Origin of the sequence: Variovorax glacialis (assembly GCF_051216375.1) — a bacterium.
In the GTDB taxonomy this organism is placed as follows: Bacteria; Pseudomonadota; Gammaproteobacteria; order Burkholderiales; family Burkholderiaceae_C; genus Variovorax.
Map to the genome: position 1 here is coordinate 220,556 of NZ_JBPJZT010000004.1, position 55,817 is coordinate 276,372.

The 55,817-nt window shown below is 65.7% G+C and carries 53 protein-coding genes and 4 tRNA genes (2 of these 57 running past the window's edge); 30 read left to right on the plus strand and 27 right to left on the minus strand.

Annotated features, from left to right (window positions below; all coding sequences use genetic code 11):
* From ACSFBL_RS12725 to glxR, 5 genes are all read left to right on the plus strand, one after another.
* Positions 1-256: the 3' end of a LacI family DNA-binding transcriptional regulator gene (locus ACSFBL_RS12725; protein ID WP_435516147.1), read on the plus strand. The gene continues 776 nt to the left of window position 1, outside the view; 256 of the gene's 1,032 nt are visible here — the last part of the coding sequence; the start codon falls outside the window, past its left edge; the stop codon is at positions 254-256.
* 95 nt (positions 257-351) lie between these two features.
* Positions 352-1,314 (plus strand): Bug family tripartite tricarboxylate transporter substrate binding protein, encoded by a 963-nt coding sequence (locus ACSFBL_RS12730; RefSeq protein ID WP_435516148.1) that lies wholly within the window; start codon positions 352-354, stop codon positions 1,312-1,314.
* 25 nt (positions 1,315-1,339) lie between these two features.
* A complete protein-coding gene (gene gudD, locus ACSFBL_RS12735) occupies positions 1,340-2,671 on the plus strand; it encodes a glucarate dehydratase (RefSeq protein WP_435516149.1) in 1,332 nt (443 codons plus the stop codon).
* A gap of 38 nt (positions 2,672-2,709) precedes the next feature.
* On the plus strand, positions 2,710-3,498 hold the full coding sequence (locus tag ACSFBL_RS12740; RefSeq protein WP_435516150.1) for an HpcH/HpaI aldolase family protein: 789 nt from the start codon (positions 2,710-2,712) through the stop codon (positions 3,496-3,498).
* A gap of 20 nt (positions 3,499-3,518) precedes the next feature.
* Positions 3,519-4,397: a 2-hydroxy-3-oxopropionate reductase gene (gene glxR, locus ACSFBL_RS12745; protein ID WP_435516151.1), complete on the plus strand. Its 879-nt coding sequence runs from the start codon at positions 3,519-3,521 to the stop codon at positions 4,395-4,397.
* Here the strand turns inward: glxR and ACSFBL_RS12750 are convergent.
* The 7 genes from ACSFBL_RS12750 to ACSFBL_RS12780 all read right to left on the minus strand — a co-directional run bounded on the left by ACSFBL_RS12750 (position 4,389) and on the right by ACSFBL_RS12780 (position 12,774).
* A complete protein-coding gene (locus tag ACSFBL_RS12750; protein ID WP_435516152.1) occupies positions 4,389-5,756 on the minus strand; it encodes a tetratricopeptide repeat protein in 1,368 nt (455 codons plus the stop codon). The genes glxR and ACSFBL_RS12750 overlap by 9 nt on opposite strands.
* A gap of 82 nt (positions 5,757-5,838) precedes the next feature.
* Positions 5,839-7,245, minus strand: a complete 1,407-nt coding sequence (locus ACSFBL_RS12755; RefSeq protein ID WP_435516153.1) for an amidase — start codon at positions 7,243-7,245, stop codon at positions 5,839-5,841.
* On the minus strand, positions 7,242-8,732 hold the full coding sequence (locus tag ACSFBL_RS12760) for an ABC transporter substrate-binding protein (protein ID WP_435516154.1): 1,491 nt from the start codon (positions 8,730-8,732) through the stop codon (positions 7,242-7,244). Before ACSFBL_RS12760 ends, ACSFBL_RS12755 begins: the two co-directional genes overlap by 4 nt.
* Before the next feature lie 84 nt (positions 8,733-8,816).
* Positions 8,817-9,650, minus strand: a complete 834-nt coding sequence (locus ACSFBL_RS12765; protein ID WP_435516155.1) for an ATP-binding cassette domain-containing protein — start codon at positions 9,648-9,650, stop codon at positions 8,817-8,819.
* The gene (locus ACSFBL_RS12770; protein WP_435516156.1) at positions 9,647-10,636 is read right to left on the minus strand and encodes an ABC transporter ATP-binding protein; all 990 of its coding nucleotides are present in this window, start codon (positions 10,634-10,636) and stop codon (positions 9,647-9,649) included. Before ACSFBL_RS12770 ends, ACSFBL_RS12765 begins: the two co-directional genes overlap by 4 nt.
* Before the next feature lie 7 nt (positions 10,637-10,643).
* On the minus strand, positions 10,644-11,525 hold the full coding sequence (locus ACSFBL_RS12775; RefSeq protein WP_435516157.1) for an ABC transporter permease: 882 nt from the start codon (positions 11,523-11,525) through the stop codon (positions 10,644-10,646).
* 298 nt (positions 11,526-11,823) lie between these two features.
* Positions 11,824-12,774, minus strand: a complete 951-nt coding sequence (locus ACSFBL_RS12780) for an ABC transporter permease (protein ID WP_435516158.1) — start codon at positions 12,772-12,774, stop codon at positions 11,824-11,826.
* 148 nt (positions 12,775-12,922) lie between these two features.
* Here ACSFBL_RS12780 and ACSFBL_RS12785 point away from each other — a divergent pair, with 148 nt between their 5' ends.
* On the plus strand, positions 12,923-13,234 hold the full coding sequence (locus ACSFBL_RS12785) for a YfhL family 4Fe-4S dicluster ferredoxin (protein WP_435516159.1): 312 nt from the start codon (positions 12,923-12,925) through the stop codon (positions 13,232-13,234).
* Here ACSFBL_RS12785 and ACSFBL_RS12790 read toward each other — a convergent pair.
* The 8 genes from ACSFBL_RS12790 to ACSFBL_RS12825 form a co-directional block, all read right to left on the minus strand.
* On the minus strand, positions 13,231-13,671 hold the full coding sequence (locus ACSFBL_RS12790) for a hypothetical protein (protein ID WP_435516160.1): 441 nt from the start codon (positions 13,669-13,671) through the stop codon (positions 13,231-13,233). The genes ACSFBL_RS12785 and ACSFBL_RS12790 overlap by 4 nt on opposite strands.
* Before the next feature lie 33 nt (positions 13,672-13,704).
* The gene (pth, locus tag ACSFBL_RS12795; protein ID WP_435516161.1) at positions 13,705-14,337 is read right to left on the minus strand and encodes an aminoacyl-tRNA hydrolase; all 633 of its coding nucleotides are present in this window, start codon (positions 14,335-14,337) and stop codon (positions 13,705-13,707) included.
* Between the two features lie 172 nt (positions 14,338-14,509).
* The gene (locus ACSFBL_RS12800) at positions 14,510-15,169 is read right to left on the minus strand and encodes a 50S ribosomal protein L25/general stress protein Ctc (RefSeq protein WP_435516162.1); all 660 of its coding nucleotides are present in this window, start codon (positions 15,167-15,169) and stop codon (positions 14,510-14,512) included.
* Between the two features lie 96 nt (positions 15,170-15,265).
* Entirely contained in the window at positions 15,266-16,243 is a 978-nt protein-coding gene (locus tag ACSFBL_RS12805; protein WP_435516163.1) for a ribose-phosphate pyrophosphokinase, read from the minus strand.
* 78 nt (positions 16,244-16,321) lie between these two features.
* Positions 16,322-16,398, minus strand: a tRNA-Gln gene (locus ACSFBL_RS12810).
* A 67-nt stretch (positions 16,399-16,465) separates the two neighbouring features.
* A complete protein-coding gene (gene ispE, locus ACSFBL_RS12815) occupies positions 16,466-17,326 on the minus strand; it encodes a 4-(cytidine 5'-diphospho)-2-C-methyl-D-erythritol kinase (RefSeq protein ID WP_435516164.1) in 861 nt (286 codons plus the stop codon).
* Complete coding sequence (locus ACSFBL_RS12820) at positions 17,323-17,784, minus strand: lipoprotein insertase outer membrane protein LolB (RefSeq protein WP_435516165.1); 462 nt, start codon at positions 17,782-17,784, stop codon at positions 17,323-17,325. The genes ispE and ACSFBL_RS12820 overlap by 4 nt, the downstream gene beginning before the upstream one ends.
* A 35-nt stretch (positions 17,785-17,819) precedes the next feature.
* Entirely contained in the window at positions 17,820-19,646 is a 1,827-nt protein-coding gene (locus tag ACSFBL_RS12825) for a tetratricopeptide repeat protein (RefSeq protein ID WP_435516166.1), read from the minus strand.
* Positions 19,647-19,728: 82 nt separating this feature from the next.
* Between ACSFBL_RS12825 and mutM the strand changes: the two genes are divergently transcribed.
* The 3 genes from mutM (at position 19,729) to mutY (ending at position 23,716) form a co-directional block, all read left to right on the plus strand.
* A complete protein-coding gene (mutM, locus tag ACSFBL_RS12830) occupies positions 19,729-20,544 on the plus strand; it encodes a bifunctional DNA-formamidopyrimidine glycosylase/DNA-(apurinic or apyrimidinic site) lyase (protein WP_435516167.1) in 816 nt (271 codons plus the stop codon).
* A gap of 73 nt (positions 20,545-20,617) precedes the next feature.
* Entirely contained in the window at positions 20,618-22,579 is a 1,962-nt protein-coding gene (locus ACSFBL_RS12835) for a dynamin family protein (RefSeq protein ID WP_435516168.1), read from the plus strand.
* Between the two features lie 99 nt (positions 22,580-22,678).
* Complete coding sequence (mutY, locus tag ACSFBL_RS12840) at positions 22,679-23,716, plus strand: A/G-specific adenine glycosylase (protein ID WP_435516497.1); 1,038 nt, start codon at positions 22,679-22,681, stop codon at positions 23,714-23,716.
* Positions 23,717-23,732: 16 nt separating this feature from the next.
* On the opposite strand, the gene rapZ is transcribed toward mutY, so the two are convergent.
* From rapZ to ACSFBL_RS12855, 3 genes are read right to left on the minus strand one after another with little or no spacing between them, the layout of a single operon-like run.
* Positions 23,733-24,608 (minus strand): RNase adapter RapZ, encoded by an 876-nt coding sequence (rapZ, locus tag ACSFBL_RS12845; protein ID WP_435516169.1) that lies wholly within the window; start codon positions 24,606-24,608, stop codon positions 23,733-23,735.
* On the minus strand, positions 24,605-26,287 hold the full coding sequence (recN, locus tag ACSFBL_RS12850; RefSeq protein WP_435516170.1) for a DNA repair protein RecN: 1,683 nt from the start codon (positions 26,285-26,287) through the stop codon (positions 24,605-24,607). Before recN ends, rapZ begins: the two co-directional genes overlap by 4 nt.
* A gap of 1 nt (position 26,288) precedes the next feature.
* Entirely contained in the window at positions 26,289-27,185 is an 897-nt protein-coding gene (locus ACSFBL_RS12855) for an NAD kinase (RefSeq protein ID WP_435516171.1), read from the minus strand.
* A gap of 28 nt (positions 27,186-27,213) precedes the next feature.
* Here ACSFBL_RS12855 and hrcA point away from each other — a divergent pair, with 28 nt between their 5' ends.
* From hrcA to ACSFBL_RS12890, 7 genes are all read left to right on the plus strand, one after another.
* On the plus strand, positions 27,214-28,218 hold the full coding sequence (gene hrcA / locus ACSFBL_RS12860; RefSeq protein ID WP_435516172.1) for a heat-inducible transcriptional repressor HrcA: 1,005 nt from the start codon (positions 27,214-27,216) through the stop codon (positions 28,216-28,218).
* Between the two features lie 36 nt (positions 28,219-28,254).
* Positions 28,255-28,331 (plus strand) — tRNA-Ile (locus tag ACSFBL_RS12865).
* Between the two features lie 185 nt (positions 28,332-28,516).
* Positions 28,517-30,856, plus strand: a complete 2,340-nt coding sequence (locus ACSFBL_RS12870; RefSeq protein ID WP_435516173.1) for an FAD-dependent oxidoreductase — start codon at positions 28,517-28,519, stop codon at positions 30,854-30,856.
* On the plus strand, positions 30,853-31,671 hold the full coding sequence (locus ACSFBL_RS12875; protein ID WP_435516174.1) for a hypothetical protein: 819 nt from the start codon (positions 30,853-30,855) through the stop codon (positions 31,669-31,671). The genes ACSFBL_RS12870 and ACSFBL_RS12875 overlap by 4 nt, the downstream gene beginning before the upstream one ends.
* Positions 31,672-31,827: 156 nt before the next feature.
* Complete coding sequence (locus ACSFBL_RS12880; RefSeq protein ID WP_435516175.1) at positions 31,828-32,892, plus strand: polyprenyl synthetase family protein; 1,065 nt, start codon at positions 31,828-31,830, stop codon at positions 32,890-32,892.
* Positions 32,893-32,931: 39 nt separating this feature from the next.
* Positions 32,932-34,200 (plus strand): saccharopine dehydrogenase NADP-binding domain-containing protein, encoded by a 1,269-nt coding sequence (locus tag ACSFBL_RS12885; protein WP_435516176.1) that lies wholly within the window; start codon positions 32,932-32,934, stop codon positions 34,198-34,200.
* Positions 34,197-35,966, plus strand: a complete 1,770-nt coding sequence (locus tag ACSFBL_RS12890; protein WP_435516177.1) for a hypothetical protein — start codon at positions 34,197-34,199, stop codon at positions 35,964-35,966. The genes ACSFBL_RS12885 and ACSFBL_RS12890 overlap by 4 nt, the downstream gene beginning before the upstream one ends.
* Here ACSFBL_RS12890 and ACSFBL_RS12895 read toward each other — a convergent pair.
* On the minus strand, positions 35,931-39,149 hold the full coding sequence (locus ACSFBL_RS12895) for an ATP-binding protein (protein WP_435516178.1): 3,219 nt from the start codon (positions 39,147-39,149) through the stop codon (positions 35,931-35,933). The genes ACSFBL_RS12890 and ACSFBL_RS12895 overlap by 36 nt on opposite strands.
* A 226-nt stretch (positions 39,150-39,375) precedes the next feature.
* Here ACSFBL_RS12895 and ACSFBL_RS12900 point away from each other — a divergent pair.
* Positions 39,376-39,452, plus strand: a tRNA-Arg gene (locus ACSFBL_RS12900).
* A gap of 68 nt (positions 39,453-39,520) precedes the next feature.
* Here ACSFBL_RS12900 and ACSFBL_RS12905 read toward each other — a convergent pair.
* The gene (locus ACSFBL_RS12905) at positions 39,521-40,342 is read right to left on the minus strand and encodes a hypothetical protein (RefSeq protein WP_435516179.1); all 822 of its coding nucleotides are present in this window, start codon (positions 40,340-40,342) and stop codon (positions 39,521-39,523) included.
* 110 nt (positions 40,343-40,452) lie between these two features.
* Here ACSFBL_RS12905 and ACSFBL_RS12910 point away from each other — a divergent pair, with 110 nt between their 5' ends.
* Both ACSFBL_RS12910 and greB read left to right on the plus strand, forming a co-directional pair.
* On the plus strand, positions 40,453-40,965 hold the full coding sequence (locus tag ACSFBL_RS12910; protein ID WP_435516180.1) for a hypothetical protein: 513 nt from the start codon (positions 40,453-40,455) through the stop codon (positions 40,963-40,965).
* Between the two features lie 266 nt (positions 40,966-41,231).
* The gene (greB, locus tag ACSFBL_RS12915; RefSeq protein ID WP_435516181.1) at positions 41,232-41,804 is read left to right on the plus strand and encodes a transcription elongation factor GreB; all 573 of its coding nucleotides are present in this window, start codon (positions 41,232-41,234) and stop codon (positions 41,802-41,804) included.
* Between the two features lie 5 nt (positions 41,805-41,809).
* Here the strand turns inward: greB and ACSFBL_RS12920 are convergent, their stop codons facing one another.
* The 4 genes from ACSFBL_RS12920 to ACSFBL_RS12935 all read right to left on the minus strand — a co-directional run bounded on the left by ACSFBL_RS12920 (position 41,810) and on the right by ACSFBL_RS12935 (position 45,929).
* Positions 41,810-44,062 (minus strand): RelA/SpoT family protein, encoded by a 2,253-nt coding sequence (locus ACSFBL_RS12920; RefSeq protein WP_435516182.1) that lies wholly within the window; start codon positions 44,060-44,062, stop codon positions 41,810-41,812.
* 92 nt (positions 44,063-44,154) lie between these two features.
* Positions 44,155-44,358 (minus strand): DNA-directed RNA polymerase subunit omega, encoded by a 204-nt coding sequence (rpoZ, locus tag ACSFBL_RS12925; protein WP_028249368.1) that lies wholly within the window; start codon positions 44,356-44,358, stop codon positions 44,155-44,157.
* A 24-nt stretch (positions 44,359-44,382) separates the two neighbouring features.
* Positions 44,383-45,003 carry a guanylate kinase gene (gene gmk, locus ACSFBL_RS12930; RefSeq protein WP_435516183.1) on the minus strand — a complete coding sequence of 207 codons (621 nt, stop codon included), beginning with the start codon at positions 45,001-45,003 and terminating at the stop codon, positions 44,383-44,385.
* A gap of 11 nt (positions 45,004-45,014) precedes the next feature.
* Positions 45,015-45,929 (minus strand): YicC/YloC family endoribonuclease, encoded by a 915-nt coding sequence (locus ACSFBL_RS12935; RefSeq protein WP_435516184.1) that lies wholly within the window; start codon positions 45,927-45,929, stop codon positions 45,015-45,017.
* Positions 45,930-46,019: 90 nt separating this feature from the next.
* Between ACSFBL_RS12935 and ACSFBL_RS12940 the strand changes: the two genes are divergently transcribed.
* From ACSFBL_RS12940 to ACSFBL_RS12970, 7 genes are all read left to right on the plus strand, one after another.
* Entirely contained in the window at positions 46,020-47,027 is a 1,008-nt protein-coding gene (locus ACSFBL_RS12940) for a serine/threonine protein kinase (RefSeq protein ID WP_435516185.1), read from the plus strand.
* Complete coding sequence (locus tag ACSFBL_RS12945; RefSeq protein ID WP_435516186.1) at positions 47,024-47,929, plus strand: PP2C family protein-serine/threonine phosphatase; 906 nt, start codon at positions 47,024-47,026, stop codon at positions 47,927-47,929. Before ACSFBL_RS12940 ends, ACSFBL_RS12945 begins: the two co-directional genes overlap by 4 nt.
* Positions 47,930-47,955: 26 nt before the next feature.
* A complete protein-coding gene (gene rph / locus ACSFBL_RS12950) occupies positions 47,956-48,684 on the plus strand; it encodes a ribonuclease PH (RefSeq protein WP_435516187.1) in 729 nt (242 codons plus the stop codon).
* Between the two features lie 34 nt (positions 48,685-48,718).
* The gene (gene rdgB / locus ACSFBL_RS12955) at positions 48,719-49,318 is read left to right on the plus strand and encodes an RdgB/HAM1 family non-canonical purine NTP pyrophosphatase (RefSeq protein ID WP_435516188.1); all 600 of its coding nucleotides are present in this window, start codon (positions 48,719-48,721) and stop codon (positions 49,316-49,318) included.
* A complete protein-coding gene (gene hemW, locus ACSFBL_RS12960) occupies positions 49,309-50,571 on the plus strand; it encodes a radical SAM family heme chaperone HemW (RefSeq protein ID WP_435516189.1) in 1,263 nt (420 codons plus the stop codon). Before rdgB ends, hemW begins: the two co-directional genes overlap by 10 nt.
* A 15-nt stretch (positions 50,572-50,586) precedes the next feature.
* Positions 50,587-51,273: a TetR/AcrR family transcriptional regulator gene (locus ACSFBL_RS12965; RefSeq protein ID WP_435516190.1), complete on the plus strand. Its 687-nt coding sequence runs from the start codon at positions 50,587-50,589 to the stop codon at positions 51,271-51,273.
* A gap of 38 nt (positions 51,274-51,311) precedes the next feature.
* Positions 51,312-51,399, plus strand: a tRNA-Ser gene (locus tag ACSFBL_RS12970).
* Between the two features lie 34 nt (positions 51,400-51,433).
* Here the strand turns inward: ACSFBL_RS12970 and ACSFBL_RS12975 are convergent.
* Together ACSFBL_RS12975 and ACSFBL_RS12980 are read right to left on the minus strand one after the other, a co-directional pair.
* Positions 51,434-51,823, minus strand: a complete 390-nt coding sequence (locus ACSFBL_RS12975; RefSeq protein WP_435516191.1) for a hypothetical protein — start codon at positions 51,821-51,823, stop codon at positions 51,434-51,436.
* A 144-nt stretch (positions 51,824-51,967) separates the two neighbouring features.
* Positions 51,968-52,192, minus strand: a complete 225-nt coding sequence (locus ACSFBL_RS12980) for a hypothetical protein (RefSeq protein WP_435516192.1) — start codon at positions 52,190-52,192, stop codon at positions 51,968-51,970.
* Between ACSFBL_RS12980 and ACSFBL_RS12985 the strand changes: the two genes are divergently transcribed.
* From ACSFBL_RS12985 to ACSFBL_RS13000, 4 genes are all read left to right on the plus strand, one after another.
* Positions 52,191-52,613 (plus strand): hypothetical protein, encoded by a 423-nt coding sequence (locus tag ACSFBL_RS12985; protein WP_435516193.1) that lies wholly within the window; start codon positions 52,191-52,193, stop codon positions 52,611-52,613. The two genes, ACSFBL_RS12980 and ACSFBL_RS12985, sit on opposite strands and share 2 nt — an antisense overlap.
* Before the next feature lie 159 nt (positions 52,614-52,772).
* Entirely contained in the window at positions 52,773-53,336 is a 564-nt protein-coding gene (locus ACSFBL_RS12990) for a YbhB/YbcL family Raf kinase inhibitor-like protein (protein ID WP_435516194.1), read from the plus strand.
* A 14-nt stretch (positions 53,337-53,350) separates the two neighbouring features.
* On the plus strand, positions 53,351-54,019 hold the full coding sequence (locus tag ACSFBL_RS12995; protein WP_435516195.1) for a YceH family protein: 669 nt from the start codon (positions 53,351-53,353) through the stop codon (positions 54,017-54,019).
* Between the two features lie 167 nt (positions 54,020-54,186).
* The gene (locus ACSFBL_RS13000; RefSeq protein ID WP_435516196.1) at positions 54,187-54,567 is read left to right on the plus strand and encodes an HU family DNA-binding protein; all 381 of its coding nucleotides are present in this window, start codon (positions 54,187-54,189) and stop codon (positions 54,565-54,567) included.
* A gap of 76 nt (positions 54,568-54,643) precedes the next feature.
* Here ACSFBL_RS13000 and ACSFBL_RS13005 read toward each other — a convergent pair whose 3' ends face one another.
* Positions 54,644-55,817, minus strand: partial view of a heavy metal translocating P-type ATPase gene (locus ACSFBL_RS13005; protein WP_435516197.1) — the 3' portion only. Its footprint extends 1,073 nt past the window's final position; 1,174 of the gene's 2,247 nt are visible here — the last part of the coding sequence; its start codon lies off the right edge, out of view; its stop codon occupies positions 54,644-54,646.

Here is a 55,817-nt window from a genome sequence, read left to right on the forward strand (position 1 = left end):
GGACCTGCTCGCCCTCGGCGTGCTGGTCGAGGCGCAATCGCGAGGCATCGATGTGCCCGGGCGGCTGTCTGTCGTCGGCTTCGGCGATCTCGAGTTCTCCGCCGACCTGCATCCCGCATTGACCACGGTGCGGATCGACGGCACGGCCATCGGCCGCCATGCCGCGCAGTTCATCGTCGATCGCGCGGAAGGTCGACAGACCGGCCCGCGGGTCGTCGACGTCGGCTTTTCGATCGTCGAACGCGACAGCGCGTGATCCGTGTAAACCCCTAGGACACGCTGCTTGATGGCTGAAAACGGTAGCGCTACCATTCGATTTTGCGTAGCGCTACCATCCAAAGAGGCAAGTTCATGAAGTCGTTGTTGACCTTTCTCGTTGCCGGCCTGGCCATGGTCACCTCGGTCCAGGCCCAGGATTGGCCGCAGAAGCCAGTGACGCTGGTCGTGCCGTTCCCGGCTGGCGGTTCCACCGACATGGTCGCCCGCGCCATCGGCCCGCAACTCACGAACAAGCTCGGACAGCCTTTCCTGGTCGACAACAGGGCGGGCGCGACCGGCACCATCGGCGCCACGCAGGTCAAGCGGTCGGCACCCGACGGGTCCACCTTTCTCGTGACCTCGCTCGGTCCGCTCGTGATAGCGCCGCACCTCATCAAGGGCATGCAGTACGACGCGCTGAAGGACTTCGATCTCATCACCGTGGCGGTGCAGGCGCCCAACGTGCTGGTGGTGCCGGCCAAGTCGCCGTACAAGACCGTCGCGGACGTCATCGCCTATCTCAAGGCGAACCCCGGGAAGATGACCTTCGCCTCCTCGGGCAACGGCTCCAGCGACCACCTCACCGCCGAGCTGTTCTGGCAACAGACCGGCACCAGCGGACTTCACGTCCCGTACAAGGGCGGCGCGCCGGCCATCACCGACCTGCTCGGCGGCCAGGTGGACGCGTCCTTCCAGAACGTGAACGCGGTGGTCCAGAACATCAACGCCGGCAAGCTCCGCGCGCTGGCCGTCACCGGAGAAAAACGCTCGCCTGTATTGCCCGATGTGCCTACCATCGCCGAAGCGGGCGTCAAGAACGTCGAGGTGTATTCATGGCAGGCGATCGTTGCGCCCAAGGGCTTGCCGCCGGCGGTGCGCAGCAAGGCGCACGACGCGATGGCCGCGGCGCTCAACGACCCGTCGGTCAAGCAGCAATTCGTGGCGATCGGCCTGGAAGTGGTCGCCAACACGCCGGCCCAGTTCGCGGCTTTCCAGCAGCAGGAGTTCGCGCGCTGGAAGAAGGTGATCGAGACCGGCAAGATCACGATCGATTGACAGAAACACGTCCAGAGCGATTCCGATGCCCACTTCCACTCCAGTCATCACCGAACTGCGCGTGATCCCCGTCGCCGGCCGCGACAGCATGCTGCTCAACCTCAGCGGCGCCCACGGTCCGTTCTTCACGCGCAACCTGCTGATCCTCACCGACAACGCGGGACGCACGGGCGTAGGCGAAGTGCCGGGCGGCGAGAAGATCCGCCAGACGCTCGACGATGCACGCGACCTCGTGGTCGGCCAGCCCATCGGCGCATGCCAGCGCGTGCTCCAGCAGGTGCAGAAGAAGTTCGCCGACCGCGATGCAGGCGGCCGCGGACTGCAGACCTTCGACCTGCGCACCACCATCCATGCCGTGACGGCCATCGAGTCCGCATTGCTCGACCTGCTTGGGCAGCATCTGGAAGTCCCGGTCGCGGCCCTGCTCGGCGAAGGGCAGCAACGCGATGCGGTCGAGATGCTCGGCTACCTCTTCTTCGTCGGCGACCGCGACAAGTCCGATCTGCCTTATGCGCGAGAGCCGAAAGCCGACAACGACTGGTTCCGGTTGCGCCACGAGAAGGCCATGACGCCCGAAGCCGTCGTGCGGCTCGCCGAAGCGGCTCACGCGCGTTACGGCTTCAACGATTTCAAGCTCAAGGGCGGCGTGCTGCGCGGCGAAGAAGAGATCGAAGCCATGACGGCGCTGCACGAGCGCTTTCCGGCGGCGCGCGTCACCCTCGATCCGAACGGCGGCTGGCTCCTGAAGGATGCGATCCGCCTGATGCGCGACATGCGCGGCGTCGTCGCCTATGCCGAGGACCCATGCGGCGCCGAGGAGGGCTTCTCGGGCCGTGAGGTGATGGCCGAATTCCGGCGCGCGACCGGCCTGCCGACGGCCACCAACATGATCGCCACCGACTGGCGCCAGATGAGCCACGCACTGGCCCTGCAGTCGGTCGACATCCCGTTGGCCGATCCGCATTTCTGGACCATGGCCGGCTCGGTGCGCGTGGCGCAGACCTGCCGCGACTGGGGCCTGACCTGGGGCTCGCATTCCAACAACCACTTCGACGTATCGCTCGCCATGTTCACGCAGGTGGGCGCTGCTGCGCCGGGCCGCGTGACCGCGATCGACACGCACTGGATCTGGCAGGACGGGCAACGCCTGACCAAGGAGCCCCTGCGCATTGAAGGCGGACTGGTGCAGGTGCCGAAAAAGCCCGGCCTCGGCGTCGAGCTCGACATAGCCGAGGTCGAGAAGGCGCACCAGCTTTACAAGCAGCATGGCCTCGGCGCGCGGGACGACGCCGTCGCCATGCAGAGCCTGATTCCCGGCTGGACCTTCAACCCCAAGCGTCCCGCCTTCGACCGCTGAGCACGGGGTCGCACAGTGACAACACCAAGGAGCGCCCCATGAGAGAAAACCGCCTGCGAACGCTGTGGAAATCCGGAGGGGCCGCCGTCAATGGCTGGCTGGCAATCCCGAACGGCTTCTCGGCCGAGACCATGGCCCACCAGGGCTGGGATTCGCTGACCATCGACCTGCAGCACGGCGTCGTCGACTACCAGGCCATGATCCCGATGCTGCAGGCCATTTCCACCACCGACACCGTGCCGGTCGTGCGCGTGCCCTGGCTGGAGCCGAGTGCGTTGATGAAGGCGCTGGATGCCGGCGCCTACGGCGTCATCTGCCCGATGATCAGCACGGCCGACGAGGCCGCGCGACTCGTCGCCTACACCCACTACGCGCCGCGTGGCACACGCAGCTTCGGCCCGGTGCGGGCGCTGCTCTACGGCGGCGCCGACTACCCGCAGCATGCCAACGACACCATCGTCACCTTCGCGATGATCGAGACCGCGCAGGCGCTCGAGAACCTCGACGCGATCATGTCGGTCGAGGGGCTCGATGCGGTCTACATCGGACCTTCGGACCTGTCCCTCGCGCTCGGATGCAGGCCGGTGTTCGACGACGTCGACCCACCGGCGCAGCAGGCCATCGACCACGTCCTCGAACGCGCCAAGGCGCACGGCCTCGTCGCCGGCATTCACAACGGCACCGCCGAAGGCGCGCTTGCACGCGTTGCCAAGGGCTTCCAGTTCGTCACCGTCAGCTCCGACGCCCGCCTCATCGCCGCGGGTGCGCAGCAGGTGCTCTCGAAGATGCGCGCCAAGCCGGCCGCCGCAGGCTCCTCCTCCTACTGAAAACTGAAAGGGACTCCAACATGAAAATCGGATTCATCGGCCTCGGCATCATGGGCGCGCCGATGGCGCAGAACCTCCTGCAGGCGGGCCACGAGATGTTCGTGCGCACGCGCAGCAAGGTGCCGGATGCGCTGAAGACGGCCACCGCCTGTGCCTCCAATGCCGATGTCGCGCGCGCGGCCGATGTCGTGATCCTGATGCTGCCCGACACGCCCGACGTCGAGCAGGTCCTGTTCGGTGAGGACGGTGTCGCTTCCGGCCTCTCCAAGGGCAAGCTCGTGATCGACATGAGTTCGATCGCGCCGATCGAGACCAAGCGCTTCGCGAAGAAGATCAACGAACTCGGCTGCGACTACCTCGATGCGCCAGTCTCCGGTGGCGAGGTCGGTGCCAAGGCGGCGAGCCTGACGATCATGGTCGGCGGCGACGACGCAGTGTTCGAACGCGCCAGGCCGCTGTTCGAGGCCATGGGCAAGAACATCACGCTGGTCGGCGGCAACGGCGATGGCCAGACCACCAAGGTCGCCAACCAGATCATCGTGGCGCTCAACATCGCCGCCGTGGGCGAGGCGCTGCTGTTCGCCAGCAAGGCCGGCGCCGATCCGGCCAAGGTCCGACAGGCACTGATGGGCGGCTTCGCGGCCAGCCGCATCCTCGAAGTGCATGGCGAGCGCATGATCAAGCGCACCTTCAACCCCGGCTTCCGCATCGCGCTGCATCAGAAGGACCTGAGCCTGGCACTGGCCGGCGCCAAGTCGATGGGCGTGGCGCTGCCGCAGACCGCATCGGCCGCGCAACTCATGCAGTCGTGCGCCGCCCATGGGTGGGACCAGCTCGACCACTCGGCGCTCGTCAAGGCGCTGGAGCAGATGGCTGCGCACGAAGTCGCGTCAGACTGACACGTCGTTCCGGGAACCGTAGGTCGGCAAGCCGAGGCGCGCATAGACCGCGTCGGCCTGTCGGCGCAGCCGTGTCGATTCGGGCTGTCCATTGACCTGGCGCTGCAGGATGCCCTGCGCCGCGGTCAGCGTAGCCTCGGTACCGCTTCGGACCAGGGCATCGAGATACACCTGCTCGAACAGGTCCCGTTGCGCATGGCTGCCGCCGATCTCGATGAGACGCGGCAGGGCGAGGCCCAGCCCCTCGATCGCTGACGCGAAATCGCCGCGGGCATGCGCGCGCAGGCCGTGCGCGGCGGGAATGCAGACACGTTGCCATGCGCTGCGCGTGGACAAGGGCGCGTTCGGTGCGAAATCCTCGATGTGGCGCAGCAGCGCATCCGCCTCGGAGCGTCCGGCACGCGCAAGACCATAGAGGTATTGAAGATCGAGAAACGGCAACACGTGGTCGTCGAGCCGGGGCGCGAGGTAGGTGACGAGGTCCTTCCAACGATCGCCGACATCGATGCCAGCCAGTTCGAAGCGCGCCAGCAACGAGACGGCGCCGATCTGATCCTGCGAATAGTCCTTGACCACACCCCACACCTGTTGGTCGTAGATCTCCAGCGCTTCCGCATCGCGCCCGAGATCGATCAGGAAAAGGGCCACGTGCCACCAGTTGTGGGTGACCATGAAGGAGTTGAGTCCGACCCAGGTATCGCTCACGCTGCGCATGAACGCCAGGCCTTCTGTCAGCCGCCCCTCCGTCAGCATCACATGGCCGAGTGCATGGTGCGCCCACGGCTCCTTGCGTTCCATCGAGATGGCCCGGCGTGCGCTGGACTCCGCCTCGCGCATCAGATGGCATTGCTCGTAGCCGAAGGCGGCCATGCCGTGCAGGTACGGCACGTCGCCCGCGGCGGGCATCGCGGCCAGTGCAAGCCGCAGCATGCCGGGACAGTCGCCCGTGTTGAAGCAGTGGTACTGGCCGAGCTTGAGCGAGGCGAGGTCGCGCGGATGCTCGCGCGCCTGCTCCTGGTGCAAGGCGATCGCCCGGTCGATGTCGCCGTCCGCCCAGGCGGCGATGGCGGCGATGTAGCGCTGCTCGCGCGGCGTGGCGGCGGACGCCGAGGCTTGCGCGCGCCCGATGAACGGGCGTGCGTTGGCGACTGCATCGCGCGATTCGGCGAACAGGTGAAGGGTGGCGCAGTAGGCCTGCACGATGGGGCTCGGGTCATGCGCGGCCGCGAGCACGTCGACTGCGCGGGCCTCGCACGAAATGAAGCCTTCGACGAAGGCGTCGACCGCGTCGACGCTCGCCGGGTCGGTCAGGCTGAGAGGATTGCCGAGGGTGTCGGTCAAGCGGGCGGCTGAACTCAAGGCATCTCCTGGGGTGGCTCGGAGGGTCCGCTCATGTTGCCACGCTCTCGGTTCGGCGTGCGCCGGGAAGCGGGCTTCTGCCTCAGTTGGCCGGCGGCTGCGGCCAGGGCCTCTGGGGTTCGCGGATCAACTCGAACGCCCGCGAGACCTGCAGCACGCCCAGGTCGTCGAAGCGCTTTCCGGCAATCTGCAGGCCGATCGGCAGGCCACCCTGGGAATAGCCGCAATTGATCGACGCCGCCGGCTGCTCCGACATGTTGAACGGCACCGTGAAGCCGATGTGCTCCAGCGGCCGCAACGGATCGTTCGTCGGTGAGGGCATCTCGGCGCCCGCCGGCAGGTTGGGCGAGGTCGGCGAGATCACATAGTCGTAGTTCGCGCAGGCCGCGACCGTCGCGACGCGCGTCGTGTGGAACTGGCTGAACGCGCGGAACACATGCTCGCCGCCGAAACCGGCCGCGCTCTCCGCCCATTCCCGGATGTAGGGCAGGACCTTGGCCCGCTGCGCCGGCTTCAACGCATTCATGTCGACGAGCGAACGCATGCGCCACAGATGGTCCATGCCATCGAGCATCGCCTGCGACATGAAGGGCTGCATGGGTTCGACGATGGCACCGGCGCGTTCGAAAAGGCGCGCTGCGTGTTCGACGGCGGACCGGATCTCCGGGTCGACCGGCAAGCCGCAGCCGGCGTCCAGCAGCAGGCCGATACGGAGTCCGCGCAGGTGATCGGCGCCCACGTCGAACGACGACCACGTGATGTCCTGCGCGGGCAGGCTCATGCTGTCGCGTTCATCGGCCTGCGCGAGCGTCTGCATCATCAGTGCGGCATCGCCGACCGTGCGCGTCATTGGCCCTGCGGCGCGCCCCATGTAGGGCGGATCGATGGGGATGCGGCCCAGGCTGGGCTTGAGGGTGAAGATGCCGCACCAGCCGGCCGGCAGGCGCAGGGAGCCGCCGATGTCGGTGCCGATGTGCAGCGGGCCGTAGCCCGCGGCTGCCGCGGCGCCTGCGCCGGCGCTGGAGCCGCCGGGTGTCTTCGACAAGTCCCAGGGGTTGCGCGCCAGCTTGTGGAAACTCGACAGTCCTGAAGACAACATCCCGTAGTCGGGCATCGTCGTCTTGCTGACGATGACCGCGCCGGCTTCCTTCAGGCGTGCCGCCGGCGGGGCATCGTCCGCGGCGGGCCGCAGCTCGACGGCGGCGGTGCCCGCCGGCATCGGGTCACCGCGCGTCGCGATGTTTTCCTTGATCGTCGTGGGCAGGCCATCGAGCGGTCCCAAGGGCTCGCCGCGCCGCCAGCGCGCTTCGGAGGCACGCGCCTGCTCGAGCGCGGCCTCGGGCCGCAGCAGCCACGTCGCCTGCAGGTGCGGTTCCCAGCGCTCGATGTGGTCGAGCACGGCCTGCGTGACCTCGACGGGCGAGACGCTGCGGTCGCGGTACGCGTCGATCAGTTCCTGCGCGGACAGGTCGTGCAGCGTCGTGCTCACGACCACGACAGCGCGGACAGGTCGTTGACGAACACTGGCATCTCCTTCCAGAGGCCCTTGACGTTCTTCTTCGCGATGACCGGGAACTGGGGCTGGAACAGGAAGGCATTGGCCGCGTCATTGGCCAGGACCTTCTGCGCCTCGCCCAGCAGTTTGTTGCGCTCGGCAGCGTTGCCTGTCGACTTGATCTTGTCGTACAGCGCGTTGAATTCCTTCGACTGGTAGCCCCAGTAGTAGTCCGACTTGGCGTAGTTGCCCAGGTCGAAGGGCTCGACGTGCGAAACGATGCTGAGGTCGTATTCCTTGTTCCCGTAGGTGCCGCTGAGCCACTGGGCCCATTCGACGTTCTGGATCTTCACGTTGATGCCGATCTTGGCGAGCTGCGCCGCGATCACCTCGCCGCCCTGGCGGGCGTAGGGCGGTGGCGGCAGTGTCATCGTGAGTTCGAGCGGCGTCTTGACGCCAGCCTCGGCCAGCAGCTGCTTGGCCTTCTCGATGTTGAAGGGGTTGACGCCGGTGGTGTCGACGTAACCCGCGGCACCTGGCACGTAGTGGCTGCCGATCGGCACGCCGAAACCGTCGGCCGCGCCCTCGATCACGGCCTTGCGGTCGATGGCCATGGAGATCGCCTTGCGAACCCGCGGGTCGTCCAGCGGCTTGCGCTTGTTGTTGATGGCCAGGATGGTCTTGGCCCGCGAGCCGCCAAGGATCACCTGGAACTGAGGGTTGTTCTTGAACTGCGGCACGATGCGCGTGGCGACGCGCGGGAAGGCATCCACGTCACCGGCCAGCAGCGAGGCGGCCTGCGCGGCTGGATCGGAAATGAACCGGAAGGTGACCTTGTTCAGCTTCGCGGCGCCGGGGTTGCGGAAGCCGTCCCATTTGCTCAGCACCAGCGAGCTGCCCTTGTTCCAGCTGTCGAGCTTGTAGGGGCCGGTGCCGATGGGCTTGATGGCGTTGCCGTCGGCGCTCTTCGGTTCGACGATGACCGCGGTGGCCTGGCCCAGCAGGAAGGGCAGGTCGGGGTCGATCTCCTTGTTGATCAGCACCACGGTGTTTTCGTCGACGACCTGCGTGCTGATGTTGGCGAAGGTGCGCTTGTCCTTGTTCGTGCTCTTCTCGCCGCCGGCGCGGTCGAACGAGAACTTGACTGCCTGGGCGTTGAAGGGCTCGCCGTTCTGGAACTTGACGCCGCGCCGGAGCTTGAAGGTGTAGGTGCGCAGGTCGGGCGAGACCTCCCAGCTTTCGGCGAGGAGCGGGGAGACGCTGCCGTCGGCGTTGATCTTGGTGAGCGTCTCCAGGATGTTGTACTGGACGATCTCGGCAATGGCGGATGCGGCGCCGGCCGTCGGATCCAGCCCCGGCGGTTCAAGCGTCATTCCCAGCACCATCGAATCCTTGCGCCCCTGCGCGAGCGCGGCCTGCGGCAGCGCGAGCGGCACGGTGGCGAGTGCGGCAGTGGTCAGGAGGGTGCGGCGATTCAACATGGTCAGGGCTCCAGGGAAAAGCTGAGGGTGTGGAAATACAACGTTACATCATCGCGAGCTGCCGGCCGCTGGGCAAGCATTTGCTCATGACGCGATCACCGGCTCGGCGCGCGGCACTGCGGCCAGCAACGCCTGGGTGTAGGGGTGTTCCGCATGCGCGAAGAGCCGCTGCGGCGCGCCGCGTTCGACCACCAGGCCACGGTGCAGCACGCAGACTTCGTCGCACAGATGGTTGACGACCGCCAGGTCATGGCTGATGAGCAGGTAGCTGATGCCGAACTGCTGCTGAAGGTCCTGCATCAGGTTGAGCACCTGGGCCTGCACCGAGACGTCGAGCGCGCTCACCGGCTCGTCGGCCACGATGAGCCTGGGCCGCGTGATCAGCGCGCGTGCGATCGCGATGCGTTGCCGCTGCCCGCCGGAAAATTCGTGCGGGTACTTGTGGAGGTCGCTCGCGCGCAGCCCCACGGCGGCCAGCGATTCGCCGGCCCGCTCGCGCTGCTCGGCGCGGCTGGTTTCGGCGAGCGCTTCGAGCGGTTCGGCGACGATGCGTGCCACGGTCTGGCGCGGGTCGAGCGAGCCGTACGGATCCTGGAACACCATCTGCACATCGCGCCGCGCCGCGCGCAGCTGGTCCTTGGGCAAGGTGTGGAGATCGCGGCCGAGCAGCTTCACGCTGCCCGATGTCGGCCGGTCGAGCGCCATCACCAGCCGTGCGATGGTCGACTTGCCCGAACCCGATTCGCCGACGATGCCCAGGCTCTGTCCGGGTCGGATGCTGAAGCTCACGCCGTTGAGCGCCTTCACCATTGGCGGCGAGCCGAAGAGGCGCTCGCGCGGCAGGGTGTAGTGGCGCACGAGGTCGGTGACCTCGAGCAGCGCGGCCGAGTGCGGGTCGGGATCGAAGCGGTCGGTCATGCGGCCACGCCTTCTTCGGCGGCAATCTCGTCGAGACGGATGCAGCGCACGCGATGGTCGTGCGGCAGCAGGACCGGCGGCGGGCGCGTCGAGAGACAGGCATCGACCGTGTAGCTGCAGCGCCCCGCGAAAGGGCATCCTGCAGGCAGGTCGAACAGTTCAGGCACGCTGCCCCTGATCGTGGCGAGCTTCACGCCGCGCGGCGCGCCGAGCGCAGGCCGGGCCGCGAACAGGCCTTGCGTGTACGGGTGGGCGCGCTCGGCGAAGACGGCCGCGGTCGGCCCGCTTTCGACCACGCTGCCGCCGTACATGACGAGCATCTTCGAGACGCTCTGCGCGATGACGCCGAGGTCGTGCGAGATCAGGATCAGCGCCATGCCGCGTTCGGCGACCAGGCCGCGGATGAGTTCGAGGATCTGCTTCTGGATCGTGACGTCGAGGGCGGTCGTCGGTTCGTCCGCAATCAGCAGATCGGGTCCGCAGGCCAGCGCCATCGCGATGCCGATCCGCTGCCGCTGGCCGCCGGAGAACTGGTGCGGATAGGCGTCGAGACGCGATGCGGCATCGGGAATGCCCACGCGTTCCAGGAGCGCGAGCGCTTCCTTGCGGGCATCTGCTTTCGACAGGCCGCGGTGCAGCCGCAGGGGCTCGCCGACCTGCCGCGCGATGGTATGAACCGGATTCAGCGCCGTCATCGGCTCCTGGAAGATCATGCCGATACGGTCGCCGCGCAAGGCGCACATGTCGGCTTCGGGCAGGCCGACGAGTTCCGTGCCGTCGAAGCGGATGCTGCCGCTCACCCGGGCACTGGAGGGCAGCAGCCCCATCAACGACTGGACCGTGATCGACTTGCCGCAGCCGGATTCACCGACGATGCCGAGCGTCTCGCCGCGCTCGAGCGTGAAGTCGATGCCGCGCACCGCCTCGGCCGGACCGCGCTGCGTCTGCAACTGCACGTGGAGATTGTTGACTTCGAGTAGGGGCATGTCGGATTCAGCGGGCGCGCGCAAGGCGCGGGTCGAGCAGGTCGCGAAGTCCGTCGCCGAGGAGATTAAGGCCGAGAACCGCCAGGGCGATCGCCATGCCCGGGAACACGGCGAGCAGGGGCGCCTGGAACATCATGGTCTGTGCCTCGCTCAGCATGCGGCCCCAGGACGGCTGCGGCGGCTGCGTGCCGAGGCCAAGGTAGGAAAGCGCGGCCTCGGCAAGGATCGCGACAGCGAAGCGGATCGTGATCTGGACGATCAGCACCGCCGAGATGTTCGGCAGCACATGCTGCATCGTGATCGCGAACGAGCCCTTGCCGCAGGCACGTGCCGCCGCGATGTATTCGCGCGACCAGATGGCGTTGGCCGATGCGCGCGTGATGCGCGCGAAGGTCGGGATGTTGTAGATGCCGATGGCGATGATGGCGTTGACGATGCCGGCACCGAACACGGCCGTCATCATGATCGCCGAGAGGATGGCCGGGAAGGCCATCGAGAAGTCGGTGAAGCGCATGATCGCTTCCTCGACCCAGCCCCGTCTGGCCGCGGCGAGCAGTCCGAGGGCGGTCCCGATGGTGAGGCCGATGCCCACCGCGATCACGCCGACCAGGATGGACGCGCGCGCGCCGACCAGCAGCAGCGATGCGACGTCGCGCCCGAAGGTGTCCGTACCCAGCCAGTGCGCGGCGCTGGGTCGCTGCAACTTGCTGGCCAGGTCCATCTCGTAGGGCGACCAGGGCGTCCAGACCAGCGAGACTGCCGCAGCCAATAGCAGCAGCAACGTGAGCGCCGCGCCGATCGCGAAGCTGCGGTGATGCAGCGCGCGACGCCAGAAGCCCGGCACCTTGAGGGCCGCAGAGTTGGGCGCCGAAGCGGGAAGCGCGCTCATAGCGGCCGCCGCCGGGCCGCCCCAAGGCGAGCCGCGCCTCCCCCTCGGGGGGCGGAGTTACACGAAGCGAAGCGCAGTGAAAAGCCTGGGGGCTTCGTACCCAGCGGCCGCCGCCGGGCCGCCCCAAGGCGAGCCGCGCCTCCCCCTTGGGGGGTGGAGTTACACAAAGCGAAGCGCAGTGAAAAGCCGGGGGGCTTCGTACCCAGCGGCCGCCGCCGGGGCGCCCCAAGGCGAGCCGCGCCTCCCCCTTGGGGGGTGGAGCTACACAAAGCGAAGCGCAGTGAAAAGCCGGGGGGCTTCATATATCTGATGCTTTGATGCGAGGGTCGATGACTGCGTAGAGCACGTCGACGACAAAGTTGACGATCACGACCATGGCAGCCAGCAGCATCACGCAATTGCGCACCACGATCAGGTCCCGATTGCTGATGGCCTGGAAGATCAGCCGCCCGAGGCCGGGCAGGTAGAAGACGTTCTCGACCACGATGGTGCCGGCCAGAAGTTCGGAAAACTGCATCCCCATCACCGTGATGACGGGAATGAGCGCATTGCGAAGCACATGGCGCCAGAGCACCGCACGCTGCGACACGCCCTTGGCGCGGGCGGTGCGGACGAAGTCCTCGCGCATCACCTCCAGTACCGCGGAGCGCGTGATGCGCGCGAGGATCGCCGCCTGCACCACGGCGAGCGATAGCGCGGGCAGCAGCAACGCCTTCAGACCGGGGAGGATGCCTTCGTCCCAGCCCTCGAAGCCACCGGCCGAAAACCATTGCAGCTGCACCGAGAACACGAGGATGAGCAGGATCGCGAACCAGAAGTTGGGAATGGCGATGCCCACCTGCGTCAGGCCCATCAGCCCGACGTCGCCGAGCTTGTTGTGTCGGGCTGCGGCAGTCACGCCGACGAACAGCGCCAGCAAGGTCGTGATGGTCATCGCGAGCAGGGCCAGCGGGACGGTCAACGCGAGCCGTTCGAGGATCAGGTCGAGCACCGGCGAGCTGTAGGCATAGCTGTCGCCAAGCTGGCCCGTGAGCAAGCCGCCGATCCAGTGCCAGTAGCGGGTCCAGGCTGGCTGGTCGAGCCCGAGCTTGGCCGCGAGGGCGGCGACGGCGTCGGGCGACGCGTCGGGGCCCATGAGCATCTGCGCGGCGTTGCCGGGCAGGATCTCGAGGACGAGAAAGACAATGATGGAGGCGCCGATCAGGGTGGCGATCAGCGTCACGAGGCGCTTGAAAAGAAACAGGCTCATGGGGCGGGGCGCAGCATAACCCGATTGACGCAACGACCATGCCCGACCATGTCAGTCCCCGGGTTCGGCGCTTGCGTCCTCACTGTCCCATGTGGGGGCTTCGGCCGAGCCGGGACGGCCCGGGCGACGGCCCATCGATAATGCAGCCATGGCTCTCATGATCACCGACGAATGCATCAACTGCGATGTGTGCGAGCCGGAGTGCCCGAACGACGCCATCTACATGGGCGAGGCGATCTACGAGATCGATCCGCACAAGTGCACCGAATGCGTTGGCCACTTCGACGAACCGCAGTGCGTTCAGGTGTGCCCGGTCGCCTGCATCCCGACCAACCCCGAGCACGTCGAATCGCGTGAGACGCTCTGGCAGAAGTTCCAGCGCCTCACGGCTGCGAAACAGGCTGATCAGGGTGGCGCTGCAGGCGGCATGCCGCCGCCTGCAGCCGCGTCCGCTTCCTAGCTCTTCTTCGCGGACTTCGAGGCCTTCTTCGTCGGCGGCGAGGCCGGGCCGCTCACAAAGACCGGGTCCTTCTTGGCCTTCTTCGGCTTTTGCGCGCCATTCTTGTCCTGGCGGGACGATTTCGCGGTCGACCGAGGCTTGTTGTCGATCAGTGATGCGCGTGCACTTGTCGACTCCAGGCGCAGACGATCCCGTTCCAGGCGATCGGCCGCGGCTTGGGCATCACGCGTCGTCTGGTCGGCGGCGCGCTTCTGAGCGGCATCGCGCGTGTCTTCGATGTCCAGCGCCTTGCCGCCCTGGCAAGGTTGGTCCGTGTAGGTGTTGCCGCAGCGCCAGGTTCCATTGACGCCATCCGCTGCGAGGGCGGCCCATTGAAGGCATGCTCCCGCGAGGAAGACGGCGCCTTGCCTGGCGATCCGATGGTGTGACAGTTTCATTTTTTATTGCTCCCTTTTCTCTTCTCTCTTCCGCTAGCCCGCGGCGGGTTCGCCCCCGCCATCGGGCTCTCGCCTCGGTGGTTTGGGGCGAGGCGGCTTGCTCGTGTGGATGAGCAATGTCGCCTTGTCCATCTCGCCGGCCACCAGAGCCGGGAAAGCATGCAGCGTGCGGACGATCGCGTCGTCGATTGCCTCGCGTTGTTCCTTGAGCGGTTTTTTCAGCACCCAGTTGACGACCTCCGACTTCACGCCGGGGTGGCCGATGCCCAGTCTCAGACGCCAATAGTCGGCTGTGCCAAGTTGGGCGTGGATGTCGCGCAAACCGTTGTGGCCCGCATGGCTTCCGCCCAGCTTCAGTTTGGCCTGACCGGGAACCACATCGAGTTCATCGTGGGCGACCAGGATCTCGCCCGGCTCGATCTTGAAGAATCGCGCCAGTGCCGCGACCGACTTGCCCGAAAGGTTCATGAAGGTCTGCGGCTCAAGCAGCCACAGCGGCTTGCCGCCGACCTGCGCGCGCGCGACAAGTCCGTGATAGGACCGCTCCGGCGAAAGGGTGAGCTTGAGATCGCGCGCGAGGGCATCGATCCACCAGAAGCCCGCGTTGTGCCGCGTGGCTTCGTACTCCGGGCCTGGATTGCCCAAGCCTACGAACAACTTGATCATGACGGAATGATATTGTGGAGAGCGGTTGCTCGCCCCCAGGCTGCCCGCACTTCGTGTCGGTACGCCTACCCCCTGCCGGGGGCGGGCCGGCCGCTTCGGGCGGCCGGGCGCGGCGGCCCCGCCAAAAAAAAGGCCCGCACTTGGCGGGCCGTTCTTGGCTGGGCGAAGTTGATTACTTCTTCTTTGCGGGGGCCTTGGCGTCCGCCTTTGCGGCTGCGGGGGCAGCACCTTCAGCAGCAGCGCCTTCGGCGCCGGCAGCGGGCTCTTCCGCAACCAGCGGCGGCACGGCCGACACGACCACGGGGTTGACCTTGCCGTGGCTCACGAACTTCACGCCCTTCGGCAGCTTGATGTCGTTGACGTGGACGGTGGCGTTCTTCGTCAGGCCGGAGAGGTCGACTTCGATGAACTCGGGCAGGTCGGCCGGCAGGCAGCTGACTTCGAGTTCGTTCATCACGTGGTTCACGAGGTTGTGGTCGAGCTTGACGGCCACGGACTCTTCTTCACCCTTGAAGTGCAGCGGCACCTTGACAGTCATGCGGGTGCGGGCATCGACGCGTTGGAAGTCGATGTGCTGCACGAGCTGACGGAACGGGTGGTACTGCACGTCACGGAGCAGCACCTTGGTGCTGTTGCCGGCGAGTTCCATCTCGAGGATGGACGAGTGGAAGGCTTCCTTCTTGAGGGCGTGCCACAGCGCGTTGTGATCGATTTCGATCAGCTGGGGCTGGCCTTCACCACCGTAGACGATACCGGGCGTCTTGCCCGAGATGCGGAGACGGCGGCTCGCACCCGTGCCCTGCTTTGCGCGCTCAAAAGCGACGAATTTCATAACTGGCTCCTGTGGAAGTCGACCGCGACCAGTGCGACTCCGGTTTCAAAATGGGCTTCCCGAAGGAAGCCCGGCTTTTTGCTCGCCAGGAAATCCTCAGAAGAGGTTTTCCTGGTCCGAGAACAAACTCATGACCGACTCGCCCTTGGCGATGCGCTGGATCGTTTCGGCGATCAGCGGCGCCACGGAGAGCTGGCGGATCTTTCCGCAGCCCGTCGCGACGTCGGAAAGCGGGATCGTGTTGGTGACGACCACTTCGTCGAGGGCGGTGCCCTTGGCGATCCGCTCAATGGCGGGGCCCGAGAAGATCGGGTGCGTGCAGTACGCGTACACCTTCTTGGCGCCACGCTCCTTGAGCACTTCGGCGGCTTTGACCAGCGTGCCGGCCGTGTCGATCATGTCATCCATGATCACGCAGTTGCGGCCGTCGATCTCGCCGATCACGTGCATGACTTCGCTCACATTGGCGCGTGGACGGCGCTTGTCGATGATCGCGAGGTCGCAGTTCAATTGCTTTGCCAGCGCACGGGCGCGAACCACGCCGCCGACGTCGGGCGAAACGACGATCAGGTCTTCGTAATTCTTCTGGCGCAGATCGCCGAGCAACACCGGGGAAGCATAGATGTTGTCTACCGGAATGTCGAAGAAGCCCTGGATCTGATCGGCGTGCAGGTCCATCGTCAACACGCGGGCCACACCTACGGTCTCGAGAAGATTGGCGACAACCTTGGCGGAGATCGGCACGCGGCTCGAGCGAGGACGGCGATCCTGGCGCGCATAACCGAAATAGGGGATCACTGCACTGATGCGCTCGGCCGACGCGCGCTTGAGAGCGTCGACCATGATGAGCAGTTCCATCAGGTTTTCGTTGGTGGGTGCGCAGGTGGATTGCACGACGAACACATCGCGCGCCCGAACGTTCTGGTTGATCTCGACGGTGACTTCACCGTCCGAGAAGCGACCAACGCGGGCTGCACCGAGCGAAGTGCCCAGATGCTGCGAAATTTCCGCGGCAAGGCCAGGATTGGCGTTGCCGGTGAAAACCATGAAGTCAGGGTTGTGAGCAGCCTGCATGAGCGTCCCGGCAAAGTGCATCCGGCAAATGCGAAATGGCTCTTGAAGGAGCCGCCAAAAATCTCGTGAAAGAAGATTTGGCAGGGGAGAAAGGATTCGAACCTTTGCATGCTGGAATCAAAATCCAGTGCCTTAACCAGCTTGGCGACTCCCCTACACGGGTCGATGACCAACGTCATCAACCGATATATGTCGCATCAGACCGCAGAGCGCTCTGATTTTCTAGACCGCCCAGCCCTCGAGGGGATGAACGGCCAAGTTGCTGCACTTGCGAACCTGCCAGCCCTGAGGCGCTTCGGCGAGTTCCGCTTCATGCGGCATTGTCGCAAACACCGAACTTCCCGAACCGGTCATGCGGCCTTTTAATCCTTGGCGACCGAGCCATTCGATGGCTTCGGTGACCGCGGGGCAGAGCCGCTGTGCAACCGGCTGCAGGTCGTTATGACCGAAGTCAAAGCGGAAATCTGAAACTCCCGCTTCGCTGTGTGCAGCAAAGCCCGAGATTATAGCAGCGGGAGTTGAGCGTTGGAGGTCTGGTGCTGCAAAAATGAGTCGGGTATCCAATCCGGCCGGTGGTTTCACGACGACGAAGTGGCCTGCGGGCAGCGCGATGGGCGTGATTGTCTCGCCGATGCCTTCGACCCAGGCGTTGCGTCCTCGCAGGAAGAAAGGAACGTCCGCGCCAAGCTGGAGCCCGATCTCCTCGAGTTTCGACAGTGGCAGATTCAAACCCCAGAGCCGATTCAGCGCCAGCAGGCAAGTCGCCGCGTCGGAGGAGCCGCCGCCCATCCCCGCCTGAGCCGGCACGTGCTTGGCGATCCCGATGTGGGCACCCTGCCTCGGTTGCACGAAGGCTTGCAGCGCCTTGGCGGCGCGCACGGTCAGGTCGTCGACGGGCAATTCTGTCGTGAGGTCCTCGCGGGTGATGATCCCGTCGTGACGTCGTTCGACATGCAGCGTGTCGCACCAGTCGATCAGCATGAACACCGACTGGAGCAGGTGGTACCCGTCCGCACGCCGGCCAGTGATGTGCAGAAAGAGGTTGAGCTTGGCCGGCGCCGGAAGGTCGTAAATCGCGTTCATGCGCGTTCGAACACGATACGCAGGTCGGCGCGAGGCTCGGGCGATTCGCGGGTTGCTTGCAGCCGTCCCGTGCCGACCTGGGAAAGGTCTGGCCGCCACCCGGGTACGCGCTCGTCGCGACCCGCCAGCCAGGCAAACAGGGCACCGACGGGTATGGCAGCACCCGTCGCGGCCTCGATCAAGGCATCCACGGACCCGTAGCGCCGCGTCTCGCTGCCGTTCTTGAGCAATGCTTCCCCTGGGGCCCAGTGGAGTTGGGCGAGCGTGCTGCCGATCGGGCTCGTCAGCGTGAGCTCGCCCGCCTGCGCCGCTCCGCGGAGCTCGAAAAGCGCTGAAAAGGTCTGCGCAGGTTGACCGTCGACCCTCAGCGAAAGACGTCCGCTCCACGCTTGGACGACGGATCCGTCGTACGGTCTCGCCGGACCGCCCGGGCTCGCACAACCTGCAACCACCAACATGCCGGCACAGCCGGCCGCCAGCAACAGTCGTCGATTCAAAGTTTCACGCGCAGGCGCTTGAGCGTTTCCTGCAGCGTCTCATTGTCTGCATCGGCCAGGGAGGCTTCCTTCCAGATGGTCAGCGCGCGATCGCGTTGACCCGTGGCCCACAGCACTTCACCGAGGTGCGCACCAATCTCGGGATCGGGGCGACGCTTGTACGCGTCTTCCAGGATGCGCATGGCGTCGCCAGTATTGCCGAGCCGATATTCGACCCAGCCCAGGCTGTCCGCGATGAACGGATCATCCGGCGCGAGTTGCACGGCTTTCTGGATCAACGTGCGCGCCTCTTCCAGCCGCACCTTGCGATCGGCGAACGAGTAGCCGAGTGCGTTGTAGGCGTTCTGGTTGTCGGGCTTTAGCTCGATCAGGCGTCGCAGCAGGCGTTCCATTTCGTCCAAACGATTGAGCTTCTCGGCGACCATTGCCTGGTCGTAGATCAGGTCCGTGTCGGTGGGGGCTGCCGCGCTCGCCTGGGCCAGCATGTCGAAAGCCGCCTGATACTGCTTCGCGTCGCGGAGCAGCTGGACTTCGGCCAGGAATTTCTGCTTCTTTTCGTCGGCTGTCCGCTCGGGCAGGCTGCGGACGAGTTCGCGCGCCTGCGGCAGCTTGCCTTGGCGGGCGAGGAGGGCAGCCCGGCGCACTTGCGCGCCGACCAGGTCTTCGGTGTTGTCGATGCGCGCCAGCCAGCTGTCGGCGCCCGCGAAGTCCTTGCGCCGTTCCGAAAGCTGGGACATCAGCAGATAAGCCTGTGTCAAGCCACGCTCCTGCGCATCCGGATCGCGCTGCGAGCTGGCAAGCGACATGTAGCGCCTGAGCGACGCTTCGGCCGCCGCGTCCTGTCGAGCCTGGACCTGAAGGCTTCCGAGCAGCAGCCAGGGTTCGGGCAGCTCGGGGCGGGCCGCCGTGAGTGCTGTGAGTTCGGCGGACGCATCGGCGTAGCGTCGTCCCTCCACCAGCACCCGCGCGTACGCCATGCGCATTTCCGGCTGCACTTTCGGCCCCGCCAAGTAGCGTTTGACGATGACCTCTGCCTGGGGTTGGCTGGGATCCATCAACTCGAGCGCCAGCAGGGCCGGGCCATCCGATGAAGGATCCATCTCCTGCCCCTTGATGGCCGCATCGAGCGCCCCCGCGGTATCACCCGCTGCGAGTCGAAGCCGCCCTACGGTCCCCCACGCGGCACCAGCGGTCGCCGGGTTCTTGAGTTCATCGGACAGCGCCTGTTCGACGACCGAAGCCGCGAGCTTCTTGTCGGTGGCCCTGCCGTAGTTGCGCGCGATCACGGCCATCAGGAAGGGGCGCTCGACCTGCGGCGTCGCTGCCACTTCTGCGCGAAGGAGTTCGGTGGTTTCGCCGATGCGGTTCATCGCGATCAGGATCTGCAGTTCGAAACGCCGCGCCTCCCGCGAGTCGGGCACGCTCTCTTTCCAGGCGCGCGCAGCCGCCAGCGCGGCGTCGCCTGATCGCGACTGGAGGGCGATCTCGACCGCTCGCTGAAAGAGTTTGCCGTCTCGCGAGCGCCGGGCGGCGTCGAGGACCATTCCGTAGCCCGAGCCGGGGTCGCCCTCGCGCACGGTGAGCTCGCCCATGAGAACCTCATAGAAGAGCTCGGCCGTCATCGCGGAGGGCTGCGCCGGGTTCTTGTCTGCGTCTGAAGACGCAGCGGCCGGAGATACGACCGGTTCGCCCGGTTCAATCAGGGGCGCGGGGCTCGTGGGGGCTGCGGGAGCGGGCGGTTCAGTCTGCGCCTGGGCGGCAAGCCCCGTCAGAGCCACGAACGCGGCCGCCGCAAGGCGGGATCGGCGGAGCGGAAAAGTCATCGGACCATAATAATCCAAGGCTTTTGCATGATGGTCGCGTGGGGCTACGGCGCCGGCGGGTTTTTCGTGTCAGTCTTCTCCCATGCCCGAACTCCCTGAAGTCGAAGTCACCCGCCGCGGTTTTGCCGACCGAATCGCCGGCGCCCGCATCGACGCGGTGCGCGTGGGCAAGCCATTGCGGTGGGCGCTCGCAGTCGAACCTGACGCGCTCGTCGGGCGCGTCGTTCGAACGGTGCGACGCCGTGGCAAATATCTCCTGGTCGACCTGGATGCCGGCTTGCTGCTGATGCACCTGGGGATGTCGGGCAGCCTCCGCTTCGACGCGGCACTGCCCGCGCCGGCTGCGCACGACCATTTCGATCTGGTCACGAGCCGCGGCACGCTGCGCCTGAATGATCCCCGCCGCTTTGGCGCGGTGGTTTATGTCGAGGACGAGGCATCGCCCCAGGCCATCAAGCTGCTTGGCGGCCTGGGCATGGAGCCGCTCGGGGATACCTTCGATCTCGATGCGTTCCAGGCCGGCCTGCGGCGGCGCTCTGCCCCCATCAAACAGGTCTTGCTGGCCGGCGATGTGGTGGTCGGCGTGGGCAACATCTACGCCTCCGAAGCGCTGTTTCTCGCTGGAATCCGGCCGACGCTGTCGGCTTCCCGCATCAGCCGACCGCGCGCGGCACGCCTTCACGCGGCCGTGCGCGGCATCCTGGCGAGGGCAGTCGAGCGCGGCGGAAGCACTCTTCGTGATTTCTCGAATATCGACGGGCAAAGTGGCTATTTCCAATTGGAGGCCACGGTCTATGGTCGTGCCGGCGAGCCCTGTAGAGTGTGCAAAACACCCATTCGGCAGATGCGCCAAGGCCAACGATCGACGTATTTCTGCCCAAATTGCCAAAAGTACTGAAACCCATCGGGCGAATGACGACGCAACGCCATGCCGATGCTATATTTTGTAAGTCGCTCTTACATTTAGCCCATTGACCGCCTCTTTCAACCAGCAGTTCGACCAGCACGGTACTTGGCGGCGCAACTTCGCGCACCGTCTCAAGTGGCTTTCGCGCTGGCTGGATGAGAACGAGCTGCTGAATCAGAGCGTCGCCGAGCGTTTGCGGGATGTGGAGTCGCAACTTCGCACCAGCAAGGTCATGGTGGCCTTCGTCGCGGAGTTCTCGCGCGGCAAGTCCGAGCTGATCAACGCGATCTTCTTCGCCGGCTACGGTCGCCGCATCATGCCGGCAAGCGCGGGGCGCACCACGATGTGTCCGACCGAGTTGGGCTACGACGCTGCACATCCGCCCAGCCTGCGCCTGCTCCCCATCGAAACGCGGCTCGAACCCCATTCGCTCGCGCACTGGCGCGACGAACCCGGGCGCTGGACCGAGATCGAGATCGACGTCGAAAACGCCGAGCAACTGTCCCTGGCGATGAGCAAGGTCGCCGAGGTGCGGTGGGTACCCAAGGACGATGCCCGCGCGCTGGGCTTCTGGAGCGACGACGCGCCGGACGACAACCCGGTGCCCGATTCCGACGGGCGCGTCGAGATTCCCCGCTGGCGCCATGCGGTGCTGAACATGCCGCACCCTCTGCTCGAGCAGGGCCTGGTGATTCTCGACACGCCCGGCCTCAACGCGATCGGCGCCGAGCCCGAACTCACGGTGAGCCTGATCCCGCAGGCCCACGCCGTGGTGTTCATCCTGGGTGCGGACACCGGCGTGACGCGGTCCGACCTCTCGATCTGGCGGGAGCACCTCATCACCGAAGGCGACGTCAGCGAGACCCGCATCGTGGTGCTGAACAAGATCGACACGATGTGGGACATCCTCAGCACGCCCGCGCAGGTCGATGCGCAGATCCAGCGTCAGCGCAAGGGCGCGGCGGACCTGCTCGGCGTGCCGCTGTCGCAGGTATTGCCGGTCTCGGCGCAGAAGGGCCTGCAGGCCAAGATCCGTCGTGACGTTCCCCTCCTGCAGGCGAGCCGCCTTCCGGCGCTGGAAGCCGTCCTCGGGGAGGGCCTGCTCGGCAAACGCGAGACGATGCTTCGCCTGGCCGTGGACGCCGGCATCGCGTCGCTGCGGACCGAAGCGGCGCGCATCCTCAACGTGCGGCAGCGCGACCTCTCCGAACAGGCGCTGGAACTGCAGGGCCTGCGTGGCAAGAACGGTTCCGTCATCCGCCACATGCGATCGCGCATAGAGCAGGAGCAAACCGAATTCGAAGGCAGCAACACCCGCATCCTGGCCCTGCGGTCGGTGCAGGGCAAGCTGTTGCGCGAGGTTTACGCGGTGCTGGGCAGCACGGCCCTCAAGGCGGACATGGGTCGCCTCGCCGCTGCCCTGAAGCGCCGAGGCATCAAGTTCAACGTGCGCAAGGTGTACGGCGAAACCTTCGACTCGCTGCGCAACAACCTGCGTGAGGTCCAGGCGACCACCGCCGAGATCCAGTCGATGCTGCACGCGACCTTCCGGCAGCTCAATGCGGAGCACGGCTTTACCTTGCAGGCGCCGGCCGAGCCCGACCTGTCGGATTTCGAGCAGCAGCTGACGCAGATCGAACACAGCCACGTCCACTATCTCGGTGTCGGCAATCTGCTTAAGCTCGCCCAGCCCGACTTCTGCGACAAGCTCGTGCGCGCGCTGGCGAGTCGGCTGCGTGTGGTCAACGAGGCTGCCATGACCGAGGTCGAGCGCTGGAGCAAGGGCGCGGGTGCGCAGCTGGATGCGCAGCTCAAGGAACGGCGCAAGACTTTCACGAAGCGCATCGAGGCCGTCGAGCGCATCCAGGGCGCCGCGGGCAACCTCGACGAACGACTGGCGGAACTTTCCGCACAGGAGAGCAACCTGGCCGAACTCCACAGGCGCCTGGACGAACTCACATCGGTGCTCGCGGGCAACGAGGCGCCGAATGCTTCCGCGGCGCGCAGCGAACTCAGTGCGGCGTAAAGCGGCCGCCCGAGTCGGGTCACTGCCTGTAGCCGCCGATCACTTCTGTTCTTGAGCGCCAAGATTTCAAACCGCGAGGGCGTCGAAGCCGCTCAGGCATTGGCGCCGGTGTTCGCCGGGCGCGTCGTCGGATGGCAGCGCAGCCACGGGCGCAGCAAACTGCCGTGGCAGAACACGCAGGACCCGTATCGGGTCTGGCTGTCGGAAGTCATGCTCCAGCAGACCCAGGTCTCGACCGTGCTCGGTTATTTCGCGCGCTTTCTCGACCGCTTTCCCACGGTGCTGGACCTTGCTGCCGGTACAGAAGACGAGGTGTTCGCACTCTGGAGCGGCCTCGGCTACTACAGCCGCGCGCGAAACATGCACCGATGTGCGCAGGACATCGTCGCGCGCTTTGGCGGCGCGTTTCCGCGTACGGCGGCGGAACTGCAGACTTTGCCCGGCATCGGCCGATCCACCGCTGCCGCGATCGCAGCGTTCTGCTTCGGCGAGCGCGTCGCAATTCTCGACGGCAATGTGAAGCGGGTGCTGACGCGCGTGCTCGGTTTCGATGGCGATCTTTCTTCTGCCGCGCAGGAGCGGATCTTGTGGAACGAGGCGACCGAATTGTTGCCGCCCCCGACGCAGCCCAAGGCGATCGCGCGCTACACGCAGGGGCTGATGGATCTGGGCGCGACGGTCTGCTTGCCGCGGAAGCCGAGTTGCATCATCTGCCCGGTGAACGACGTGTGCGTCGCACGCCAGGAGGGCACGCCCGAGAGCTATCCCGTCAAGACCCGCAAGCTGCGGCGCAGCGCCCAATCCCTCTGGATGCTGCTGGCTCGCGACGCTGAAGGCCACGTGTGGCTCGCGAAGCGTCCGTCCCGCGGCATCTGGGCAGGTCTCTATTGCCTGCCCATCTTCGAGACGCGGGCGGCTTTGATTGAAGCGCTGTCGACCGAAGATCGCGAAGGCGCCCGCGACGAAGCAGCCTTTCTCCACGTGCTCACGCACAAGGACCTCCACCTGCATCCGGTGTCGGTGGTCTCCCAGGCCGTCCGCCCGGCCAGTGAAGACGGACGCTGGTACGGTGCGGATGAATGGCCCGCCCTCGGCCTGCCCGCTCCCGTGCGGAAGCTGCTGGCCCACGGCGGCTGAGCCTTTACCGCGGGCTTCAGGCCCCGTCGAGTTCCCGATGGCGCTTCAGCGCCGCCCATTGCGCGCCAAAGCCGCGCGCCAGTTGCTCCACAAGGAAGACCGAGCGATGCTGGCCACCTGTGCAACCGATCGCCACGGTCACGTAGCTGCGATGGTCTCGTGCAAGTGCATCCAGCCAGCGGCCGAGAAACTGTTTGATGTCGCCGTACATGCGGGCGACGTCGTCGTGTTCGCGCAGCCAGTCGATCACAGGCGCATCGCGGCCGGTCAACGGACGCAAGGCGGGAACATAGTGCGGGTTGGGCAGCATCCGCACGTCGAACACATAGTCGGCGTCCAGCGGCACGCCGCGCTTGAACGCGAAGGATTCGAAGACCAGCGTGAGGGCGCTCTCCGGCGCCGAAATCAACGCCTTGACATAGCTCTGCAACTGCGAGGGGCGGATGATGCTCGTGTCGATGACGTCCGCGCCATCGCGCAGGTCCGCGAGCAGTTCGCGCTCGAGTTCGATGGCCTGGACCAGCACGCGTTGCTGTTCGGGCGCGTCGGTGCGACCTTCCTGCCGCGACAGGGGATGGCGACGCCGGGTTTCCGAGAAGCGGCGCACCAGTGCATCGGTGGTGGAGTCAAGAAACAGCGATCGCAACGAAACGCCTTCACGCCGAAGGCCCTCGAGCTGCTGGGGCACCAGGGGCAGGGAGACACCGCTTCGCACGTCCATCGCAATGGCGACGCGCTTGGCGCTCTGCTGCTGTTGCAGGGCGACGAAGGGTGCCAGCAGCTCGGGCGGCAGGTTGTCGACGCAGTAGTAGCCGGCATCTTCGAGCGCATGAAGCGCCACGGACTTGCCGGAGCCCGACATGCCGGTGATGAGCACCAGCTCCAGACTCATGGAGAGGTCTCCGCCGTCTTCGCGCCCAGCATTTCGCGCGCATGCGCCAGCGACGTGGCCGAGACGCGCTCGCCGCCCAGCATGCGCGCGATTTCCTGCGCGCGCGCTTCCCCGTCCAGCACGGACACGCCGCTTTCGGTGCGGGGCCCTGCCTGGCCCTTGACCGTCGTCTGGCGCTTTGCCACGACGAGGTGGTGATCCGCACAGGCGGCCACTTGCGGCAGGTGAGTGACGGCCAGCACCTGCCGGTCGCGGCCGAGCTGCTTCATCAGGCGCCCCACCGTCTCGGCCACGGCGCCGCCGACACCCGCATCGACCTCGTCGAAGATCAGCGTCTGCGCCGCCCCGAGCTCGCTGGTGGTGACGGCAATGGCCAAGGCGATGCGCGAGAGCTCGCCGCCCGACGCCACCTTGCCGATCGAGCGCGGCGTGCTTCCCGCGTGGCCGCTCACCAGGAAAGCGATGTCTTCGAGGCCAGAACGACCGGGTTGCTGCAACGGCTGCAGTTCGACTTCGAAACGGCCGCCTTTCATCCCGAGTTCCTGCATGGCCTGCGTCACCGCAAGGGCGAGCCGTGGCGCCGCCTGCTTGCGTGCCTTTCCCAGGGCCTTGGCTTCCTTCAGGTAGGCCTGCTGTGTCGATTGCTCGGCACGCTCCAACGCGTCGAGATCGCTCTGGGCGTCGAGCGCCTGGAGCTCGGCCTGCCAACCCGAGAGCAGGGCGGGCAGCTCGGCAGGCGGGCGCCGGTACCGGCGCGCAAGGGACATCCAGAGCCCCATGCGCTCGTCGAGTTCGGCGAGCTTCTCCGGATCGGTGTCGGCCTGGCGGAGGTAGCTGTGCAGCGAATGCGCGGCATCGGACGCCTGCGCCACGCTCGAGGCCAGCACTTCGCCAAGGGCCTTGAATTCGGGTTCTATGTGTTCGCAGTTCTGCAGCTGCGTCAAAGCGCGACCCAACGCGGCGAGCGCACCGCTGTCGTCGTCCTCGAGTGCGGTGGATGCGCCTTCGGCCGCGTCGATGAGCGCCTGGGCGTTGGAGATGCGCGTATGGCTCGCGGACAGTTCTTCCCACTCGTCTTCGCCGGGTGCCAGCTTCGCCACTTCGGCCACCTGCCATTGAAGGCGCTCCCGCTCGCGCTGCAGCGAATCCTGCGCGGAGCGTGCGTTCTCCAGGGCAGTGATCGCCTGCCGCCAGGCCTGCCAGCTGCCTTCAAGCGCGGAGGTGCTGACGCCGGCATAGGCGTCGAGCAAGCCGCGCACGGCGTCGGGCCGCGTGAGGCTTTGCCATGCGTGCTGGCCGTGGATGTCCAGCAGGTGGTCGCCGAGCTCGCGCAATTGCGTCGCGGTGGCCGGGCTGCCGTTGATCCAGCCGCGGCTGCGCCCTTGCAGGTCGACCGTGCGTCGCAGCAGCAAGGCATCGCCCGTCTCGAAGCCACCGTCGTCGAGCCAGCCGGCGAGCGAGGGGTCGGCGTCGAACTCGGCGCTCACGTCCAGGCGCTCCGCGCCTTCGCGCACCGAACCAGCATCCGCCCGATTGCCGAGTGCCAACTGCAGCGCATCGATCAGGATGGATTTGCCTGCTCCGGTTTCCCCGGTCAGGACGGTGAAGCCGGTGGAAAGATCGAGCTCCAGGGTGCGCACGATCACGAAATCGCGCAAGGCGATGCGGCGCAATGCCATTTCAGGAACCTCCTTCGTTCCAATGCAGTTTCTTGCGCAGGGTGTCGAAATAGCTCCAGCCCTTGGGATGCAGGAAGCGGGCGCGGTACTCCGAACGGCGCACCACGACCCGGTCGCCGATCGCCAGGGAAGCCAGGGATTGCATGTCGAAGCTGGCGCTGGCGTCGCGTCCGCCCACAAGTTCGATCGAGACCTCGTCTTCGTCCGGCAGGAGGATGGGCCGGTTGGAGAGCGTGTGGGGCGCGATTGGCACCATCACCCATCCCGGCACCGCGGGGTGCAGCAACGGGCCGCCCGCCGAGAGCGCATAGGCTGTCGAACCCGTGGCGGACGCGATGATCATGCCGTCCGCGCGCTGGTTGGCCACGAAATGGCGGCCGACCGTGACGCGCAGCTCCACCATGCCCGAGGTGGCGCCGCGATTGACCACCACGTCGTTCAGGGCAAGCGCGTCGAAGACACAGGTGCCGTCGCGCATCACCTGGGCGTGCATCAGGCTGCGGTGGTCTTCCTCGTACTCGCCGGCCAGCATCGGGATGAGCGTCGCCTGGTAGTTGTCCAGCGAAATGTCGGTGATGAAACCCAGGCGCCCCCGGTTGATGCCGATCAGCGGAACGCCGTACGGCGCAAGCTGGCGGCTGATGCCGAGCATGGTGCCGTCGCCCCCGACCACGAGCGCGAGATCGCACTCTTCGCCGATTTCCTCGACCGTCAGGGCAGGATAGGGCCCCACCTCGACATCGTCGCCTTTCGACTGCTCGACGAACACCTTGCAGCCTTGCGCCTCGAGGAAGGCGCCGATGCCTCCCATGACGTTGTCCAGCGCACCACATTGCGCCCGGGCTCCGGAAGCCTGGTATTTACCTATGAGCGCGACATGCCGAAAGCGGGAGGTCATCTACAAATTACAACATTAAAATTGCCCGATGCTGGACGACCGCGCCAAGTTGCTGCTGAAGACTCTCGTCGAGCGCTATATCGCCGAAGGGCAACCCGTCGGCTCGCGCACCTTGTCCCGTGCGTCGGGGCTCGATCTTTCGCCAGCGACCATCCGCAACGTGATGTCCGACCTCGAGGGGCTGGGGCTCATCGCGAGCCCGCACACCTCGGCGGGGCGCATTCCGACCGCGCGCGGCTATCGGCTCTTCGTCGACACCATGTTGACCGCGCAGCGCGAGCAGTTTTCCACCCCGAGCCTGGCCCCCGACCAACCGCAGAAGGTGATCGCGAACGCCGCGAACCTGCTGTCGAACCTGTCGCAGTTCGTGGGTGTCGTCATGGCGCCGCGTCGGGCGTCCGTGTTCCGGCAGATCGAGTTCCTGCGGCTCTCCGACCGCCGCCTGCTCGTCATCATCGTGTCGCCCGACGGCGATGTGCAGAACAGGGTCATCTTTCCGGAGGCCGACTATTCGCAGTCGCAACTGGTCGAGGCATCGAACTACATCAACGCCCACTATGCCGGGCTGTCGATCGAACAGGTTCGCGACCGGCTCCAGTCCGAGGTCGAGCAATTGCGCGGCGAGATTGCCGCGCTGATGCAGGCGGCCGTCCAGGTGAGTTCCGAGGTGCTGACGGAGGCGCAGGATGAGGTGGTGATCGCCGGCGAGCGCAATCTGCTGGCGGTGACCGACTTTTCGAGCGACATGAGCCATCTGCGCCGCGCGTTCGAGCTCTTCGAACAGAAGGCGCAACTGATGCGCCTGCTCGACGTGTCGAGCCAGGCGGAGGGCGTGCGCATCTTCATCGGCGGCGAAAGCCAGGTCGTGCCTTTCGACGACCTGTCGATCGTGAGCGCGAACTACGAGGTCGATGGTCAGGTGGTCGGGACGCTGGGCGTCATCGGCCCGACGCGCATGCCGTACGAGCGGATGATCCAGATCGTCGACATCACGTCGAAGCTGGTCACCAACGCGTTGAGCCACCGGAAGTAGGGCTGGGTCTCCGGCCCACTAGAATCGTCGGCGCGTGGGCCGTTAGCTCAGTTGGTTAGAGCAGCGGACTCATAATCCGTTGGTCCCTGGTTCAAGCCCAGGACGGCCTACCACCACCAGCCTCCATGGCGAAGTCGGGCGCCAGTTCGACGTCTCGGGCCATGCGCGTCCGCTTCCCTGTCCCCCTTACCCAATCGCAAGCCGGGTCATCTTGACGTTGACCGATTGACTCGTCACTATCCGCAGAGGCGGAAGCAGTAGGTCAAAACGCCACAAAAAAATACGATTGGAGGAGTGATTGAACACTCTCGGCGGCGGCAGCGGGCCCGAGATGCCCGTGCCTGCGACTTCGCGCGAAGGCGTGCCCGATTCGACAGAGTATTCCGCCGAGACCGTGCGAGTCACGATCGTCGGAGGCGGCTGTGCCGGCTTGGCGACGGCATGGCAGCTCCTCAACTTGAATGACGAACGGAAGAGGCGGCTCCGACCTGAGGCCACGCCCGAGGAGCGGCGCTCGACCGAGGGATGGCCGTTCTACGAGATCACGGTCTACGAGGCGAGCGAGCGGCTCGGCGGCAAGGGCGCGTCGGTGCGAGACGAACACGGACGCATCCTCGAGCACGGCCTGCATGTCTGGCTGGGCTTCTACGAAAACGCCTTTCGGATGATGCGGGAGTGCTACGACGAGGTCGAGAAAGCGCGGCGCAAGCCGGATCCGAAGTTCGCGATCGGTCCGCTGCCGCACGACCGCTTCGTCGATGCATTTGCGCCCGAGCCTCACATCGGCGTGGCCAGCCGACATGGCGGCGCGTGGGAGGTCTGGACCGCATTCCTTCCGCCGATGAAGGGACAGCCCGGCGACCCGATGGATGCGGCCACCAACCCTTTCAGCCTCTGGGGTTACCTGGCGCGGGCCTTGGCGCTCGCCAAGTCGCTGATGCAGAGCGTGCTGGCCCCAGCGCGCACCGAGCAGGGAAGCGAGCGACGCGGCCCGCGTGCGCGCTCCGCGCTGGACGAGGCGGTCGAACTCGACTTCTCGTTCGACCCCTCCGATGCGCCGGACGTCCTGATCGAGCGCCTGACCGTGCTGGCCCGGGGCGCGTTACTGACCTCCGCCGCAGGCCTTCTCCAGGCCGCCAGCTTCGTCGAAAGCTGGCTGCGCGAACAGAACCCGGCACCGCAGATCAGTTCGTCGATCCTGAAATTCATCGAGGCCCTGGCGACCAATGCGCGGCGTCAACTTCAGGACGTCGTCCTGATCGACGAGGAAGTGCGCCGGAAGACGGAGATTCTCGATCTGCTGATGACCATCCTCATCGGCCTGTACCGTGACCGCGTCTTCTTCGACCCGCGTGGCCTCGACGTCATCGACGGCATCGACTACCGGGACTGGCTGCAGAAGCACGGCGCGACGACCGGAGCGCTCGATTCGCCGCTCGTCTGCGGCATCTACGACCTGGTGTTCGCCTACCGCAATGGCGACCACCGCAAGCCTTCGCTCTCGGCCGCGCAGGCCCTTCGCGGGGCGATGCGCATGTTCTTCACCTACCGGGGTTCGATGTTCTGGCGTCTCCGATCCGGCATGGGCGACGCGATCTTCGCGCCCCTGTACCGTGTGATGAAGGCACGCGGCGTGAGCTTCAAGTTCCTCCATCCGCTGGTGGGTGTGGAGTTCGACTTCGAGGGCCGCCAGCCTCGGGTGACATCGTTGAGATTCAAACCCGGGGGAGATCCGCAAGCGCTGGAAGGCTCACCGCTCGATGCGAAAGGATGCTGGCCGCAGAAGCGGGCCGAGGCTTTCGGTCCGGAGAAGGCAGCGGAGGACTGTCCCGCGTTCGAATTGAATCAGGACGACTTCGATGCCGTGGTGCTGGCCGTCGGCAAGGATGACTTCGTCGAGGCATGCAAAAAATCCACGCAGGATCCGTTCAAGCAATTGCCTGCGTGGAAACTCATGGACAAGCACGTGAAGACCGTGGGCACGCGCTCCGCGCAGGTATGGATGTCGAAGGATGTCGAAGAGCTTGGCTGGGACCGCGGCCCGGTGATCGTCGCTGGCCTGGACGCCCCGCTTCGCGACGGCAGCAAAAAGGTTTCGCGTCGCTACGAGACCTGGGCCGACATGACGCACATCCTCGCGGCGGAGCGGGCTCATCGGCCCGGCGGTCAAAAGCCGGGCGCCGACAAGATCAGGTCGATCTCGTATTTCTGCGGCGTCGTGCCCGACGAGAAACATCGCGCCGACCTCGGCCGCACCGAAGGTCTGGAAGAGGAACTGGAGGGCTTCCTGAGGACGCGCATGAAGACCCTTTGGCCCGAGGCCTACGCCGACAAGCAGACACCGCTGGACTCGCTGGTTTCCGCCGACGGAACCAAGCAGGGCGGCATATCCGACCAGTACGTGCGCGACAACAGCGCGCCGCGCGATCGCTACACGCAGTCCCTGCCGGGCAGTGGCACGGCTCGCATCTCGCCGCTCGATCCCGGGATCGCCAACATGACGGTGGCCGGCGATTGGACGGATTGCGGCTTCAACGGGGGCTGTGTCGAGGCGGCGGTCATGTCGGGCATGCTCGCCGCGCACGCGATCAGCGGCCGTCTCGATCCCAACATGATCGTCGGATACCACCATCCATGAGCACAGACTGGAAGCGGCCGGTTCTCCCGGTCACCCGACCCAATCGCAACTTCGGTGGCGTGTATCGCAGCGCCGAGGGCGAACAAGCGGGCGAGACCTTCGGCGGCGTGCCGATGCAGACGACCTCCGACGCGGTCATTGCGGCTGTCCAGCTGGGCTACAAGGTTGCCGATGCCCAACTGTCCCGGGGACGCCGGCTCGCAAGCCATCTCGGCGGGGCGGCGAGCCGAGCCGGCGTCAAGAGTGCGGCGCAGCCGGTCGACGCGACCGAGCGGCTCATGAAGCGGGCCATGCTGCTGATGATCGAATGGTTCGAAGGCGCGGCCGGGGACCCGCAGAGCGCGCTGCGCCGCGTGATGAGGGCGGAGTACGACGCGCTCGGATCGGCGTTCGGCCTGACCAGGAAGGGCGCCGGCAAGTCCGCCCATCGCGACGGGGCTTCGCCTGACAAGGAGAAGGAGCGCACACAGGATGCGCCTCCGTCATCGGCTGCGCCGACGTCTGCGTACGCGTCGCGGACTTCCCAGGCGCAGGTGCAGGCCATGCAGGTGCGCCACGGGGAGAAATCCGTCAGGCGCTTCGTGCGCGTGCTCGACGTCGAATGGATTTCCGTGCACGACGCGGCACGCACGGACCTGCTGTTCCATCACGGCTCGGCGCTCGATGCCGAGCCTCTCGAAGCTTCACTGGTGCGCGAAAAGGACGCAACGGTGCTCGTCGTCACGACGACGGCGAAGAATCCACCGGGTGTCTGGAGTGCGGCGGTGTGCGCTGCCGATGGCACGCAGGTGGGCTTCATCGAGATCAGGCTATGAGAGATCACCCCCAGGCTTGCCCACTTCGTGTGGCCGCCAACCCCCTCTCCGGGGGCAACCCCGGCGGACCGGCGGAGCCGGTTCCGCGGGGTTTCTGGGCTTGGTCGCATCGTTTTATGCGTCAGGGGTCACGACGCGATCGTGGGGGGCACTGAGATGGCTGCTGTTTTTGGGGAGCGCCCGGCGTTCGAGGCGGTCGACGACAGCCTGGTGCAGGAAGTGCTCGACGAGTATGGGTCGCTGGTCCGGCGACAGGTCAAGCGCTGGCTGCCTACGAATGCGCCGCGCAGCTATCTCGACGAACTGCTCGCGGACTATCCGCGCCGTGGCGGCAAGATGCTGCGGCCCTGCATCTGTCTTGCGACGGCACGGCTCTTCGGTGCGGATCTTGAGGACGCCGTGGCTTCGGCCGTCTCGATCGAGCTGCTGCACAACGCGCTGCTGATCCACGACGACATCGAAGACGAGAGCGATCAGCGCCGCGGCTCGCCGACGCTGCATGCTCTGCACGGCGTACCGCTGGCGCTCAACGCGGGCGACGCGCTCGGGTTGCTGAGCCTGGCGCCGTTGAAGGCGAACTTCGAGCGACTGGGGATGTCGCTGGCGCTGCAGATTTTCGAGGAGACCGAACGGACGGCCTGGGCGAGTGCCGAAGGCCAGGCGCTGGAGCTCGGATGGCAGCGCGAGTCGCGGCTCGATGTCAGCGAAGAGGACTACCTCACGATGGTGTTGCTCAAGACGTGCTGGCTGGCCTTCATCCACCCGTTGAGAGTGGGCTGCCTGATCGGATCGCGCGGCCGCTACGACGTCGATCGGCTGGTGCGGCTCGGCAACTTCATCGGCAGCGCGTTCCAGATTCAGGACGACCTGTTGAATCTTGACAGTGGCGCGAGCTACGGCAAGGAGGCCGACGGCGACCTGCGCGAAGGCAAGCGAACGCTGATGATCATTCACGCGCTCGAACATGCGCCGCGCGCCGATCGCCTGCGCCTGGAGCGCTTTCTGCGACTCGCGCGAGAGGCGCGCAGCGTGGACGAAATCCAGTGGGCGCACGACCTGATCGTCCGCTGCGGCTCGATGGCGCATGCGCGGGGCGTCGCGGCAGGCATGGCCGGCGCCGCGCTGTGCGAATTCGAGCGCTGTTTCCCCGACCAGGCGCCCAGTCGCGACCTGAGCTTCTTGCGTGCGATGCCGACATGGGTGCTGCAGCGCGTCCATTGAGCCTGCGGTCCCCACGCGTCATCTCTGGAGGCATTTGCCATGTTTCAACAGATCCTGCTCTACGGTGCCAACGGGTTTTCCGGACGCATCGTCGCGGAGGCCGCTGCCAGGAAATGGAAGGATGAGGGCAGCAGGTTCGAACTCCTGCTGGGTGGACGCGATGTCCACGCGCTGGCCCGAATGGGGCGCGAGCTCGGCGTGCAGACAAGGGTCGTCGCGCTGGATGACGATCAAGGTCTGGATGCGGTGCTTGGCGGCAGCGGCATGTTCGCTGTCATCAATGCCGCGGGGCCATTCGAAGCGACGGCGATTCCGCTCGTGAAGGCGGCGCTGCGCAACCGGTGCCACTACGTCGACATCAACGGCGAGGCGGACGTCTACCGGCGTCTTGATGACTTCGGCTACATCGCCAGGCAGTGCGGTGTGGCACTGGTCGGCGGCGCCGGCCACTGCGCGACCACATCCAACGTCATGCTCGCGTCGGCCCTCAAGAAGCTCGCCGAGGAACGCGTCAAGGAGATCGGAACCGTCCGGATCGCGTACTCCCACGTCAAGTACGTGTCGCGTGGCAGCGCGCAGACCGCATGGCGCTCCATCCGCGAGCGGACGATGGTCGTGCGCTCGGTCGTGAAGGAGCAGGACAAATCGAAGAGGGCGCTACAGAAGCAGGGGCTGCAATCTCAGGCCACGTCCGAGCGTGAGTACCAGCTTGAGTACGAACCGAGCGGCAAGATCGAACGCGAGTTCGACTTCGGCGACGTTTCGAAGCAGGAGGCGCGCTGCGGCCAGCGTTCGCCGCGCCGCATTGCCATGCTGGTGAACCTGCTGGACCTGCTCACCGCCCGCGTCACACTGGCCCGCAACACGGACATCCTCGGGCACCGCATCGAGAGCTTCATCGAAATGCCCGAAGGGGCGCGCATCTTCGTGCAGCTGGGTGCCTTTTCGGCGCCGCTGTATGCCTTGCCGGCGTGGCGCCGGCTGGTTCGCGCCCAGGTGGACATGCTGCCCGAAGGGCCGAACGCACAGGAGCGAAAGGAAGATCGCCACACGGTGCTTCTCCAGATCGACGACGGTGCTGGGCGCACCCTGATCGACTGGCGCATGGAGACGCCTGATCCCTACGACTACACCGCCGACTGCGTGATCGGGGTGGTCGAAGGCCTGAGCAAGAAGAACCCGGTCGGGTGGTGCACGCCTGCGGAGATGTTCGACATCGGGGTTTCGCCCATGCAGACGTCGGAGGATCTGTTCGTCAGATGCGAATTCCAGGACCGCAGCGTGTCTGTCCCGGAGGTGCAGTCATGAACAAGGACGCCGACACCGAACACTTCTGGTACGGCGTGATGACGACAACAAAGAAGACGGGGGCGGAGGCCTACGCCGTTGCGGTCGATGTCATTCGCGACCGGAAAAGGCCGAAGGCGATGGCAGTCCTCATCTCGAGCGTGAAGGACGAGAATGAACGCGTCCTGGAGTGCAGGTTTGGTTTGACGAATGTCGTCGCCTGGGGCGATGCGTTTCGCGCGCGCGGCATTCCCGCCGCCGAGACCCTGATTACCTTGCATCCCGCCAGCAACTCGATGACGGTCCGGGCGCCGCTCAGGGCGATGACCGGCGACGAGCCCGAAGATCCCGAGGCGCCTGTGCTCATCACGCTCTCGGGCGTGCGGTTCTGCGAGACAGACAGTGTCGTTGCGAGTCGCGAGTCCTTTCCCGTCGTCTATTCGACGATGGCGCTCTCTCCGGCAGTCGGATCGCCCGACAGGGAAGTCTTTGCCCTCGCCGAGACCGTTCACACCTTGCGCGACTCGCTGGCAAGGTTGGAGAGCGTTGTTTCGATGCAGGTGCACGACACCATCCTGCCAGAGCTGAAGGCCTTTTCAGGAGAGCACTTCGAGTTGTCGCTTGCCTGGTCAGGTGTCCTGAATGACAGGCTTGAGCAGGTTCTTCAGCGACAGCCCGGCCAGACGCCAAAGCCGCGTCAGGCAGGTTATGCCGGAGGGACCAGGCATTCGCCACCACCCGCGGCTGCGCATCCGCCTGCGCCCATCCCCGCGCCGGCATGGACACGCCAGCCCAAGCCCTATTCCGCGACTGGCTACCGGTTCACCGATGTCGAGTTCGTCGGCATGCGGGTTGATCTGAGACCTTATGGCTCCGACGCCGACGATCTGCTCGAGGACCTGATCAGGCCTTTGAACTTCCATCTCGACGCGCCCGATCCCGCGGATGCCATGTCGTTCAAGTACCGGCCCGCGGCCCGGTCGCTGGTGATCGAGCTGGTGCGCTACGGCCGGATGTACTGGGGCAAGGACGTTCCGACCGACGAGCCGGACTACTTCGAGTCCCAGTTCGAACTCCTCATGCGCGTGCTGGTCGGCCGCGTCGACGACGGGAGTGCGCAGGCGCGCGATCCCGCGGTGTTCGTGCCGGCCATCTTTGTCGACAACCCGTGGTCGAAGCTGATCGGACGGGAGTATCAGGGGTTCGAGAAGCGCATGGCGCGCTTCGTCGACAAACGGGGGGATGCGGTGCTTTCGACGTCCTCGGGCGGACGGGACAGGGGCTCGCCCCTGTTCGACATCGCGGGGATCGAACAACTGGCCTCACTCGCACCGGGGACGCCGGGTGTTCGCATCGCCGACATCGAGCTGCCGCCCATCCCTGCGGATTGGTATTGCAATGCCGAGCCGGTCGATTCGTTCGGCGTGTCTCTCGCCGCGGGTCCCCGATGGCGGCAAAGCGACTTCTCGCATCGGGAATTCAGGAGGTCGTTCGCCCGTGACGTGCTCGCCGACGGCCTGGACAGCTTTCATTCCATCCAGGTGGCTGCCATCGACAACCGCCCGCTGCCGTTTGCATGGATCACGGGGACCTTCACGCTTCAGGGCTTGCGGGCGATATTCCCGAGAGGGGTCGCTACGCTGACCCTCAAGGATCATGAAAGTCTGCCTTGTGCGTTCAGGCAGTTGTGCCGACTCATGCAGGGCGAGCCCATCACCATGCCGACAGGCGACTGGTACGTCGGCAAATCCTCAGTGGACCTGAAGGTGGACGACGGGCTCGTTTGAGGTCAACGTGGCAGCCGCCACGCCTGCCTCGAAATGGGCAAGCATCACCCGGACGAACTCCGGATCTTCCGGTACGGGCACGGTGCCGTCGAGGACCCCCAGCACCAGTTGCGCGGCGTCGCGATAGCTCGCGTCATCCAGCAGGCGGAGCAGCAGGGCGGAAGCCCGGAGTGCGACGGTCAATGAGCCCTGCGCGCGGGCATGCATGATCGCCTTCCGCAGATACATGGCTGCGCGCCTGCGGTCATCCTCGAGCTGCGCCAGGAGAACGCCCAACTCGCCGGCCATGTAGCTTTCCTCGCCTTGCTCGGCGCGCTGCAGGCCGTGTTCGGCCACCGCGCGCGCGCCCTCGCGATCGCCCGCGGAGATGAGCGACAAGGCGATCCCCCACGAGTAGTAGGTGGCGCTGACTTCGGCACCGGCGTCCATGAAGGCCTTGTGCAGGTACTGCAAGGTCCCCACCGATTCAGGCGCTGTGCCGAGTGCGCCCTGGGCCATGCACAGTTGCATCATCCCGGCCGGGATCCACGTCTGGAAGCCCCGCTCCTGCGCGATCGCGAGGCCTGCCGTGGCAAGTTCCGCCGCATGCGTGAAGCGGCGCTGCAGGAGTCGCGATGCCGCAAGCCAAATCTTTCCGTAGCTGTTGTCGAACGGACTCTTCAGCCTCGACAGGTGTTCCTCGAGTGCCGACGCCGCTCGCTCCGCCGCCAGGAGGTCGCCGCGCATCCAGGCGGTGGTCGTCATCATCGCCCACGCCGCGGTCGCGGGTTCCTGCACGTTCGGGTAGGTGAAGCTGTTGCCTTTTTCCGTCTGGTAGAGCTTCAGGCAGCGGTCCAGGCGTTCCTGGCTTTCGTCGAGCCGGCCCAGGTAGGCCAGCGGGTAGGCGCCAAATGCGAGTGCGTCGATCAGCAGATCGAGGCGGCCGGAGCGTTCGGCCAGGCGGATGCACGATTGCGCGAGTTCTTCCGACCGGACGATGCGGCCGCGCACCAGGTAGTGCGTGCCGCTTCCGCGGATGACGGGGTAGGCATCTTCGGGCGGCGTCGTGTCATCGCAAAGCGACATGGCCTCGGCGAAGGCCTGTTCGACCTCGGGGGCCGTGTACCCCCGCGTGGCAGTGAGCGAATGCCCCAATTGCGAGAGCAGCGCGCGGCGCAGCGAACGCTGGGCCCGCGCGTCGCCGATCTGCTCGGCGACATTCAACCCCGACTTGGCGTGGCCGATGGATTCCTCGTAGGCCGCGCGCCCGGCGGTCATGCGGCTCGCGTCGATGAGCGTCTGAGCTGCACGTTCGCTCTGGCCGGCCTGGGCATAGTGGTGAGCGAGCAGGTCGAGCGGGACCTCGCCCGGCGCATCACCTTCGTTGGCCTGCAGCAGGTCGGCGGCCCGGGCGTGCAATCGCTGCCGGTCGCCACGCAACAAGGTCTGGTAGACGGCGTCGTGGATGAGCGCATGCCGGAAACGCAGTGCGCCATAGGACGCAGCGCTCGTGGCGATGAGGATGCCTTCCTCGATGAGTCTGCCGATCGGCCCCGCCATGTCGCCGCTCTCGTCGGCCAGCCGGACGAGCAGGTGCGGCGAAAACTCGCGGCCCAGCACCGCGGCGGACTGAACAAGCGCCCTCAGCGCGGGCATCCGGTCGAGTCGGGCTTGAATCAATGTCTGCAGGGTGCCCGGAATCTCTGCGACTGATCCGGCGTTTTTCTCCAGGGCAGCCCTGGTCAATTCCTCCAGGAAGAGCGGGTTCCCCTCGCCGCGCGACACCAGGCTGTCGACAGCGCTTTGCGCGATGGCCCCGCCAGAAGCGAGGTGCTGCACGAGCTTGCGTGATTCCTCGCCGTCCAGGGGTTCGAGATCCTTGCGCACGACATGCGGCAGCGCCTCGAGGAAGGTGCCGGCTTCGTCGCGCCGTGTCACCAGAATCATCAGCCGTTGATTGGCGGAGCCTTCGATCACCCGCTGGAGCACCAACGCGGTCGTGGCGTCGCACCAGTGCAGGTCCTCGACGATGAGCAGCACCGGGCGGCGGTCGGTGAGCGTGTGCATCAGCCAGACGAGCAGCTTGACGGTGTTCTCGCGCTCGAGTTCGGGGCTGTCCTCGCCCGTCGTGCCCGACGCCTGCGGCCACAGGACGGGGCGCAGGTAACGCAGTGCGTTCTCCGGTATGTCGGCGGCAACTGCCCCGGCGAGCAGCAGGCGCGTTTTGTCCAGTATGGTGGCCTCGTCATCGCTCGGTTGCACATCCGCAAGGCGACGCAGAAGCACGCCGAGCGGATACAGCGGTGCGTTCTGCATTCGCTGGGTGCAATGGAGGTCGATGTGCTGAACCTGCTCCTCGGCGAGCGATTGCTCGAGCGCTCGCGCAACGCGCGACTTGCCCACGCCGGCTTCGCCGACGAGTTCGATCACTTGCGGATTTCCTTCGGAGGCCAGCCGCCATTGCGCGGCGAGTTCCGCGAGCAGTGTCTCGCGCCCGATCAACTGGCTGGCCCCTTGCCCCTTGCGCAGCGCTTCGAAGCGCGACAGTGACGGCAACTCGGCCGACGCGCGCCAGGCGGTCACCGGCTCAGGGAATCCGGCCAGGCGTAGATCACCCATCGGATGCAGTTCGAAGCGCTGCCCCACCAGGCGACGGGTCTGGTCGCACAGCACGACGCCGCTCGGCGGTGCGGAGGAGACAAGGCGCGCCGCAAGATGCGCGACGGGCCCGGTCACCGACTGTTCGTCGATCGCCGCGCCATCGATCATTTCGCCCATCACGACGGTGCCCGATGCGATGCCGACCCGCATTTCGAGAACGGCGGGTGGCGGTGCGATCACCGAGCGGATCGAGTGGACGAAGTCGATGCCGGCACGCACGGCCGACTCGGCGGAGTCCTCCTGCACGGCGGGATACCCGAAGACGACAAAAGCCCCGTCGCCGACGAATCGCACGATGTACCCGGAATGGCGGCGCGAGACTTCGCGGACAACGCGATGAATCGACGAGAAAACGAGTCTCAGGTCATCCGGGTCCAGCACGTTGGCGAGTCGTGTCGACTGCACGAGGTCGCAGAACAGGACGGTGCCCTGGCGCAACTCGGGACGTTCGATCGACGTCGTGGGGAGCGCCGCGCCACATTGGTCGCAATAGCGCGCAGAAGCACGGGACTCGGAACCGCATCGCGGGCACAGCGTGGACATGTCGCGACGGAGCCTTTCAAGCAGCATCGGCAGTGATTGATCACCTTTCGAGCGCGCATGTTAACTAACGCGGCGCATGTAGAACTTACATACTAACACCCGCATAAGTCAAGATAACGCTGGGCGTCGCTGCGCTCGACCCGCCGTTGACCTGAAGCCGCGTTAAGCCGAAGAATTTCGGGTGCTCTGAGAAGGGTCCGAAATGGATGCTATACTCGCAAGCTGTGCGGCTGTAGCTCAGTTGGATAGAGTACTTGGCTACGAACCAAGGGGTCGTGGGTTCAATTCCTGCCAGCCGCACCACTCTTCGAAATGGCCTGAAGGTTTTCACCTTCAGGCCATTTTTCTTTGCGCAAGACCTTTCGGCTCGATTACCCCATCAGAACCGGATTACGACGCGCCTCATCGATGCGCCGCTGCCGCACTGCTTCGCGACACTGCCCGACGCGTGCCGCCTTGGGCTCCGCACATCGATTGTTGACGCATACGGCGCGCGCAAAGAAGCTCAGCCCGCTGCATCCCGCCAGAACATCTTGCCGTTGCCGGCCTGATCCAGCCCCAGTGTCCTTCGTACGGGACGGACTCGACTTCGCCACGCGGGGCAGCGCCGACCCACCATTCAAGACGTGATTGGTGTCGTCCTGCTCCATGACTTCAGTCTGTACTTCGGTCGACGGCGGCCCCGCATTCCCGTCGGTTTCCTCACGGCCGATAGTCCTTCTGGCAGTCAGCAGCTCCGAGACCAACCTGTCCTGTGAAGAGCCGACTGCAATTGGAACTGGCGCGACCGAAACGGACAAGGGCAACGTCTTGGCGTTTGCGGCACCCGAGTCGGGGTTCTCGAATTCCAGTTGATGCCACGCGCCGAAGCTCGCGAACAGGATCATCGGTGGGACCAGAACCATGGTCAAAACTTTGCGCAGTGCGCGGGCGTCCGACGATGTAGTACGGGCCGGCTTGAAAGGTTCAGACACTGTGTCCTCCTCGCTGGGCGGAGAGATCTTCCCTCCGCAGGTCCTGCAGCGAACCGCATACTGGCTGTTGACGGTTCGGCAGAATTCGCAAGCAGCGTAGTCGGACTTTTCGCGCTGCACCAGCATCTTGAAGAAGTCCCCCACTTGCGCATAGGAAACCGCTTGCACCGTAGCGGGCCAGACAGCGGGCCAAATGGAATTCGCGGTGGTCGCCAACATGCTGGACTCCTGGTGATCGGTTGAGAAATTCCCGCCGTTTCACGCCCGAGCGCGGGTGCTTGAAGGGCCCTTGGACAGGTCTGACCGCATCGGACAGGCAACGCCCGCCCATGCCCGATCCTGTCGGATTCCTTGGAAAGCTTTTGTCGTACGCCTGGCGCGCCTCGTTTGTAAGACGGCAACTGAAGATGAAGGTCAAGAAACGCCGAGGCGGGGCGCTCTTTTCACCGAGCCAGCAACACTACTGCCGGCATGGCCGCTTCTGCCCGGCCCAATTCCCGGGGGTAATAATGAGCCGCGGCGACGCCAGGGGCCGCTTCGGGACTTCGCTGCGCCGCCCGTCGAGGCAGGCCGGCCGCATTCACAGCCTGGCGCTCATGGGGACGATCACGATGAGTGCATTGCATATGTTCCTGCCGGCTTCCGAGCCCGCTCGCAGCGAGGCATTGGCCCAGCTGAAGAAAACCCATCATGTGCCGCGCCACCTCGTCAGGGGGATCGCACGTGGTGATCTGGGCAAACGGGCGTTGGCAATTTCGGACGATGTTCCGCAGGTCCAGCAGGAGGCGCCCCCACAGGAACCGCAATCGCTCGATCCGCCTGCGCCCGTCCAGGCGACCTGAAGCTCGCCTACTGCGCAGTGCGCAAGCGCGACCTGCCGATACCCGGTCAGAACGAACCCCCACCGGAGCCGGTGCCGGGGCAGAACGAGCCGAATCCGCAGAAGCCCGACGGCGACGAACCGACGCTGCCGAGACCATCCGACCCTGCCGGTCCTGACGTCCGGCCGACTGCGGCCGCCCGTGGCGCGTCGGCACACGGAGGCGTCGCTCGCGTCCGCTGCCTGTGATACAACCGCCGCCGGGCCCGCCATGGGCCGCTGTGAGCAATGAGCAAGGCATTCACCAAAGAAAGCGACACGGACGACGATGACGGCGGCGAGGGCGCCTTGCCGCCGTTGCCAGCGGGCGGCAAGAACTACATGACGCCCGCCGGCTATGCCCGACTGCGCTCTGAACTGCTTCAGCTGATGGATGAGGATCGTCCCAAGGTGGTCGAAGCGGTCCACTGGGCGGCCAAGAACGGTGATCGCTCGGAAAACGGGGACTATCTCTATGGCAAGAAGCGGCTGCGCGAAATCGACCGCCGGATCCGCTTCCTGACGAAGCGGCTCGAAGTCGCGGAGGTCACCGATCCTTCCGTGCACCACGGGAGCGACCAGGTGTTCTTCGGCTCCACGGTGCGCTACGCCGACGAAACCGGCGAGGAGCGCGAAGTCACCATCCTGGGCATCGACGAGGCGGACAGCGCGCAAGCGCAGGTCAGCTGGATTTCGCCGATCGCACGCGCATTGCTGAAGTCGCGGGAAGGCGATGTCGTCAAGCTCGCGACGCCGGGCGGCGTGCACGAGATCGAAGTGCTGTCGGTGAGCTACCCGCTGTCTTCGAACGGCGCCGCCTGAGCGGCTCAGGGCGCGGGAATCGTCCGGGCCGCGGCGAGGACCGAAGAGGTCCGGCGGACGGCGCGCAACACGGCTTCGAGATGCGTGCGGTCCCGTACCGCGATCACGAAACGCAGGTCGGTCGAATCCTGGGGTGTTTCGTCAGCCATCTCGACGTGCGTGATGTCGGCCTCGGCATCCGCCAGCGTCGCGGCGACGCGGGCCAGGACGCCCTTGTCGTTTCGCACGGTGATCACGACGCCGGTCTCGAATGTGCGGACGGGATCGTCGGCCCATTCCACCGCGAAGAAACGCTCGCTGTCCTTGTAGCGCAGGCGCTGGCCGACGCCACACTCGTCGGTGTGCACGACCAGCCCTTCGCCGTGGCCAAGGTAACCGACGATGGAGTCGCCCGGAATCGGACGGCAGCACAACGCGAAGCGGACCGATGAGTTCTCGCTCCCGTCCAGCGTGACGGCACCTTGTGAGACCCCCTCGTGGGCGGTGAAGCGCTCGCGGCTCAGCATGAGCGCATCGGGCTTTTCGCCGCGCTCGGCGAGTAAGGCCATGAGTCGCTTCGCAACGATGCTCGCGATGCGCTTGCCCAGCCCGATGTCGGTCAGCAGTTCGGAGCGCGTGCGGTTGCCTGTAAAGCGCAGCAGCTTGTCCCAGAGTTGCTGATGTTCCGCGTCGTCGCCCGGCAGGTTGCCGAGGCCCTCGGCCCGCAGCGCCTGGGCAAGAAGCTTTTCGCCCAGGCCTTCGGATTCAGCATGGGCCAGCGTCTTGAGATAGTGGCGGATCTTCGATCGCGCGCGGCCGGTGCGCACGAATCCGAGCCACGCGGGGTTCGGCGTGGACACCGGCGCCGTGATGATCTCGACCACGTCGCCGTTCTTCAGCTCGGTTCGCAGCGGAACCTGGTCGCCGTTGATGCGCGCGGCGGAAGTGTGATCACCAATGTTGCTGTGGATCGCATAGGCGAAGTCGACCACCGTCGCTCCACGTGGCAGCGCCATGATCTGGCTCTTGGGCGTGAACACATACACGGCATCGGGAAAGAGGTCGACCTTGACGTGGTCCCAGAACTCGGCGGCATCGCGCGTTTCGTCCTGGATGTCAAGCAGCGACTGCAGCCATCTCGCGCCAAGCCGCTCACTGGTCGCCGCCTGGGGCTCCGCGGCCTTGTAGAGCCAATGGGCTGCCACGCCGGATTCGGCCACCACGTGCATCGCCTCGGTGCGCAACTGGAATTCGACGTTGACGCCCGCGGGGCCCACCAGCGTCGTGTGCAGCGACTGATAGCCGTTGAGCTTGGCGATCGCGATGTGGTCCTTGAACTTGCCCGGCAGCGGCTTGTACATCTGGTGCAGGATGCCGAGGCCGGTGTAGCAGGCAATCACCGTGGGCACGATGAGCCGGAAACCGTAGATGTCGGTGACCTGGGCAAAGCTCAGGTGCTTTTCATCCATCTTGCGATAGATGGAATAGAGCGTTTTCTCGCGCCCGGCGATCCGCACGCTCATGCCGGCGGCCGAGAAGGCCGTTTCGACCTCCTGCTGCACCTTCTGGATCAGGTCGCGGCGTCGGCCGCGTGCCTTGGCCACCGCTTTCGCGAGGATGGCGTAGCGCCAGGGTCGCAGGTGCCGGAACGACAGGTCCTGCAGTTCCCGATAGGTCTGGTTGAGGCCGAGCCGATGGGCGATGGGCGCGTAGATCTCGAGCGTTTCGCGCGAGATCCGCGCCCATTTTTCCCGCGGCGCGTCGTCCAGCGTGCGCATGTTGTGCGTGCGGTCCGCCAGCTTGACCAGGATGACCCGCACATCGCGCGCCATGGCCAGAAGCATCTTGCGGAACGACTCCGCCTGGTTTTCCTCGCGCGTATTGAAGCGCAGCTTGTCCAGTTTGGTGAGGCCGTCGACCAGTTCCGCGACCGGAGCGCCGAAGCGTTCGATCAGCTCCGACTTCGTCACGCCGCAGTCTTCGATCGCGTCGTGCAGCAGCGCGGCCATCAGGGCCTGTGCATCGAGCTTCCATTCGGCGCACTGGGCCGCCACGGCGATCGGATGGGTGATGTAGGGCTCGCCGCTGTTGCGCAACTGCCCCAGATGCGCCTCGTCCGCGAACCGGTAGGCGCGACGGACCTGATCGATGTCCTCTGCACCCAGATAGTCCAGCCGATCGGTCAGCGCCGCGAAACTGGCGGCGGCCGCGTTCAATGCCGCCGGGCTCGGCCGGGGGCTCGACGGGGCCTCGGACTGGGACTTGACGACGGCACTCATGGCTGCCACTTTAGCGTGCAAGCCAATGGGACGCATTCTGGCCAAAAAAAAGCACCGCGTACGGTGCTTCCTTGTTGCTCGACTGCATCAACTCAGCCGGGTACCTTCTTCAGCATTTCGAGGCCGATCTTGCCTTCGGCGATCTCGCGCAGCGCGGTCACGCCGGGCTTGTTCTTGCTCTCGATCTTGGGCGCGTGGCCCTGGCTCAGCATGCGCGCACGGTACGTGGCGGCGAGCACGAGCTGAAAGCGGTTCGGAATGTGTTGCAGGCAATCTTCGACGGTGATGCGGGCCATGAGGATCTTTCGGCGGTGGGGAAGTCAGGGGATGTTCAATGCGGCAAAGGTGCTTGCTCGCGCGCGGCGCTGTGCGGAGTAGCGGAGCCGCTGAGCGTGGACTATCGCCTTCAAGTCGAAAAGTGCGCGCTCAAATACCTCGTTGATTATAACGAAGTCGAACTCGCTGGCGCGGGCCATCTCCTCGGCAGCATTCTGCAGGCGCAGTTCGATGATCGCCGCACTGTCCTCCCCGCGGCGTTCCAGGCGGGAACGCAACTCTTCCCAGCTCGGCGGCAGGATGAAGATCATCACTGCATTCGAGAAGGTCTTTCGGATCTGAAGCGCGCCCTGGAAGTCGATTTCCAGGATCACGTCCGCGCCCTGGGCGATGCGCTCCTCGATCGCCTTCTTGGATGTTCCGTAGCGCTGCCCGTGCACGTGCGCCCATTCGACGAAGGCCTCGGCGGCCACCATCGAATCAAACTCCGAATGGGAAGCGAAAAAGTATTCACGGCCGTGCTTTTCCTGGCCCCGAGGGGGCCGGGTGGTGTGCGAGACCGAAGGTTGGACGGCGGAGTCGAGTTCCATCAGGGCCTTGACCAGGCTCGACTTGCCTGCCCCGCTGGGCGCAGCGACCACGAAGATATTGCCGGGATAGTCCATTGGCTGCTTCTCTACTCAATGTTCTGGACTTGCTCGCGCATCTGCTCGATCAGTACCTTCATGTCGACGCCGATTCGCGTTAATTCGAGCGTCGCCGACTTCGAACCGAGGGTGTTGGCCTCGCGGTGGAGTTCCTGGATGAGGAAGTCCAGTCGCTTGCCGATCTCGCCGCCCTTCTTCACGAGGCGCTCGATCTCGTCGAGATGCGAATTGAGGCGCGTCAGCTCTTCGGCGACGTCGATGCGGATCGCGAAGGCCGTGGCTTCCGTGAGGGCGCGGTCTTGGGCCGCTTCCGGCGGCGTGCCGCCGCTCAGCCCCATGGCTTCCTGCCACCGCTCGAGAAAGCGCGTGCGCTGTTGCTCCACGAGTTGCGGGACCAGCGGCAGGGCCTGCGTCGCCAGTGCGCGCAATTGGGTGAGGTGATCCTGCAGCATCTTGCCGAGACGGGCGCCTTCGCGTTCGCGCGCCGACAGAAGCGCCTTGAGGGTCTTCTCGGTCACTTCCGTCAGTTCGGGACCCCATTCGCCCTTGGCCGCAGTGTCGCCGGCGGCGAGCCGAAGCACGTCCGCCACGCTGAGATCGCGCGCGCTCGGCAACCATGCCTTGATGTTGTCCTGCAATCCGTTCAGGCGTTGCAGCAGCTTGGTCGAAGGCTCGCCGATGCCGGCGTTGGACGCGTTGTCGATCGCCGCGCGCACCTCGACCTTGCCGCGCTTGAGCTTTGCCGTGAGCAGGTCCCGCAGGGCCGGTTCATGTTGGCGAAGTTCCTCGGGCAACTTGAAAGTCAGGTCGAGAAATCGGCTGTTGACCGAGCGGATCTCGACCCCGAGCCGGTTCGCGCCGTGGGGCCGCGCATCGGCTTCGGAGTGGCTGCCTGCTGGGCCGCTTTGGCCGCTGGCATAGCCGGTCATGCTGTAAACTGGCATTGCGCCTCGCTGTGTATTTGTTGCTTCCACCGTGGCGTCGGCACAGCGTTCGCTTGCCGCACCATCGCCTTCGGGCGAAACTCCCGGATTATGTCAAAGGTCAAACCTTCGCCCCTGCTGCCTGATACGGTCATTGGCGGCTATCGCGTCGTGCGGCGGCTTTCCGCTGGTGGTTTCGGTGTCGTCTACCTCGCCGTCGACACGAGTGGCCAGCAGGTGGCGATCAAGGAATACCTCCCTTCGTCGCTGGCAACGCGCGGCACGGGCGAACTGGCACCGCAGGTGCCGCCCGAGAAGCTGTCGCTCTACCGGCTGGGGCTCAAAAGCTTCTTCGAGGAAGGGCGCTCCCTCGCGCAGATCTCGCACGCCTCAGTGGTGAGCGTCTTGAATTTCTTCCGCGAGAACGAGACCGTCTACATGGTCATGAACTACCTGGAGGGCGCGACCCTGCAGGATTTCATCGTCACCGCCCGCGACCTGAAGAAGCAGAAAGTATTCAGGGAGTCAACGATCCGCTCGCTGTTCGACGAGATCCTGCGTGGCTTGCGCATCGTGCATCAGCACAAGATGCTCCACCTCGACATCAAGCCCGCCAACATCTTCGTGACGGACGACGACCGGGCGGTGATGATCGATTTCGGCGCGGCGCGCGAGGTGCTTTCCAAGGAGGGCAACTTCATCCGACCGATGTACACGCCCGGCTTCGCGGCGCCCGAGATGTACCGTCGCGATTCCTCCATGGGACCGTGGACCGACATCTATGCCATCGGCGCCTGCATCTACGCATGCATGCAGGGTTATCCCCCGAACGACGCGCCGCAGCGCATCGAGAAGGACCGCCTCGGCCTGTCGCTTTCGCGCCTGCGCGGCATCTACTCGGACAACCTGATCGAAGTGGTCGAATGGTGCATGTCCCTCGACCCGCTGTCCCGTCCGCAATCCGTGTTCGCGCTCCAGAAGGAGCTGAGCCGCGAGGGCGAGCGTCGCTACACCAAGCTCACTGTCGGCGAAAAAGTAAGACTTTCGATCGACAACATGCGCTCATTTGAAAAGAAGGGGCTGCCGAAAGCGGCAGCACCGACCACACGTCCGGCATGAAATTTTCGGTATTCCAGGTCAGCCGCAAGGGCGGTCGTCTCAAGAACGAAGACCGCATGGGCTATTGCTACACGCGCGAATCGGGGTTGTTCGTGCTGGCAGACGGCATGGGAGGGCATCCGGAAGGCGAGGTGGCGGCGCAGTTGGCCCTGCAGACCATCGCCGCCCTCTACCAGCGCGAGGCGCGTCCCATCGTTAAGGACGTCAAGGCCTTCCTGACGGCGTCCGTCATGGCCGCTCACCAGCAGATCATGCGCTACGCCGGCAACAAGGGAATGCTAGACACGCCGCGCACCACCGTGGTCGCCGCGGTGATCCAGGGCACGACGGCGACGTGGATCCACTGCGGCGACTCCCGCCTGTACGTGGTGCGCGACGGCGAACTGCTCATGCGCACACGCGACCATTCGCACGCCGAGCGGCCGCGCGCGAATGCCGGCCCGGAGCCCGTCAATCGCAACCTCCTGCTCACCTGCCTGGGTTCGCCCACGCCGCCGCTGTTCGACGTGTCGCCGCCGCTCCAGCTGCAGCGCGGCGACCGCATCATGCTGTGCTCGGACGGCGTCTGGGGCGTGCTCGAAGACAGCGTCATCGTGCACATCCTCTCGTCGGGCAAGCCTGTTTCCGATGCCGCGCCGGACCTCGCCGAAATGGCGTTGCGCAACGGCGGCACCCACAGCGACAACGTCACGCTGATCGCGCTCGAGTGGGAGACACCCGACGCCCCGGGCCAGAAGCGGGGCGTGTCCACCGACAGCATCAGCGACGGCGTATTCGCCTCGACGATCCAGGCCGGTATGCCTTCGGACAGCGAGCTCGACGACCTCGACGAAGACGCCATCGAGCGTTCGATCGCCGAGATCAACGAGGCCATCAAGCGGTCCGCTGCCCGCAAGGGCTAGTTTTTCTTCATCTTTCGTTCTTCACCATGACAGCTTTCGTTCGAAGCGGCGGCCGCGACGCAGACCAGTTGCGCCCGGTGCGCATCACGCGCGGTTTCACCATCCATGCCGAGGGCTCGGTGCTGATCGAGTTCGGCCAGACGCGTGTGCTGTGCACCGCCTCCGTCGAGGAAAAGGTGCCGCCGCACAAGCGCGGCAGCGGTGAGGGCTGGGTCACGGCCGAATACGGCATGCTCCCGCGTGCCACGCACACGCGCAGCGATCGTGAAGCGGCCCGTGGCAAGCAGAGCGGCCGCACCCAGGAAATCCAGCGCCTCATCGGGCGCTCGATGCGCGCCGTGTTCGACCTGGCCGCGCTCGGCGAACGTACTATCCATCTCGACTGCGACGTGCTTCAGGCCGATGGCGGCACCCGCACGGCGGCGATCACCGGCGCCTTCGTCGCCGCGCAGGACGCGGTCAACAAGCTCCTCGCCGACGGCAAGATTCCGGCGTCGCCCATCCGCGGCCACGTCGCCGCCATCTCGGTGGGCATCGTGCAGGGCACGCCGCTGCTCGACCTCGAATACATCGAAGACTCGGCCTGCGACACCGACATGAACGTGGTGATGACGGGCGCCGGCCACTTCGTCGAAGTGCAAGGGACGGCCGAAGGCGCGGCGTTCTCGCGTGAAGAGATGAATGCGCTGCTGGCGCTGGCCGAAAAAGGCATCACCGAACTGACTGCGCTGCAGAAGCAGGCGCTTTCGAGCTGACTACACAGAAGACGCGCACCCGCGCACGCCGACGATGAAACTGGTCCTGGCCTCCAACAACGCAGGCAAGCTCGCGGAGCTGCAGGCCCTGCTCGCGCCGCTCGACGTCACGCTCGTGCGCCAGTCCGAACTCGGCGTCGGCGAGGCTGAGGAGCCACACCGCACTTTCGTCGAGAACGCGCTCGCCAAGGCACGCCACGCCTCGGCCGTCACCGGCCTGCCGGCCATCGCCGACGATGCGGGCCTCTGCGTCGAGGCATTCGGCGGGTTGCCGGGTGTCGACACCGCTTTCTATGCGACCCAATTCGGATACGAGAAGGGCGATGCCAACAATGTGCGTGCGCTGCTCGAGCAACTGGCCTCGAAGGCGGACCGACGCGCAGCCCTTGTCAGCACGCTGGTGGCGCTGCGCGGTGCGGATGACCCCGAGCCGCTCATCGCAGTAGGCCGTGTGGCTGGCGAGATCGCACGCGAACCCGTGGGCGACAACGGTTTCGGCTTCGATCCCGTGATGTTCTCGCCGCAGTTCGGCAAGACCTTCGCGCAACTGCCTGCCGACGTGAAGAACGCCAACAGCCATCGCGGACAGGCGGCGCGCGCGATGCTGGCCCTGATGCGCGAGCGGTGGTCGTGAGCGCCATCATCCCGATCTCCAAAGACGCCGAGGAGGCTTCCACCGGCGCGGGCAGTGCGAACGACGCACTTCACATGATGCGGCCCGGATCGCTGCAGCTCTCGGCACTGCCGCCGTTGTCGCTCTACGTCCACCTCCCGTGGTGCCTGCGCAAGTGCCCGTACTGCGATTTCAATTCGCACGAGTGGCGAGGCGACGGCGACGCACTGCCCGAACAGCGCTACCTCGACGCCCTCGTCGCCGACCTGGATGCCGCGCTCCCCCTGATCTGGGGCCGCACCGTGCACACGATCTTCATCGGCGGCGGCACGCCCAGCCTGTTCTCGCCGGCATCGATCGACCGCCTGATCGGCGACCTCCGTGCGCGACTCAAGCTCACGCCCGAATGCGAGATCACGCTGGAGGCCAATCCCGGCACCTTCGAGCGCGATCGCTTCCGTGACTACCGGGCGGCCGGCGTCACCCGCCTGTCGGTCGGCGTGCAGAGTTTCAACGACGACCATCTGAAGGCGCTCGGCCGCGTGCACGACCGCGCCCAGGCCCTCGCCGCGGTGGAAGAGGCCGCCGCCGCGTTCGACACCTTCAACCTCGACCTCATGTACGCGCTGCCCGGCCAGACCCTGGAAGGGCTGGACGAGGATCTGGACCAGGCCCTGACGCTGGCGCCGCCGCATCTGTCGGTCTACCACCTCACGATCGAACCCAACACCTACTTCGCCAAGTTCCCGCCCGTGGTGCCGGAGGACGACACCGCCTACGCCATGCTCGACCGCATCACCGAGCGCACCGCCGGACGCGGACTTGGCCGCTATGAGATTTCGGCGTATGCCCAACCGGGCCATCAGTGCGCGCACAATCTCAACTATTGGCAGTTCGGCGACTACCTCGGCATTGGTGCCGGTGCCCACAGCAAACTGAGCTTCGCGCATCGCATCATCCGGCAGGTTCGATTTCGGGAGCCACGCCTCTATATGGACAACGCCATTGCATCGAATGCCGTCGCGCAAAGCGAGGATGTCGCGATTGCCGCGTTGCCATTCGAATTCATGCTCAACGCCCTGCGGCTGAGGGAAGGTTTCACGCTGGCGCAGTTCGGTGAACGCACCGGTCTTGCCATCACTGCCATCCAGCGCGGTCTCGAAGAGGCCGAACGCAAGGGATTGATCGAACGGGATCTCTCGCGCGTCTGGCCGACCACCCGGGGGTACGATTTCCTGAGTGACCTTCAGGCTATCTTCCTGCCCGACACCTGAGCGACCCGAAAAGCCATGGAAAACCTCGAATCCCCAGAGATCAAACGCCGTTCGCGCGGCCGTCCCAGCCCGGAGCAGGCCATCGCGCTGCGTGAATCGTTCCTTGCCGCCGCCCTCGAGTCCTTCCTGGACAAAGGCTATGCCGCCACCAGCATCGAGGCCATCGCACGCGAGGCGGGCGTAGCCAAGATCACCATCTACCGGCAGTTCGACAACAAGGAAGCCCTGTTTCGCGAAGTCGTCCATCGTGCAGTGAGCAACGCCCGCGAGACGATGCAGGCCACGCTGGTACAACCGAGCGCCGACGAGCGGCAGGTGCTCCTCGATCTGATCGAGCGCATGTACCTGGGCGCGACGGAGCCCAAGACGCTGGCTTTGCTGCGCCTGGTGATCGCCGAAGCCGTGCGCTTTCCGGAGCTGGCCAAGTCGCTCTACGCGGAGAACAGCTACGTGCTTGCGCCTGTCGTGGAATACCTCGCGGAAGCACACAAGGCGGGGACCTTGCACGTGCCTTCGCCCGAACTGGCTGCGGTGCAGTTATCGACGCTTGCCTTTGGCGGAGTGCGCTTCTTCATTTCGAAGCCCCTGGCAGGGCCTGAGGAGCGGCGCGTCTGGGCCGAAGGGATCCTGGACCTCGTGATGCGCGGCTGGGCGCCGACGCCGGCAGGTGCGCCCGCGAAACCCGATCAAGGCAGCGACTAAAATCCCGTCCCTGCCTTCATGCGCATGAAGGCAGTCCAGGAGAGTTGGGTGAGTGGTTTAAACCAGCAGTCTTGAAAACTGCCGACGGGCAACCGTCCGTGAGTTCGAATCTCACACTCTCCGCCATACGGTCTTGTCGTGCAATGCCGGACGACAGCTGCTAGCCGCCAGTGCACGAAACCGGCGTGGCGCGCCCCACGGCCCACGACGTGCGACCCTGCTCGATGATCATCGTTTGGCGTCCGTTGGAGAATGTGGTCCCCGACTTTCCGATCGCGGGAAGATCGATGGCGGCCGCTCCGTCAACGGAGACGGAGGCGCTGTCTCCCATCAAGCGCACAGCCAAGCGTATGCCGTCGCAAACGTAGTTGCTGACGGGATAGGGATTGCCGACACCGATCGACGGACTTGGCGTCGGATTCTGGCAAGCCGCCAGCGTCCAGACGGCAAACGCGCCGACGATTGAACAAAGAACGCGTTGCGCCTTGCTCCTCGCAATGTCCGCTACATCGTTCGGCGGAGTGACGCTCATTTGCTGCGTAGTTCGCATGAAGGGCTCCTCGATTTCGATCGGGCGAACCCTACACTCTCGGGCCAACAGCGTCCAGCCACGCCAATAAGGCGCGGCATTTAAAGAGCCGTGGCCCGTCAGCGCGCGATGCCGTGTTCTTGACGACCATCGACGTCCCTGACTTCAGAACGGCAGCGGCAGGATTGGCCCCAACCAGGCGACTGCAGCCGCCTCGGGCGAAAGCTCTCGCAAGCGCTCGTCTCGCCACAACTCTTCTGCAACTTCGTCGAGTTGCTCGGGGTCCACAGTGCGCCACTGTCTCTGCAGCCGGTGGGCGCATACGGCGATCCAAATTTCGCGTTCCATGCGAAATACTGTATGCCCATCCAGTACGATTGTCACGTCCATGTTTGCAATCGTCTACCGCTGCCGCCGCGAGGGAATCCGACTGGATCGTCCGGCGATCGAAGCCAATCCTGTGCGAGGCGATCTGCGTGTCCAGCCGCGAGGGTTCAACAACCGCATGGCCGTGCTGCTGAAGGCCGACGGAGAGCAGTACGCGTTGCCGGTGCTCGACAAGGTCAAGCTGCTCGGACTGAATGAAACGGGCGTGTTGCTCACGGGGATCGAGGTGCACCCGCCCCGTGGCGCCAAGGGCAACGGGCCTATGTACCTGCAGACGTGGTGGTGCGTGCTGCGCGGCGGTCCTGTGCGGACCGAAGCATCGCCGGCCGAGGCACGCGCCCAGGAGCGCGAGCGCCAGGCACGCGAGGTCGGTGAGGCCCTCAACCGGTGGCCCGCGCGGCGCGGCAGGTTCACGCCGCCGTGAAGGCGATCGAGGTTGCCGCTGCTTGCTTGGCAAGTCAGTCGAGCCGACTCGATCTCGTAGAAGGTCAGCTCTTTCGGATTTCCTGTTGCCCGATGCAAGACTTCCCTGTCGGAAGACTTCGGGTTTTAATGGCCCTCCTTCAGTCAGAGGGGACGCCTGATGAACATCCGATACTGCGCCGGCGCGCTGGCCCTGGGCCTCGCCGCATTGACCGCTCATGCGGAGACCTTCCGCCTCACCAGCCCGCATCTGCACGATGGCCGCCCCATCGACAACAAGTACGTCTTCAAGGGCTTCGGTTGCGCTGGAGAGAACATTTCCCCGACCTTCCGCTGGGAGCACGCCCCCGCAGGCACCAAGAGCTTCGCGTTGATGGTCCACGACCCGGACGCGCCGACAGGCGGCGCCGGCTTCTGGCACTGGGTGGTCATCGACATTCCCGCGACGGCGACATCGTTCGAGGAGGGCGCGGGCACCGCCGAAGGCGCCAAGCTTCCCGCAGGCGCACGGCAGATCAGCACGGACTTCGGCGCGCCGGGCTGGGGCGGCCCGTGTCCGCCCGCTGGCGACAAGCCGCATCGCTACCACGCCACGCTCTACGCCCTCAAGGTCGACAAGCTCGAGTTGCCGCCCAATCCGACGGCCTCGCTCGTGGGCTTCGTGGTCAATGCCAATGCGATCGGCAAGGCCACCACGACCGGAACCTTCGGAAGAAAGAAGTAGGGCCATCGCACCCCATGTCCAGTCCGCTCCCTACGCTGTCCCTCCTTGAAACCCGCGTGCTCGGCGTGCTCGCCGAGAAGCAGCGCACGGTGCCCGACAGCTACCCGCTGACGCTCAATGCGATCGTCGCGGGCTGCAATCAGAAGACGAGTCGCAATCCGATCCTGGAGGTGTCCGATGCCGATGCGCAGGCAACCATCGACAGTCTCAAGGGCTACAGCCTGGTATCGGAGACGAGCGGCGGCCGGGCCTTCCGGTACGCGCACAACATCGACGGCGTGCTCCGGATTCCATCGCAGTCGATCATCCTGCTGACGGTGCTGATGCTGCGCGGGCCGCAGACGGCCGGCGAGCTTCGCATCGCCTCCGATCGCATGCACAACTTCGCCGACATCTCGGCGGTGGAGGGTTTTCTCGACGAGATGGCGGAACGGCCGGCCGGCGCGCTGGTGGTGAAGCTGCCGCGTCTGCCGGGTTCACGCGAAAGCCGCTGGGCGCACCTGCTGAGCGGCACGCCGGCCGAGGATGCATCCGTGGCCACTCTGCAGCCCGTCGCCGACGTGTCATTGGGTGAACTCGCAGCGCTGAAGGCCAATGTGGCAAGGCTCGAGACCGAGGTCGCGGGCCTGAAGGCGCTGGTCCAGCGAATGGCTTCGGAGTTGGGCATCGAGAGCGATCAGTAGCTGCGAACGCACTCCTGAGTGTTGTGTATTGGTTGCATTTCGCGCGAATGCAACGTACGTGCGCGAGTTCGGCTTCCGCTGCCCTATATACTCCGCGCCGCTTGCAGCTTGTATCGATCGCTGCGCCGCCGTTGGCAACACGGCGAAACTATCCTAAGGAAATTGACTTGAACCGTATCGAACTGGTCGAAAAGATCGCAACCACCCACAGCGTCAGCAAGGCAGAAGCCGCCCGCATCCTCGAAACCGTGACGGGCTCCATCATCGCCGCAGTCAAGAAGGGCGACCCCGTCCAGCTGATCGGCTTCGGAACCTTCAAGCAAGTGGCGCGCGCTGCTCGCACGGGCTTCAACCCGCAGGCTGGTGCCAAGATCAAGATCGCCGCACAAAAGGTGCCGAAGTTCGTGGCAGGCGCAGCGTTCAAGGCCGCGATCGACCCGAAGGCTGCCAAGCGCAAGGCCGAGAAGGCAGCGGCCAAGCCCGTCGCCAAGAAGGCTGCAGCACCGGCCAAGAAGGCCGTCGCGGCGAAGAAGCCCGCCAAGAAGTAATCTCGTTGCAGCCGCAGGGCTGCTTGAAAAGAACAACGGCCCCTCGGGGCCGTTTTCTTTTTGGGGATGCCGACGGTCAGCGGTCGTCGATGCGGCGCAGCAGGCGCAAGCCGTTGCCCACCACCAGCAAGCTGGCCCCCATGTCCGCGAACACGGCCATCCACATCGTTGCAGTGCCGAACACCGCCAGCACGAAGAACACGGCCTTGATGGCGAGCGCGAGGCTGATGTTCTGCCAGAGCACCGCATGCGTGCGGCGCGACAGCCTGATCGTCTCGGCAATGCGGCCGAGGTTGTCGTTCATGATCACGACGTCCGCAGCCTCCATGGCCGTGTCCGTTCCCGCAGCGCCCATGGCGAAGCCGATGTCGGCCTGGGCAAGTGCCGGGGCGTCGTTGATGCCGTCGCCGGTCATCGCCGTGGCGCCGTAGCGATCGCGCAGTGCCTGGATCGCGGCGAGCTTGTCCTGTGGCAGCAGGCCGCCTCGCGCATCGTCGATGCCGGCCTCGCGTGCCACGGCCTGTGCCGTGGCGTCGTTGTCGCCGGTCAGCATGACGGGCGTCACGCCGAGGCCCTTGAGGTCCGCAATGGCTTCGATGGAGCTTGCCTTGATCGTGTCGGCCACCGCGAACACGCCGAGCACGCCGCCATCGTTCGCGAGAAGCGTCACGGTGCGGCCCTGGGACTCATGCGCGACGAGTTCGGCTTCGAGACGGGGCTCCGCCTGTCCGCGCTCCTCGATAAGGCGATGGTTGCCGAGCACGAGACGCTGGCTGCCGATCAGGCCCTCGACCCCGCGGCCCGTCAGCGCCTTGAATGCGTCGACATCGATCGCGGCGCTCTCCAGGCCGTTCGCGATCGCCTGCGACACCGGGTGATCGGATCGCGCCGCAAGGCTCGTCGCAAGGCGCCGGACTTCCGTCTCGTCGGCATCGCCCCACGGCACGAAGGCCACCAGCTTGGGCTTGCCTTCAGTGATGGTGCCGGTCTTGTCCAGAGCGACGGCCTTGAGCAGGCGCGCGTCTTCCAGATAGGTGCCGCCCTTGATCAGGATGCCCCGCCGCGCGGCCGAGGCAAGGCCACTCACGACGGTCACCGGTGTCGAGATGACCAGCGCGCAAGGGCACGCGATCACCAGCAGCACCAGCGCCTTGTAGAGCGCTTCGAGCCACGGCCAGCCCAGCAGGAGAGGCGGCAGCACCGCGACGACGACGGCCAGCACGAACACCGCCGGCGTGTAGACCGCCGCG

Excerpts from the sequence above, each read along its gene's own strand:
- ACSFBL_RS12730 (WP_435516148.1), top strand. The coding sequence starts at position 352 with ATGAAGTCGTTGTTGACCTTTCTCGTTGCCGGCCTGGCCATGGTCACC.
- gudD (WP_435516149.1), top strand. The coding sequence starts at position 1,340 with ATGCCCACTTCCACTCCAGTCATCACCGAACTGCGCGTGATCCCCGTC.
- ACSFBL_RS12740 (WP_435516150.1), top strand. The coding sequence starts at position 2,710 with ATGAGAGAAAACCGCCTGCGAACGCTGTGGAAATCCGGAGGGGCCGCC.
- glxR (WP_435516151.1), top strand. The coding sequence starts at position 3,519 with ATGAAAATCGGATTCATCGGCCTCGGCATCATGGGCGCGCCGATGGCG.
- ACSFBL_RS12760 (WP_435516154.1), bottom strand. The coding sequence starts at position 8,732 with ATGTTGAATCGCCGCACCCTCCTGACCACTGCCGCACTCGCCACCGTG.
- ACSFBL_RS12765 (WP_435516155.1), bottom strand. The coding sequence starts at position 9,650 with ATGACCGACCGCTTCGATCCCGACCCGCACTCGGCCGCGCTGCTCGAG.
- ACSFBL_RS12770 (WP_435516156.1), bottom strand. The coding sequence starts at position 10,636 with ATGCCCCTACTCGAAGTCAACAATCTCCACGTGCAGTTGCAGACGCAG.
- ACSFBL_RS12775 (WP_435516157.1), bottom strand. The coding sequence starts at position 11,525 with ATGAGCGCGCTTCCCGCTTCGGCGCCCAACTCTGCGGCCCTCAAGGTG.
- ACSFBL_RS12780 (WP_435516158.1), bottom strand. The coding sequence starts at position 12,774 with ATGAGCCTGTTTCTTTTCAAGCGCCTCGTGACGCTGATCGCCACCCTG.
- ACSFBL_RS12785 (WP_435516159.1), top strand. The coding sequence starts at position 12,923 with ATGGCTCTCATGATCACCGACGAATGCATCAACTGCGATGTGTGCGAG.
- ACSFBL_RS12790 (WP_435516160.1), bottom strand. The coding sequence starts at position 13,671 with ATGAAACTGTCACACCATCGGATCGCCAGGCAAGGCGCCGTCTTCCTC.
- pth (WP_435516161.1), bottom strand. The coding sequence starts at position 14,337 with ATGATCAAGTTGTTCGTAGGCTTGGGCAATCCAGGCCCGGAGTACGAA.
- ACSFBL_RS12800 (WP_435516162.1), bottom strand. The coding sequence starts at position 15,169 with ATGAAATTCGTCGCTTTTGAGCGCGCAAAGCAGGGCACGGGTGCGAGC.
- ACSFBL_RS12805 (WP_435516163.1), bottom strand. The coding sequence starts at position 16,243 with ATGCAGGCTGCTCACAACCCTGACTTCATGGTTTTCACCGGCAACGCC.
- ispE (WP_435516164.1), bottom strand. The coding sequence starts at position 17,326 with ATGAACGCGATTTACGACCTTCCGGCGCCGGCCAAGCTCAACCTCTTT.
- ACSFBL_RS12820 (WP_435516165.1), bottom strand. The coding sequence starts at position 17,784 with ATGTTGGTGGTTGCAGGTTGTGCGAGCCCGGGCGGTCCGGCGAGACCG.
- ACSFBL_RS12825 (WP_435516166.1), bottom strand. The coding sequence starts at position 19,646 with ATGACTTTTCCGCTCCGCCGATCCCGCCTTGCGGCGGCCGCGTTCGTG.
- mutM (WP_435516167.1), top strand. The coding sequence starts at position 19,729 with ATGCCCGAACTCCCTGAAGTCGAAGTCACCCGCCGCGGTTTTGCCGAC.
- rapZ (WP_435516169.1), bottom strand. The coding sequence starts at position 24,608 with ATGAGTCTGGAGCTGGTGCTCATCACCGGCATGTCGGGCTCCGGCAAG.
- recN (WP_435516170.1), bottom strand. The coding sequence starts at position 26,287 with ATGGCATTGCGCCGCATCGCCTTGCGCGATTTCGTGATCGTGCGCACC.
- ACSFBL_RS12855 (WP_435516171.1), bottom strand. The coding sequence starts at position 27,185 with ATGACCTCCCGCTTTCGGCATGTCGCGCTCATAGGTAAATACCAGGCT.
- hrcA (WP_435516172.1), top strand. The coding sequence starts at position 27,214 with ATGCTGGACGACCGCGCCAAGTTGCTGCTGAAGACTCTCGTCGAGCGC.
- ACSFBL_RS12875 (WP_435516174.1), top strand. The coding sequence starts at position 30,853 with ATGAGCACAGACTGGAAGCGGCCGGTTCTCCCGGTCACCCGACCCAAT.
- ACSFBL_RS12880 (WP_435516175.1), top strand. The coding sequence starts at position 31,828 with ATGGCTGCTGTTTTTGGGGAGCGCCCGGCGTTCGAGGCGGTCGACGAC.
- ACSFBL_RS12885 (WP_435516176.1), top strand. The coding sequence starts at position 32,932 with ATGTTTCAACAGATCCTGCTCTACGGTGCCAACGGGTTTTCCGGACGC.
- ACSFBL_RS12890 (WP_435516177.1), top strand. The coding sequence starts at position 34,197 with ATGAACAAGGACGCCGACACCGAACACTTCTGGTACGGCGTGATGACG.
- ACSFBL_RS12895 (WP_435516178.1), bottom strand. The coding sequence starts at position 39,149 with ATGTCCACGCTGTGCCCGCGATGCGGTTCCGAGTCCCGTGCTTCTGCG.
- ACSFBL_RS12905 (WP_435516179.1), bottom strand. The coding sequence starts at position 40,342 with ATGTTGGCGACCACCGCGAATTCCATTTGGCCCGCTGTCTGGCCCGCT.
- ACSFBL_RS12910 (WP_435516180.1), top strand. The coding sequence starts at position 40,453 with ATGCCCGATCCTGTCGGATTCCTTGGAAAGCTTTTGTCGTACGCCTGG.
- greB (WP_435516181.1), top strand. The coding sequence starts at position 41,232 with ATGAGCAAGGCATTCACCAAAGAAAGCGACACGGACGACGATGACGGC.
- ACSFBL_RS12920 (WP_435516182.1), bottom strand. The coding sequence starts at position 44,062 with ATGAGTGCCGTCGTCAAGTCCCAGTCCGAGGCCCCGTCGAGCCCCCGG.
- rpoZ (WP_028249368.1), bottom strand. The coding sequence starts at position 44,358 with ATGGCCCGCATCACCGTCGAAGATTGCCTGCAACACATTCCGAACCGC.
- gmk (WP_435516183.1), bottom strand. The coding sequence starts at position 45,003 with ATGGACTATCCCGGCAATATCTTCGTGGTCGCTGCGCCCAGCGGGGCA.
- ACSFBL_RS12935 (WP_435516184.1), bottom strand. The coding sequence starts at position 45,929 with ATGCCAGTTTACAGCATGACCGGCTATGCCAGCGGCCAAAGCGGCCCA.
- ACSFBL_RS12940 (WP_435516185.1), top strand. The coding sequence starts at position 46,020 with ATGTCAAAGGTCAAACCTTCGCCCCTGCTGCCTGATACGGTCATTGGC.
- ACSFBL_RS12945 (WP_435516186.1), top strand. The coding sequence starts at position 47,024 with ATGAAATTTTCGGTATTCCAGGTCAGCCGCAAGGGCGGTCGTCTCAAG.
- rph (WP_435516187.1), top strand. The coding sequence starts at position 47,956 with ATGACAGCTTTCGTTCGAAGCGGCGGCCGCGACGCAGACCAGTTGCGC.
- rdgB (WP_435516188.1), top strand. The coding sequence starts at position 48,719 with ATGAAACTGGTCCTGGCCTCCAACAACGCAGGCAAGCTCGCGGAGCTG.
- ACSFBL_RS12965 (WP_435516190.1), top strand. The coding sequence starts at position 50,587 with ATGGAAAACCTCGAATCCCCAGAGATCAAACGCCGTTCGCGCGGCCGT.
- ACSFBL_RS12975 (WP_435516191.1), bottom strand. The coding sequence starts at position 51,823 with ATGCGAACTACGCAGCAAATGAGCGTCACTCCGCCGAACGATGTAGCG.
- ACSFBL_RS12985 (WP_435516193.1), top strand. The coding sequence starts at position 52,191 with ATGTTTGCAATCGTCTACCGCTGCCGCCGCGAGGGAATCCGACTGGAT.
- ACSFBL_RS12980 (WP_435516192.1), bottom strand. The coding sequence starts at position 52,192 with ATGGACGTGACAATCGTACTGGATGGGCATACAGTATTTCGCATGGAA.
- ACSFBL_RS12990 (WP_435516194.1), top strand. The coding sequence starts at position 52,773 with ATGAACATCCGATACTGCGCCGGCGCGCTGGCCCTGGGCCTCGCCGCA.
- ACSFBL_RS12995 (WP_435516195.1), top strand. The coding sequence starts at position 53,351 with ATGTCCAGTCCGCTCCCTACGCTGTCCCTCCTTGAAACCCGCGTGCTC.